Genomic DNA, 57,532 nt, shown 5'->3' with positions numbered 1-57,532 from the left:
TCGAGGAAGAGCTCAAGATCTACGGCGGTGGCCTGGAGAAGCGTCCGCGCCTCGTCGTGCTGAACAAGGTCGACATCCCGGACGGCCAGGAGCTCGCCGACATGGTCCGCCCGGACCTGGAGGCCCGCGGCTACAAGGTGTTCGAGGTCTCCGCCGTCGCCCGTACGGGTCTCAAGGAGCTCTCCTACTTCCTCGCCGAGGTCGTCGCCAAGGCCCGCGCCCGCAAGCCCAAGCAGGAGGCGACCCGCATCGTCATCCGGCCCAAGGCCGTGGACGACGCCGGCTTCACCGTCACCTACGACGAGGTCGAGGACGTCTACAACGTGCGCGGCGAGAAGCCGGAGCGCTGGGTGCGCCAGACCGACTTCAACAACGACGAGGCCGTCGGCTATCTCGCCGACCGCCTCAACCGCCTCGGTGTCGAGGAAGCGCTGAAGAAGGCCGGCGCCCGCGCCGGCGACGGCGTGGCCATCGGCTCCGACGAGAACGCCGTCGTCTTCGACTGGGAGCCGACCATGATGGCCGGCGCCGAGATGCTGGGCCGCCGTGGTGAGGACCACCGCATGGAGGCCCCGCGTCCGGCCGCCCAGCGCCGCAGCGAGAAGGAAGCCAAGCGCGGCGACTCCGCCCAGCAGGAGTACGACGAGTTCCGCCCCTTCTAGGGGACGCGCACGCGTTGAACTCCGCTTTACGCCGTTCGCCTAGGATCCTCCGGGTGAGCAGCAGCGATTCCAGCAGTGACACCACCACGGGCGGCCCCGCCGTCTCCGTGGTGGTGATCGCGTACAACGACGCCGGGCTCGTGGGCGAGGCCGTGGCCTCGGCCCTCGCCCAGGGCCCGGTGGTGGCCGAGGTCATCGCGGTGGACGACGCCTCCTCGGACGGGACCGCGCGGGTGCTCGACGCCCTCGCCGCCGAGCACCCCCGGCTGAAGGTCGTGCACCGCACGGAGAACAGCGGGGGCTGCGGCACCCCGCGCAACGACGGGATCGCGGCCGCGAGCGCGCCGTACGTCCTCTTCCTGGACAGCGACGACGTCCTGCCGCCGGGCGCCGCCGAGGCCCTGGTCCGGGCGGCCGTGGCCCACCGCGCCCCCGTCACGGTCGGCGCGTGTGTGCGCCGCGAGCTGCCGGAGGGCCGCGAGGTCCCCTGGATGCCCGGCCTGTACACCCCCGGTGAGGTCGTCGAGCGGCCGGCCGACCGGCCCGAGCTGGTGCGCGACACCCTCTGCGTGAACAAGCTCTACGAGCGCGCCTTCCTGGAGAAGCACGCGATCCGCTTCCCCGACGGCCGTTTCGTCTACGAGGACTTCGTCTTCACCTCCCGCGTCATGGCGGCCGCCCCCCGCATCGCGGTCGTAGGCGACCTGGTCTACGTGTGGCACGTACGCCGAAGCGCCGCCCAGGTGTCGATCTCCCTGGCCCGCGCCGACGTCGGCAACTGGAGCTCGCGGATCGCCGCGCACACCGTCGCCTCCAGGACCCTCGCCGAGGCCTCCCCGGAGCTGGGCCGCGCCTGCCAGGCCAAGTTCCTCGACTACGACCTGCGCATGTACCTGCGCGAGCTCGGCCCGGACCCCGGCTACCGGGCCGCCTGGTGGACCCTGACCCGCGACTACCTGACCGGCTTCGCGGACGCCGACATCGAGGCCGCCCCCGCCCGAGCCCGCTGGACCGCGCGCGTACTGCTGGCGAGCGAGGCGCCGCCCGCCGACCTGGAGCGGCTGGTCCGCTTCGCCGCCGAGCCGCCCCGGCTGCTGCCCCCGTACGCCACCGGCGGCGACGGCGGGCCGGTGTGGAGCGCCGAGCTGCCGGTGCCGCTGGACGGGCTCGACGGCCTGCCCCTCGCGGAGCTGCCCGTCACCGTCGACGCCGAACCCGCCGGGCGCGGGGCGGTCCGGATCCGGGTGCGCGACCTGTACGGCCGCCTCGCCGGGGCCGGTCCGCGCACCGTCCGGCTGGACTTCCTGCCCCGGGCGGGCGGCGCCGCCGTCGCCACGCGCCCCGTGGAGCTGCGGGCCGCCCCCGACGGGGACGGCTGGAGCGCCGAGGTGCCCTTCCGGATGCCCGCGCTGGCCGCCACGGGGCGCCACCGCGGGCTGCGCGGGATGCAGGCCTGGGACGTCCGGGCGGGCGTGGAGTGCGGCGACGGGAGCTCCCTCGTCACTTCGCTGCGCCCCCTCGGCGGACTGCTCCGGCGCCGGGCGCTGCCCAGCAGCCGGTACGGTGTTCTGCTGGCGCAGCCCTACCGCACGGCCGCCGGAGCGCTGGCCCTGCGCCTCGCGCCCGGTGCCGGGGGCGCGCTGACCTTCGTACGCAACCGCCTCGACCGCGCCCGCACGCGCAGGTCACGCTAGAGCTCGGGAGATACGCATGACTTTCCTCATCACCGGTGGGGCCGGCTACATCGGCTCACACGTCGTCCGGGCGATGCTGCTCGCGGGCGAGAAGGTCGTGGTCTTCGACGACCTCTCCACGGGCAACGAGCACCGTGTCCCGGAGGGCGTCCCGCTGGTGACCGCCTCGGTGCTGGACCGGCTCGCCCTGGACCGGGCCATCGCCGACCACCGGATCACCGGCGTGGTGCACCTCGCGGGCAAGAAGCAGGTCGGCGAGTCCGTCGAGAAGCCGCTGTACTACTACAACGAGAACGTCCAGGGCCTCACGGTCCTGCTCCAGGCCGTCGCCGCCGCCGGGATCCGCAACTTCCTCTTCTCCTCCTCCGCCTCGGTCTACGGCATGCCCGACGTGGACCTGGTCACCGAGGAAACGCCCTGCGCCCCGCTCAGCCCGTACGGCGAGACCAAGCTGGCCGGGGAGTGGCTCGTGCGGGCCGCCGGCAAGGCGCACGGGATCTCCACCGCCTGCCTGCGCTACTTCAACGTGGCGGGAGCGGCCACCCCGGAGCTCGCGGACACCGGCGTCTTCAACCTCGTCCCGATGGTCTTCGAACGCTACGACGCCGGCGAGGGCGCCCGGATCTTCGGCGACGACTACCCGACCCCGGACGGCACCTGCATCCGCGACTACATCCACGTCGAGGACCTCGCGGACGCCCACGTGGTGGCGGCCCGCCGCCTCGCCGAGTGGGCCGCGGCCGGGGAGCACAAGGACCTGACGGTCAACATCGGGCGCGGCGAGGGCGTCTCCGTCAAGGAGATGGTCGAGCTGCTGAACGAGGGCACCGGCCACACGTACGCCCCCACCGTCACCCCGCGCCGCCCCGGCGACCCCGCGAAGGTCGTGGCCTCGGCCGACCGTATTGCGGCCGAGCTGGGCTGGAAGGCGCGGCACGACGTCCGCGAGATGGTCACCTCGGCCTGGGCGGGCTGGCAGGCCAACCGCGCGGCCGCCGACACCGCGCACAAGGACCTCCACACGGTCTGAGCCGGCGCGGCCCCCGCCGTACGCGGCCGCCCGCCCCGGATCGGATCCGGGGCGGGCGGCTCATCGCGGGATCAGCGGCGGCTCAGCGCTCCAGGAACGCGAACAGCTCTTCCCACCGGTCGGTGATTTCCTCGCTGGAGTAGCGCCGCACGTTCCGGAAGCCCGCGTCGCCGAGCCGGTCGCGCAGGGCGGCGTCCGTCATCAGCGCGTCCAGGTGCGCCGCCAGTTCCATGGTGTTGCCGAGACGGGCCAGCAGCCCGTCCTCACCGTGGCGCACGATCTCCCTGACGCCCGGCGCGCAGTCGAACGCGGCCACGGGCAGACCCGCCGCCATGGCCTCCAGCAGGGTGATCGGGAACCCCTCCGCACGGGAGGCCTGGGCGAAGACGGAGGCCTCGCGCAGGGCGCCGAGCACGTCGGAGGTGCTGCCCATCCACTCCACGGACTCGTCGAGGCCCAGCTCGGTGCAGTGCTTGCGAAGGCCGGCCTCCTCGCTGCCCGCCCCGTAGATCCGCAGGGTCCAGTCGGGGTGGCGCGGCATGGCGTCCGCCCACGCGTCGAGCAGCAGGTCCATGCCCTTCTCGAACGAGAGACGGCCGACGCTCGCGACCACCTTCGCCGTCCGCGGGGCGGGGGCCGGCGGCATGAACGGCAGCGGGTTCGGCATGCTGTCGACGTTCTCCATGCCCGCCCGGATCCACAGGTCCGAGTCCTCGGGGGTGAGGACCAGGAGCCGGTCGGCCTCGGAGTAGAAGCGGCGCACCCGCTCGCCCCGGGTCGACTTGGTGCTGGCCTCGAAGGACTCGTGGCTCATGCCGATGACCGAGAGTCCCTTGGTGTCGGCGAGGGACACCCACTCCATCGCCCAGACCTGTGTGACGATCACCACGGAGCCCGGCCGCGCCGCCCGGAACATTGCGCTCAGCGTGTCCGCCTTGGCCCGCATCTGCGCCCGCCGGGCCGCCTGGCGGCGCCGCTCGGGGGCGTTGAGGCGGCCCTTGACGCCGTGCAGCCGGCGGGCCTTGGGCGGGTGGGTCGCGTAGAGCGTGGTCATCTCGTACGGGAGGTCGGCGGGCAGCTTCTGGCGGATCTCCTCGGCGACCGGCGCGATGCCCACGACGTGCACGCGGTGGCCGCGCCCGCTCAGCAGCCGGGCCATCTGGTGGGACCAGGTGGTCACGCCGCCGAGCTCGTCCACGCTGTTGGAGACGAGGAAGACGTCGCGGCCGCCCTCGGTGGCGGTCTGCTGGCTCACTTGCCGCTCCTGGTGAAGAACTTCTCGACGATCTGGCGGGCGGCGTCCCCGCGGTCGTACTCGCCGAACTCGCTGAGGAAGCGCTGCCGGGCCTCCGCGTACTTGGCGTCCGCCTCGTCGAAGGCGCCGACGGCCTGCATCAGCTCGTCGGCCGTGGCCACCACGGGACCCGGCGCCTTCTCCTTGAGGTCGAAGTAGGTGCCGCGGATGTCCGTCGCGTACTTCTCGTAGTCGTAGGCGAAGAACAGCATCGGCCGGTCCAGCACCGCGTAGTCGAACATCACGGAGGAGTAGTCCGTGATCAGCCCGTCGGCGAGCGCCAGCAGCGGGGTGATGTCGTGGTAGCGGGACACGTCCACGACGCGGCCCGCCACCGACGGCGGCAGCGAGACGCTGTTGAGGTAGTGGGTGCGCACCAGCAGGGTGAAGCGGTCACCGAGCCGGTCCGCGAACTCCTCCACGTCGAAGGGGAACTCGAAGCCCTCCACCGTGCCGTCCGCGTTCGCCCGGAACGTCGGCGCGTACAGCAGCACCTTCTTCTCCGGGTCGATGCCCAGCTCGGCCGCGAGCGGCCCGCGCACCCGCTCCCCGCTCTGCGCCTCGGCGCGGTGCGCCTCGACGAGGGCGTCGTTGCGCGGGTAGCCGGTGCGCAGCAGCACCTCGTCGCGCAGCCGGAAGCCCTTGGCCAGGGTGCGGACGTCGTGCTCGGAGCGGATCAGGAAGTGGTCGAAGCGGTCGACGGCCGCCTGGAAGCGGTCCTGGCCCGCCTTGCCCTGTGCCTTGGTGCGGGGCTCGTGGAACCCCATCCGCTTGAGCGCGGAGCCGTGCCAGGTCTGGATGTACGTGGTCCCGGGGCGCTTGGCCAGGGCCAGCGGGAAGCCCTGGTTGTCGACCCAGTACTCGGCCTGGGCCAGCGCCCGCAGGTACGCCCAGCTCCAGCGCCGGACCAGGGTGGCCTCCTTGGGGAAGCCGGTGGGCTTGCCGCCCGCGTAGGACCAGATCGCCTCGAAGGGCACGCCCTGGCGCACCATCTCCTCGTGGATCGCCTTCGGGCTGTCGCTGTACTGCTTGCCCATGTGGCTCTCGAAGACGACGGTGCCCTTCTTGACCGGCAGCTTCGAGAAGACCTCGTGGTAGAGCTTCACCTTCTGCTCGCCCGAACCGAGGTTGCGGCGGGCCTTCAGGGCCCGGCGCAGGCTGCGCTTGACGACGCCGGCGGCCTTACCGTGCATGGCGTTGTTGAGCAGCGCCTGGGTGCGGACCGCGGCGCGGCCCTCGGCGGTCAGGACGTAGGAGAGGTTGCCCTTCTTGGTCATTTCCGGCTCGAAGCGGTCGGAGACCAGCCGGGTCAGGCGCGGACGGACCCGCAGCCGGGCCGCGGACTCCAGGTCGACGCCGCCGACCGAGACGCGGGTGGTCATCCGGTCCCCGCCGGCCGTCAGCTTCAGCCGGACGTCCCAGACGGCGTCGATGATGCCGAGCGGGCGGACCGTCGAGGCCACGTCGGCCGTGGTGCTCCACTCGATCGTGTCACCGGCGTGGTGCACGGTCGTCACGGGGAAGGTGAACGAACGCACCCCGATCTGGCGCCGGGCCCGGAACTCCAGGGTGGCCTTCAGCGGGGTGTCGGCCTTGATCCTGCCCAGCGGGTTCACGATCCGGCCCGCGAGGGTGACGGTGCCGCGGCCGTCGTCCTCGTACGAGGTGAGCCGGTTGCCCAGGGCCAGCGAGGACAGCGGCGCGGTGTGGTAGCCCTGGTCGGTGACGTCCAGTATGCGGCGGCCCTCGTCGTCGGCCGGGTCGTCGATGTGCTGCGCGCACCAGTAGACGCGGCCGTCGCGCTCGGCGAGGGGGGAGCACAGCCGGCCCTTGTTCGTCATCGCGTCGGCGGCCGGCAGGAGGTTGTCCCAGTCCTCCTTGCCCAGCAGGTAGGCGCAGATGGCCTGGAGGTGCGTGACGTTCTCGTACGCGGCCGGGTCGATGCCGGCCAGGTAGCCGTTGGCCAGGCGGGCGAACTCCTGGCGGTAGGCGTCGCCCAGCAGGGGCAGGTCGCGCAGGTGGAGCACCAGGTCGTGCTTGAGGAACTTGGCGTCCTTCGCCGACTTGATGGCCGTGTGCCCCTTGGCCGCCAGCAGCTCGTCGACGCGGCGGTGGATCTCCATCCGGTGGACGAAGTTCGCGATCTCGTGGCGCCGGTTGCTGATCGACAGCGCGGAGGCCTTCTCGACCACGTTCCAGAAGTACACGTGGTTGGGGATCAGCGTGATGCGGCGGGCGGCGACGTACGCCTGCGCCGAGAACAGCAGGTCCTCGTAGTGGATGCCGACCGGGAACTCCAGGCCCTGCTCCAGCAGGAACTCGCGCCGGTAGCACTTGTTCGTGGAGAGGGTGTCGTAGACCAGCAGGTCCGGGTACTCGGTGATGGAGTCCAGCGTGCGGGTGCGCGCGTAGATCCACGGGTACCACTCGGTGGTCTTGTTCCAGCGGTTGTCGAGGTGCACGCGCACGCACATGCCCGACACCAGGTCGGCCCCGGTGCGCTCGGCGGCGGCCAGCATGTTCCGGCAGGCGTTGCGTTCCAGTACGTCGTCGCTGTCCAGGAACATGACGTACCGGCCGGTGGTCTGCCGGATCCCGTGGTTGCGGGGCGCGCCGCAGCCGCCGCTGTTCTCGGGCAGCCTGAAGGCGCGCACCCGCTCGGGATGCGCCGCCGCCAGCTCCTGGGCGACCTCGTACGACCGGTCCTTGCTGCAGTCGTCCACGATCACGACTTCGACCCCGCGCAGGGTCTGGTCCAAAACCGACTGGACGGCTGTCGGCAGACGCTCTGCGTCGTTGTAGACGATGACGACCACGGAGACGTCAGGCACGTGCACCTCGATCCCTTCGTTCCATTCCGCTTATCCACTCAAAGCTACCGTGTGCCGCACGCGACTCAGGCAGGCCGACGTCCGGCGTGCATACTTCTTAGGAGAGGTGGGTGGCGGGTCCGGTCGCCGAAAATCACCCGTTCGGAGCCAGCAGGAAGTGTCCATGACCAAGCTGTCCGTAGTTGTCCCTTGCTACAACGAAGAAGCCGTGATCGACAGCTTCGACGCAGAGATCCGCAGGGTCCTGGACACCCTGCCCGTGGAGTACGAGGTCTGCTACGTCGACGACGGCAGCCGTGACGGGACCCTCGGAAAGCTCCGCACGATCGCCGCGGCGTACGGGGAGCAGACCCGGTACGTGTCCTTCAGCCGGAACTTCGGCAAGGAGGCGGGCATGCTCGCCGGGCTGAAGGAGGCCACCGGCGACGCCGTGGTCATCATGGACGCGGACCTCCAGCACCCGCCGGAGCTGATCGCCACCATGCTGGAGCACTACCGGCAGGGCCACGACCAGGTCATCGCCCGGCGCACCCGCGAGGGCGACAAGAAGGTCCGCTCGGCGCTCAGCCGCCTGTACTACCGCGGGGTCAACCGCTGGGTCGACGTGGAGCTCGCCGACGGGGTCGGCGACTTCCGCCTGCTCTCCCGCCCGGCCGTCGACGCCCTGCTGGCGCTCCCGGAGTACAACCGCTTCTCCAAGGGCCTCTTCTCCTGGATCGGCTTCGACACCGTCCACTTCGACTACCGCAACGCCCAGCGCGAGGCCGGCGAGACCAAGTGGAAGTTCGGCTCCCTGCTGAACTACGGCATGGACGGGCTGATCTCCTTCAACAACCGGCCCCTGCGCATCGGTATCTGGCTGGGCGTGTCGCTGGTCGGGCTGACCGTCCTGTACGCGCTGTGGATCACCGCGATGGCGATCACGAACGGCATCGACTCGCCGGGTTATGTGACTCTCGTCGCGATGATCGCCGGCATCGGCGGCGTTCAGATGATCATGCTGGGGCTGATCGGCGAGTACATCGGCCGCATCTACTACGAGACCAAGCGCCGCCCGCACTTCCTGGTCAAGGAAGCCCACGGCGTGACCGCCGAGCGGATGCCCGAGGCCTCCCAGGCCGTGATCGTGGAGCGCAGCCGCCGATGACCACCTCCCCTTCCGGTTCCGCCTCCGCATCCTCGCCCGGGTCCCCTCCCGCGCCGCCGCGCGGCCGCCGCGAACAGCTCGGGCAGATCTTCCGCTTCGCCCTCGTCGGCGGGGTCAACACCGGGACCTTCTTCGCCCTCTACCTGCTGCTGCACCCGTGGATGCCGTACTTCGCCGCGTACACACTGGCCTTCGTGCTGTCGATGATCGGGTCGTTCTTCATGAACACCTACTTCACCTACCGCACCCGGCCCACCTGGAAGAAGTTCCTGCTCTTCCCGCTGACCAACGTCACGAACTACGTGATCCAGTCGGTCGGTCTGTACGCCCTCGTCACCTGGGCCGGGATGGACACCCGCATCGCGCCGCTGGTCGCGGCCGTCGTGGCCATCCCGTTCACCTTCCTGCTCTCGCGCAAGATCCTCATCCCGGGGACGGGCGCGGGGGCCGCGGCGCAGACCGGAGCCGAGCCGGAGCGGTCCTCGTCCACGGTCTGAAACCGGCGGGCGCCCCCGCCGCGCCACCCCGTAGATTGGGCCGGTCGAACGGATCGGTCGGTTGGTGAGGGGAAAGACGTGTCAACGGCTAGGCAAGGTGTCGTGGACGCCCGCAGGATCGTGGTCAAGGTCGGCTCCTCCTCCCTGACCACCGCGGCGGGCGGACTCGACGCCGACCGGGTGGACGCGCTGGTCGACGTACTGGCCAAGGCCCGCAGCGGCGGCGAGAAGGAGATCGTCCTGGTCTCCTCCGGCGCCATCGCCGCCGGACTCTCCCCGCTCGGCCTGGCCCGCCGCCCCAAGGGCCTCGCACGCCAGCAGGCCGCCGCCAGCGTCGGCCAGGGCCTCCTCGTCGCCCGGTACACCGCCTCCTTCGCCCGCTACGGCATCCGCGTCGGCCAGGTCCTGCTCACCACCGACGACACCAGCCGGCGCGCGCACTACCGCAACGCCTACCGGACCCTGGACCAGCTGCTGGCCATGGGCGCCCTGCCCGTCGTCAACGAGAACGACACCGTCGCCACGGACGAGATCCGCTTCGGCGACAACGATCGGCTGGCCGCCCTGGTGGCCCACCTCGTCCGCGCCGACCTCCTCGTCCTGCTCTCCGACGTCGACGGCCTCTACGACGGGGACCCGTCCCTGCCCGGGACCACCCGCATCGACGAGGTGCGCGGCCCCGAGGACATCGCCCACGTCTCCATCGGCAGCGCGGGCAAGGCCGGAGTCGGCACCGGCGGCATGGTCACCAAGGTCGAAGCCGCCCGGATCGCGGCCGCCGCCGGGATCCCCGTCGTCCTGACCTCCGCCAGCCAGGCCGCCGACGCCCTGACCGGACGCCCGACCGGCACCCACTTCCGCGCCACCGGCCGCCGCTCCGCCGACCGGCTGCTGTGGCTCCAGCACGCGTCGACCCCGCAGGGACACCTCGTCCTGGACGACGGCGCCGTGCGCGCCGTCACCGAACGCGGCAGCTCGCTGCTGGCCGCCGGGATCGCCGCCGTCGAGGGCGACTTCGTCGCCGGGGACCCCGTCGAACTGCGCTCCGCCGACGGCCGCGCCGTCGCCCGGGGGCTCGTCAACTTCGACGCGAAGGAACTTCCGCAGCTGCTCGGCCGGTCCACCCGGGACCTGGCGCGCGAGCTCGGACCGGCGTACGAACGGGAGGTCGTCCACCGCGACGATCTGGTCCTGCTCCAGGGCTGAGGTTCGGCAAAACCGCCGCGCGGGGGGCCGGGGACTGGTCAACTGTGGGGGGCGGACACGCGTAGCGCAGACAGGAGGCGGCTGGTGAGACGAGCGCTGACCAGCGTCGGCACGGGGGACCGGCACGAAGGCGGGGACGGGGACGCGCACGGCGGCGGGGCCGAGCGGGACGCCTCCCGCCTGTGGCACGTCACCCTGAGCGTCTCCGGCAAGCCGGCGCCGCTGTCCGAGGTCCGGCGCGGGCTGGAGCAGCTCGCGCACGACCACCCCTTCCTGCTGACCAGCCGGTACGCCGACGACCACGCGGAGATCCGGTACTGGGAGGAAGCCCGCGACCTCCACGACGCGGCCGCCGTCGCGCTGCGGCTCTGGGGCGAGCACCGCTCCACGGCACAGTTGCCGCCGTGGGAGATCGTCGGCCTGGAGGTCATCGACCGCGCCACCTACCACCAGCGCGTGGCGGAGGGCTACGGCCCGCCCCCGGCCCACCCGGTGGGCGTGCACCCGTACTGAGCGGTCCGGACTCGGTGGGGGCCGGTGGACGCACGTTGCCCGCAGGGCAATTCCAGCCCCGCCGGCGCTTGAGTCGCGGGCGCGGAGCGCCGTGCAGTGAGCCGCGCCGGCGACTGAGGCGGGAACGGTGGAAGGGAGGGTAGGGGACAGCCCCGCGCAGCGGCCACCCAGCCGCACACGACGGCCGGCCCGGCCACCGGCCCCCCGACGCATGGAGCCCGCCCGGGCAACCCGTCTCGGGGGATGGAACCACGGCCGCGCGACGCCGGCCGGGGACTACCCTGGCCGCATGACCTCGCTCGACGACGCCACCGCGACCGCCACCTCCCCCGTCCTCGCCACCGCGCGAGCGGCCCGCACCGCCGCCGCGGCGATCGCCCCACTCCCGCGGTCCGCCAAGGACGCGGCCCTGCTGGCGATCGCGGACGCGCTGGAGGCCCGTACGGCCGAGATCGTCACCGCCAACGCCGTCGACACCGACAAGGCCCGCGCCGCCGGCACCAGTGAGACCGTCATCGACCGTCTCACCCTCACCCCCGAGCGCATCGCCGCCATCGCCTCCGACGTCCGCGACGTCGCGGCCCTCCCCGACCCCGTCGGCGAGGTCGTCCGCGGCTCGACCCTCCCCAACGGCATCGACCTCCGCCAGATCCGCGTCCCCCTCGGCGTCGTCGGCATCATCTACGAGGCCCGCCCCAACGTCACCGTCGACGCCGCCGCCCTCTGCCTCAAGTCCGGCAACGCGGTGCTCCTGCGCGGCAGTTCCTCCGCCTACGCCTCCAACGTGGCCCTCGTCGCCATCCTCCGCGACGCGATCGAGAGCGCAGGCCTGCCCGCCGACGCGATCCAGCTCGTCCCCGGCGAGTCCCGCGACTCCGTCCGCGAGCTGATGCGCGCCCGTGGCCTCGTCGACGTGCTCATCCCGCGCGGCGGCGCCTCCCTCATCAAGACCGTCGTCGAGGAGTCCACCGTTCCGGTCATCGAGACCGGTACCGGGAACTGCCACGTCTACGTCGACGCCCAGGCCGACCTCGCCATGGCCGTGGACATCCTCGTCAACTCCAAGGCCCAGCGCCCCTCCGTCTGCAACGCCGCCGAGACCCTCCTCGTGCACCGCGACATCGCCGCGGCCTTCCTCCCGCTCGCGCTGGACGCCCTAGCGGACGCCGGGGTGACCGTGCACGGAGACGCCGAGGTGCTCTCGTACGCCGAGGAGTCCAAGGTCACCGCCCTCCCCGCGACCGACGAGGACTGGGCCGAGGAGTACCTGTCCTACGACATCGCCGCCGCCGTCGTGGACTCCCTCGATGACGCCGTTTCCCACATCCGCCGCTGGACCTCGGGCCACACCGAGGCGATCGTCACCACCTCGCAGGCCGCCGCGCGCCGCTTCACCCAGCTGGTCGACTCCACCACGGTCGCCGTGAACGCCTCCACCCGCTTCACCGACGGTGGTCAGTTCGGTTTCGGCGCCGAGATCGGCATCTCCACCCAGAAGCTGCATGCCCGGGGCCCGATGGGTCTCCCGGAGCTCACCTCCACCAAGTACATCGTCACCGGCGACGGTCACGTCCGGTAACCGCCCCCCGAACACGGTGTGGCCGGATTCCGGCTTACACCCTGCCCAAAGCAGCCCCCCAGGTCTACGCTGGTCCCGTGCCGGACGACGTGGGGGGCAAGCCGTTCCCGGACGACGGGGAGCCCGACGACGACCGCGGAGGCGCGGATCAGGACTTCGCCTCCGTGGTGTTCGATGAGGCCTTCGTCCGGAACGCCGAGATCCATGAACCGAGCGCGGCCGAGCGTCAGCGCGCCGCCGACCGGGCGCGCGCCGACGCCGAGGCCGCCCGTGTCGCCGGAGGCTGGGCCGGCGAGGACGACTACGGCCATCCCGACGGGTACGGGATCGACGACCCCGGATGGGAGCCCGGCCACTACGGCTACGGCTACGCGGAAGGCCCGTACGGGGCCTACGGCGGCAGCCTGCGCCCCTACCGCGGCCGGTCGCCCTGGCTGCGCCCCGTCGCCTGGGTGCTCGCCGTCGTGATGGGGCTCGGCATGGTCGCCCTGGCCTTCAGCGCCGTCTACCGCAGTGCCGCCGGCGAGGCGGACCCCGCACCCGCTCCCGCCAGTACGCCGCTCGGGGAAGTCACCGGGGTCGGCGCGTTTACGTACCCCGTCGGCCGCCAACCCTGAAGGTACGACCCCACTCGCCCGTTCCGGAGCTGGGGGCTTCTCTGAAGCGGGGACAGCGGGGAGAAGCGATGGCCGTTCCAGGAGATCCACCAGGCGGCACCCCCGAAGGCATCGGCGAGGGTGACGACGAACTGCGCCCGGACGAGTACCGGTCGGTGGTGTTCGACGAGGACTTCGTCCGCGCTGCCCGGCTCCAGGAGTTCTCCGCCCGGGAACGCATGGGCGAGCACGCCCGGGCCGTCCGCAGCCGGTCCATCTGGTCCGGAGCCGGCTCCGGACACGGCAACGGCACCCCGGGGCGCGGCGCCCGGCAGGGCATGCTGCTCGCGCTGCTCATCGCCACGGCCTTCGCGGTCGCCGTCTACATGGGCCTGCGCAACCCCTCCGTACCCCCGGCGGCCGGCAACACCGAGCCGCTGAGCAGCACCGTCGTCCCCCTCGCACCGGCCGCGGCCGTACCGGGGGGCCGGCCCGCGGACCTCTACGCGAACGGCCCCGCGGCCGAGTACCGGGTCGGGGCGGCCGGGATCACCATGCCGGCCGCGCGCCGCACCCACCACTTCACCGAGAGCCAGGTCGTCGCCGCCCTGTCCATCGCCAAGGACTACCTGGTGCAGTCCTCGCTCGACCCGGACGTGCTCGCCGGCAACGCCTCCCGGCCCGTGCGGGTCCTGCTGGACCCCGGCCAGCTCGCGCAGTTCGACGAGAGCATGGCCTCGCCCTCCGGCGACGGCCGGCACGCCGCCACCGGCTGGCTGGTCCGCTTCGACCCGCACACGGCCGTCGTGGCCGACTCCCGCGTCCGGGTCAGCGGCACCCTCGCCTACGAGGAGACGGGCCCGGAGGCGCTGGAGGTCACCAGCGACCACACCTTCGTGTACGCCGTCCGCCCGGCCACCGGCCCGCCGACCGCCGCCGACGGGGCCTCGCTGTTCACCGTCCGCCGCGAGTTGCGGATGCGCTTCGACCGGGAGGACCTCACGACGGGCCGGACCGAGCTGGTGTCGGCGTACGTGATGGCCGGGCCGCAGGACTGCGCCACCGAGCCCGCGGAGGGCTTCCGCCCGCTGCCGGCCGGAGCCGGTCCCACCACCGTGGGCCCGCCCGCGAGCGACCCGTACGCCAGCGGCCACCCGAGGCGGACCGCCGGGCTCTGCGGCGTCCTGGCCCAGCCCCCGGCGAGCCCGGACCCGACGACCCGGGATCCCGGGTCCCAGGGCTCCACGGCCCAGGACTCCACGGCCCAGGACTCCACGACCCAAGCCCCCACGACCCAAGCCCCCACGACCCAAGCCCCCACGACCCAAGCCCCCACGACCCAAGCCCCCACGACCCTGGATCCGGCGGCCCAGGCCCCCGCGAGCCCGGCCGCGCCGCGCCCCGCGCCGGCGACCCGGGACCCGGCGCCGCCGGGGGCGGCGGCCTCCGTCAGCCCTGGTCCGTAGCCCCGCCGGTGCCCTTGGCGTCCTTGCCCTCGGAGCGGCCGGATCCGGCGGACCCGCCGCCTCCCGCGGCCCCGGTGAACCGGTCGCGCAGCTTGCCGCCGAGGTCGCCCGCGCCGCCCGCTATGTCGCCGACCAGCTTCATCAGCGGATCCTTGCTGCCGCGCACGGAGTCCGCGTAGTGGGAGGCGGACTGGCGGAAGGAATCGGTCACCGAGGTGTCCTTGTCCTCCTCGCGCCGCGGGTAGTGGCCGTCCATGATCCGCTGGTAGTCCCGGTTCTGGGACCACTTCTTCAGCTCGGCCGCCCGGACCGTGGTGAAGGGGTGCGTCCGCGGCAGCATGTTGAGGATCTTCAGGACGGAGTCGCGCAGGTCCCCGCCCGCCTCGTACTCCTCCGCCTGGGCGAGGAAGGCGTCCACGTTCATCTCGTGCAGGTGGTTCCCGCCGGCGAGCTTCATCAGGCCCCGCATCGAGGCGTTGAGGTCCTGTCCCACCAGCAGCCCGGCCCGGTCCGCCGACAGCTCCGACTTGCGGAACCACTCCCGCAGCGCGGTCACGATCGCGGTGATCGCGACGGTCCCCAGCGGGATCCACGCCACCTTCAGGGCCAGGTTCGTCAGGAACAGCAGGACCGTGCGGTACACGGCGTGCCCGGACAGCGCGTGGCCCACCTCGTGGCCGATCACCGCCCGCATCTCCTCCTCGTCGAGCAGCTCCACGAGCGCCGTCGTCACGACGATGATCGGCTCGTCCAGCCCGATGCACATGGCGTTGGGCCGCGGATCCTGCTGCACGTACATCAGCGGGACCTGCTCCAGGTCCAGGATGTAACAGGCGTCGCGCAGCATCTCGTGCAGGTGGGGGAACTGGGTCTCGCCCACGCGCACCGAGTCCGACAGGAACAGCAGTCGCAGGCTGCGCTCCGGGAGCAGCCCGCTCAGGGCCTTGAACACCGTGTCGAAACCGCTCAGCTTGCGCAGCGCCACCAGTGCCGAGCGGTCCGCGGGGTGCTCGTACGCCCGCGACGAAATGCCCGGGAACCTCCTGCGGTTGCGTGCCGGTCCCTTGTCGAATCCGATGTCCGTCATAGCGCCCTCCCCCTCGATCGGTCCTGCTGCCTCACGTCCATACTCTCCAACGCCTGAGTCGGCGTGAGGGTGCCCCGGGCCCCCGCATACGATGTGAGCGAAGTCTCCGCCCGCTCCCGACTCGATAGGTACCTACCTGATGAGCCTCTCCACCACCGCCCACAACCTGGTCGTTCTCGCTGCGGAGGGCGGCGAGCAGCACGGCGGCAACCACGACAGCCTGAGCCCCTACCTGACCGGCGGCGGCGCCTTCTGCATCCTGCTTCTGATGCTGTGGGTGACCACCCGCCTCAACCGCGACCGCTAGACCCGGCTCGGGTTCCGGTCCGGCCGCCGTGGACGTGCCACCGGGCCAGTAGGCTCTGCGCTCATGGGAGAGCAGGAAGTGCCTACGGGCCCGGTCAAGCGCCGGCTCGGCGTCATGGGCGGGACGTTCGACCCGATCCACCACGGACACCTGGTGGCCGCCAGTGAAGTGGCCGCCCTTTTCCACCTCGACGAGGTGGTCTTCGTGCCGACGGGCGAGCCGTGGCAGAAGTCGCAGCGGGCCGTGTCCCCCGCGGAGGACCGCTACCTGATGACGGTCATCGCGACGGCCTCGAACCCGCAGTTCTCGGTGAGCCGCATCGACATCGACCGCGGCGGTCCGACGTACACGATCGACACCCTGCGGGACCTGAGCGCGCTCAACGCCGACGCCGACCTCTTCTTCATCACCGGCGCCGACGCCCTCGCCCAGATCCTGACCTGGCGCAACGCCGACGAGCTGTTCTCGCTCGCCCACTTCATCGGAGTGACCCGGCCCGGCCACGTGCTCACCGACGACGGCCTGCCCGAGGGCGGGGTCTCGCTGGTCGAGGTACCCGCGCTGGCGATCTCCTCCACCGACTGCCGCGCGCGCGTCGCGCAGGGCGATCCCGTCTGGTACCTGGTGCCGGACGGTGTGGTGCGCTACATCGACAAGCGTGAGCTGTACCGGGGAGCCTGAGCTTCCGGAGAGAGGGGCCCCGCGGTGAACGACCCACAGGAGCCGTACGACCCGTACGCCGGCCGACAGCAGCTCATCGGCTACGACCCGTACGGCAGACCGGTGTACGGCCAGGTGCCCGCGCAGTCCGTCCAGCCCGCCCCGCCGCGGTACGAGCAGCAGTACGAGCAGGCGTACGGGCAGACGTACGACCCCTCGTACGGGCAATCGTACGACCAGGGGGTGCCGGGGCAGCAGCAGCATCACGTGCCGCAGCAGGAGTACCCCCCGTCTCCCCAGCCCCAGACAGCCCCGCCCCAGGACCCTTCCTACGGGTACGACACCCGGCAGGACCGGCAGTGGATCCCGCAGCAGCACGCCGCGCCGGCCGCCTCCGGGCAGGCGCCGCAGGCCCCGCAGACCCACGGGCAGCCGGAGCCCCGGTCCGTGCCCGCGCCGCGCCGGGAGGCCGCCGCGGAACAGGAACAGGAACCGGCCCCCGGCTACCGCACCGAGCAGTTCGCCTTCATCGACCAGCAGGACGAGGAGTCCGAGGACGTCATCGACTGGCTCGCCTTCACGGAGAGCCGCACCGAGCGCCGCGAGGAGGCCCGCCGCCGCGGCCGCAACCGGGTGGTCGCGCTGATCGTCGTCCTGGCCCTCTTCGTCGTCTGCGGCCTCGGCTACCTCTGGTACGCGGGCAAGCTGCCCTTCCTCGACGGCCCCGGGCAGAAGAAGGCCGCCGCGGCCGCCACCGGGGCGCAGAAGCGCGACATGATCGTCGTCCACCTGCGCAACACCAAGCGGGGCGGCAGCTCGACCGCCCTCCTCGTGGACAACGTCACCGCGAAGCAGGGCTCCACCGTCCTGCTCCCCAACACCCTCGGCGTCGCCAAGGAGGACGGCACCGGAACCTCCCTCGGCAAGGCGGTCGAGGACGGCAGCCTCGGCACCCGCGAAGCCCTCGACACCGTGCTCGGCACCCACATCGGCGGCACCTGGCGCCTGGACACCCCCTTCCTGGAACGCCTCGTCGACCTGGTCGGCGGCATCGAGGTGGACACGGACACGGCGGTCCCGGCCGATGACCAGGCCAAGGCGCCCGCCGTGGGGCAGGGCCCCAAGCAGGCGCTGACCGGCGCGATGGCCGTCGCGTACGCCACCCACCGGGCCCAGGGCGAGCCGGAGGCCAAGCAGCTGGAGCGCACCGGCAAGGTGCTGTACGCCGTCCTGCGCAAGATCCCCGGCGACCCGAAGGCGGCGGCCACGACCGTCGAGAGCATGGGCCAGATCCTGGACCCGGGACTGGACGCGCAGAGCCTCGGCGCCCTGCTGTCGCGCATCGGCGAGCACGCCAAGGTGGGCGCCTACCGCACCGAGGTGCTCTCGGTGAAGCCGGACGGCGGCCTCACCGACGACGCCAACAAGCGGGTCGTCAAGGAGCTCCTCGGCGGCTCCTTCACGGCCGCCCAGCCCGGCGCCGCCCCCCGGGTGGGCCTCAAGGACGCCACCGGCGACGAGAAGGCGCAGGTCGCGGCGAAGGCGGCCCTGCTCAACGGCGGCTACGCCTTCGTGGACGGCGGCAAGGCCGACCGGACGGCGCCCGCCTCGCAGATCACCTACCAGGACGACGCGCAGCGGGACCGGGCCGTCGGCGTCGCCAAGACGCTGGGGCTGCCGGAGACGGCGGTGAAGAAGGCCGAGAACGCGGTGAACGCGGACATCGTGGTGACGCTGGGCAAGGACTACAAGCCGTCCTGAGCCCGCCCGACGCGGCCGTGGTACCGCCCCGGCCCCGGCCCTGACCTGGTGCTCCGCCCGCGCGGAACGTGACGCGCGGGCGGTGTCGGCGGTACATGAGACCCTTGTAAGGATCTGCCCGCCAACCCGAAAGCATGGCCAGTGACCGCCACGGACCGCTCCATCGAGCTCATCACCGCCGCCGCCCAGGCCGCGGCCGACCGGCTCGCGCACGACATCATCGCGTACGACGTCAGCGACGTGCTGTCGATCACCGATGCCTTCCTGCTCGCCTCCGCGCCCAACGACCGCCAGGTCAAGTCGATCGTGGACGAGATCGAGGAGCGGCTGCTCAAGGAGCTCGGCGCCAAGCCGGTGCGCCGCGAAGGCGACCGCGACGCCCGCTGGATCCTGCTCGACTACGTCGACATCGTCGTGCACGTCCAGCACAGCGAGGAGCGCGTCTTCTACGCGCTGGAGCGCCTGTGGAAGGACTGCCCCGAGATCGAGCTCCCCGAGGACGCCAAGCTCACGATCGGCAAGGCCGAGGAGCACGCCAAGCTGCGCGAGGCGGCGGGCGACGACGAACTGGACGGTGATCTGTTCTGAGCACGGCCGAAGCGGGCGGGTCCGGCAGGAAGATCGTCCTCTGGCGGCACGGCCAGACCTCGTGGAACCTGGAGCGCCGCTTCCAGGGCTCCACGGACATCGAGCTGACCGAGACCGGTGTGGCGCAGGCGCGCCGCGCCGCCCGGCTGCTCGCCTCCCTGCGACCCGACGCCATCGTGGCCTCCGACCTGAGCCGGGCCTCCGCCACGGCGGCCGAGCTGGCCGCCGTCACGGGCCTGCCGGTGGAGCACGACGAGGCGCTGCGCGAGACGTACGCCGGCGAGTGGCAGGGGCTCACCCACGAGGAGATCCTCGACAAGTACGGCGAGCAGTACGCCGCGTGGAAGCGTGGCGAGCCCGTCCGCCGGGGCGGCGGCGAACTGGAGACCGAGGTGGCCGACCGTGCCGCCCCGGTGGTCCTGCACCACGCCGGCCAACTGCCGGAGGGCGGCACCCTCGTCGTCGTCAGCCACGGCGGCACCATCCGTACGACGATCGGCCGCTTGCTGGGCCTGGAGGCGCACTACTGGGAGGGCCTCGGTGGGCTCTCCAACTGCTGCTGGTCCGTCCTCGGCGAGGGCGCGCGCGGCTGGCGCCTGATGGAGCACAACGCCGGCACGCTGCCGGAGCCGGTCCTCGGCGACGACGACTGAGTGCCGCCGCAGGGCGCCTCGGACCCGGATTTCACTTTCCGGCTGGTCACAGGCTAGAGTTCTTCTTGTTCGCAGCGAAGAACACCGGAAACGGGGGAAGCGCAGCGGAGAGCGGGGCTATAGCTCAGTTGGTAGAGCGCCTGCATGGCATGCAGGAGGTCAGGAGTTCAATTCTCCTTAGCTCCACAGTGAAGGATCCCGTCCCCAACAGGGGGCGGGATCCTTGCGTTTGTTCCCTTTGTGCTTGCTGACCCGGCCGGTACGGGCATGGCAGAATCGGACGGCCGGAGGGGGACACGACGGCCCGACGCGGGAGGGAGTCGCTGACGGATGGGTGCACACCGGCGGCGGTGCGACTGGTGCGACAACGGCACGCCGATCGTGCGGGACATGGACCCGGTCAATCCCGACTACCAGTACTGGTGCGAGGAATGCGCGCGGGCGCTGATCATAAAAGGCGACCCGATCGAGACGTACCGGGAGCTGGAGGGCGAGCCGATCTACGGCCGGCTGCTCGACGAGCACTGCACGCTGAAGCGGTTCTACCAGTTCGCACGCGCGTGACGTGATATGTCTGGATGATGCGGGTCAAATCGGACATGGCTCGGGTTCCACGGAAACCGATTTTTGGACCAGGGCCATGACCGTGTAATGTTTGGGACGTCGCCAAGGGGAACCGGAAACGGGAAGCCGGGCGGCAGGCAAGACGAGGGGCTATAGCTCAGTTGGTAGAGCGCCTGCATGGCATGCAGGAGGTCAGGAGTTCAATTCTCCTTAGCTCCACAGTGAGGAAGCGGGTCACCCGGATCGGGTGGCCCGCTTCTCGTTGTGCCCGTTGTGCGGAACGGCAGAGCGTCCGCGGGAGGCGCTGCGGTACCCTGACGCCATGCGTGCCGTACGCCTTCTGCTTACCGAGCCGCGCTGATCAGTACCGACCCCTTCGAGCGAGTCGGCATCGGCGCGGCGTCCCCTCCTGTGCGAGGGGTTTTTTCGTTTGGGCGGGCAGAGACGGCAGAGACGATCGATGGAGCTTCAGAAATCATGAGCGAGACGAACACCCCGGCCCCCGAGGCGGCCGAGGCGCACCGTTACACGGCTGCCATGGCCGCCGACATCGAGGCACGCTGGCAAGACGTATGGGACGCGGAGGGCACCTACGAGGCGCCGAACCCGACCGGCGACCTGGCCGGTGACCCGACGGTCGTCGCGCGCCCCAAGAAGTTCATCATGGACATGTTCCCGTACCCCTCCGGTGCGGGCCTGCACGTCGGCCACCCGCTCGGGTACATCGCCACCGACGTCTTCGCGCGCCACCAGCGGATGTCCGGCCACAACGTCCTGCACACCCTGGGCTTCGACGCCTTCGGCCTGCCGGCCGAGCAGTACGCCGTGCAGACCGGCACGCACCCGCGGGTCTCGACCGAGGCGAACATCGAGAACATGAAGGTCCAGCTGCGCCGGCTGGGCCTGGGCCACGACAAGCGCCGGTCGTTCGCGACGATCGACCCCGAGTACTACAAGTGGACCCAGTGGATCTTCCTGCAGATCTACAACTCCTACTACGACACCGACGCGAAGAAGGCCCGGCCGATCTCCGAGCTGGTCGCCGCCTTCGAGGACGGCACCCGTGAGGTCCCCGGCGGCCGCGCCTGGGCGGGGCTGAGCGCCGGCGAGCGCGCCGACGTCCTGAACGGCTTCCGGCTGGCCTACGCCTCCGACGCGCCCGTCAACTGGTGCCCCGGGCTGGGCACCGTACTGGCCAACGAGGAGGTCACCGCGGACGGCCGGTCCGAGCGCGGCAACTTCCCCGTCTTCAAGGCCAAGCTGAGCCAGTGGAACATGCGGATCACGGCGTACGCCGACCGCCTGCTGGACGACCTGGACGCGCTGGACTGGCCCGAGGCCATCAAGCTGCAGCAGCGCAACTGGATCGGGCGCAGCGAGGGCGCGCGCGTCGACTTCTCCGTCGGCGACACCGGTGCGATCACCGTGTTCACCACCCGCCCCGACACGCTGTTCGGCGCGACGTACATGGTGCTGGCGCCCGAGCACGAGCTGGTCTCCTCGATCGTCCCGGCGGCCTGGCCCGAGGGCACGCACTCCGTGTGGACCGGCGGACACGCCACCCCGGCCGGGGCCGTCGACGCGTACCGCAAGCAGGCGGCGTCGAAGTCCGACGTCGAGCGGCAGGCCGAGGCCAAGGACAAGACCGGTGTCTTCACCGGCGCGTACGCGACCAACCCGGTCAGCGGCGAGCAGGTTCCGGTCTTCATCGCCGACTACGTGCTGATGGGCTACGGCACCGGCGCGATCATGGCCGTTCCGGCGCACGACGGCCGCGACTTCGAGTTCGCGCGCGCCTTCGAGCTGCCGATCCGCTGCGTCGTCGAGCCCACCGACGGCCGGGGCACCGACCCGGCGGAGTGGGACGAGGCGTTCGTCTCCTACGACGCGAAGCTGGTGAACTCGGCGGGCGAGGGCATCTCCCTGGACGGCCTGGGCGTCGTCGAGGCGAAGACCGCGATCACCGACTGGCTGACGGAGCGCGCCATCGGCGAGGGCACCGTCAACTTCCGCCTGCGCGACTGGCTGTTCAGCCGCCAGCGCTACTGGGGCGAGCCCTTCCCGATCGTCTACGACGAGGACGGCGTCGCGCACCCGCTGCCCGAGTCGATGCTGCCGCTGGAACTGCCGGAGGTCGAGGACTACTCGCCGCGCACCTTCGAGCCCGACGACGCCGCGTCCCAGCCGGAGACCCCGCTGTCGCGCAACGGGGCGTGGGTCCACGTGGACCTGGACCTGGGTGACGGCGCGGGCGTCAAGCGCTACCGGCGCGAGACCAACACCATGCCGAACTGGGCCGGCTCCTGCTGGTACGAGCTGCGCTACCTGGACCCGAACAACGCGTCGGCGCTGGTGGACCCGGAGATCGAGCAGTACTGGATGGGCCCGCGCGAGGGCGCGCCGCACGGTGGCGTCGACCTGTACGTCGGCGGTGCCGAGCACGCGGTGCTGCACCTGCTGTACGCGCGGTTCTGGTCCAAGGTCCTGTTCGACCTGGGCCACGTCTCCTCGGCCGAGCCGTTCCACAAGCTGTTCAACCAGGGCATGATCCAGGCCTACGCGTACACGGACGCGCGCGGCGTGTACGTGCCGGCGGCCGAGGTCGAGGAGCGCGACGGCGGCTACTTCTACCGGGGCGAGCCCGTCAAGCGCGAGCACGGCAAGATGGGCAAGTCCCTGAAGAACGCCGTCACGCCCGACGAGATCTGCGAGGAGTACGGGGCGGACACCCTGCGCCTGTACGAGATGGCGATGGGCCCGCTGGACGTCTCGCGCCCGTGGGACACGCGTGCCGTGGTCGGCCAGTACCGGCTGCTGCAGCGCCTGTGGCGCAACGTCGTCGACGAGGAGAGCGGCGCGGTCACCGTCGTGGACGCGGAGCCGGGCGAGGACACCCTGCGCGCCCTGCACAAGGCGATCGACGGAGTCGGCGGCGACATGGCGGGCCTGCGGTTCAACACCGCCATCGCCAAGATCACCGAGCTGAACAACACCCTGACGAAGGCGGGCCGGCCGCTGGAGCGCTCGGTCGCCGAGCGGCTGGTGCTGCTGGTCGCCCCGCTGGCGCCGCACATCGCGGAGGAGCTGTGGCGCCGGCTGGGCCACACCGACTCGGTGGTCCACCAGGACTTCCCGGTCGCGGACCCGGCGTACGTCGTGGACGAGACCGTCACCTGCGTGGTGCAGGTCAAGGGCAAGGTCAAGGCGCGCCTGGAGGTGCCGCCGGCGATCTCGGACGCCGACCTGGAGCAGCTGGCGGTCACGGACGCGGCCGTCGTGGCGGCCCTGGGCGGCGCCGAGATCCGCAAGGTGATCGTGCGCGCGCCGAAGCTGGTGAACATCGTCATCTGAGCCGAGTGGACCCCCGGCATGGGGGAGATCCCGTACGGGCAGGTTGGGGGTTCGTTTGGAACCCCCGACCTGCCCGTGGCGTTTACCGTGGAAGGGGACGGACGGCGGAGGAAGGGAACCCTCATGGAGGCGGGCGCTTTGATCATCTTTGCCCTGTTGGTGCTGTTCGCCTTTCTAGGGCTGGGCGTGTGGGCCACCGTGAAGGTGGTCGGCGCGGCGAAGCGCGGCGTGGACCGGACCATCACCCAGGCCCGCCGCACTGTCGAGGACACCGCTCTGAAGGCGAAGAGCCTCGGTCAGGTCGGGGTCCCGGGGGCCTTGGCGCAGTTGCGGCTGGACCTGCGGACCTCGATGAGGGCCACGCAGCAGGCGCTGTACCAGGGGGTGCAGACGGACAGCTCGCTGAAGGAGTCGATCGGGCTCTTCGAACGGCTGAGCGCGCACGGCCACGAGCTCGACGAGGAACTGAAGCGGCTGGAGCAGGAGCCGGACCGGCGGAGGATCGCCGACGGGCTTCCTGAGCTGCGGGAACGCACCGCGAAGATCAAACAGGCCTCGGACTCGCTGCGGTGGGCCGCGCGGGACCGGGCCCGCCGGTTCGCGGAGGACGACCTCACGGCCCTGTCGGAGCAGATCGAGGTCGAGTCGGGGGCGCTGCGGGACTGGTCCCGGGAGTCGGTGGACGACCTCGCGGCCGCGGCGGAGGCCGCGGCGGAAGCCGGCGGGACCGCTGCCGGTGGCGGTGCCCCGGCCGCCGGGCCGCGCCCGGCGGCGCTGAACCCCTCCACCCCGGTGACGCACTACCCCTGGCAGAAGACGCCCAGGCCGGAGGCCACCACCTGAAGGGAGGCGTGGGCGAGGGCCGGGCTGCCGGATGCACCGCTGTGGCGGTAACCTCCGGCTCATGTCCCGCCATGTCGCGATCGTCACCGATTCCACGGCCTATCTGCCCCCATCGGCGATGGCGCGGCACGGAATCACCGCAGTCCCCCTGACCGTGGTCCTGGGGGACGAGGCCCTCGAAGAGGGTACGGAGATCTCGGCCCGCAGCCTCGCTGTAGCCCTCCAGAAGCGCCGGCCGGTGACCACCTCCCGCCCGGGCCCGGAGGAGTTCGTACGGGCCTACCAGGCGGCCGCGGACGCCGGTGCGACGGGCATCGTGAGCCTGCACCTGTCCGCCGAGTTCTCGGGCACCTACGACGCCGCCGTGGTCGCGGCCAGGACGGCCCCCGTTCCGGTCCGCGTCGTCGACACCGGGATGGTCGCGATGGCCCTCGGCTTCTGCGCCCTCGCCGCGGCGGAGGCGGCCGACGCGGGGGGTTCCGTCGACGAGGCCGTGGCCGCGGCCGAGAAGCGGGCCGGGGAGATGGCGGCGTACTTCTACGTGGACACCCTCGACTACCTGCGCCGGGGCGGGCGGATCGGGGCCGCGCAGGCCCTCCTCGGGTCGGCGCTGGCCGTCAAGCCGCTGCTGACGCTGGACGGCGGGCGGATCGAGATGCTGGAGAAGGTGCGGACGGCCTCCAAGGCCATCGCGCGCCTGGAGGAGCTGGCGGTCGAGCGGGCCGGGACGCGCAGCGTCGACGTCGCCGTGCACCACCTCGCGGCCCCGGAGCGGGCCGAGAAGCTCGCCCAGCGGCTCCGCGAGCGCATCCCGGGCCTGGTCGAGCTGCACGTCAGCGAGGTCGGAGCGGTGATCGGCGCGCACACCGGGCCGGGGCTGCTGGCGGCGGTCGTGTCGCCCCGCTGATCACCGGAACGGGTGGCGGAGTTGTCCACAACGGGCGCTCCGTCCACCGGAATCGGCGCCTCCGAACGGCGATCGGGGATCGGTCCTAGCGTCGTGGCATGACTCTTCGCATGCGTGCCCCGCGCCGTTCCGGGGCTTCTGAAGTGGTGGTCGGTCACGATGCTGTTCTGCGGGGCGGGGGTGGTGCGGGCGACACGGGTGGTTCGGGTGGTGCTCGCGGTGCGGGTGCCGGGCCCGGGCGGGGCCGTGGCTCCGACGGCCGGTTCCGGTCGAGGCCCCGGGCGGACCCCGCCGTGGTACGGCGCCGGGCGCAGGCCCTGCTGGCGGGCAACTTGGGGCTGACGCCGACTCCGGGGGCGGGGACGGGGACGGGGGAGCCTGGGGTGGAGCGGGGGTCGGAGCGGCCTTCGCCGCCGCACTCGGGGTCGTGGGACGGGCCCGGAGTGGAGGCCCCGGGGCGGGTGGCCGATCCACCGCCGGACGCGGAGCCGTGGCTGGGCGCCTACCCCCGGGCCTGGCCCGAGGCGGCGGGGCCGGCGGAGGCTGATGGGCTGGTCCCGCCCGTGGAGCCCGCCGTCGGGGCGGCGGCGGGGCTCGACGCGTCGAACGGGCCGGGGGGAGCCGTTGCCGGGGCTCGGTGGGCGGCGGTGCGGGAGCGGATGCCGGTGTGGGTGCAGGCCCGGTGCGGGATGGAGCCGCGGACGGTGGCCGCCGTTGCCGTCGTGCTGGTCGCGGCGCTCGGATTCGCCGCCCAGCAGTACTGGTCCGGACGCCCGCGGCCGGTGACGGCCCCCGCGGTGGTCGCCCCGCCGTCCGTGCCGTCCTCGCCGCCCCCGGCCCCGGGCGCCCCGGCCGTCGGCGCAGGGGCGCGGATCGTGGTGGACGTCGGCGGTGGGGTCCGGGAACCGGGGGTGCGGCGGCTTCCCGGCGGCTCGCGGGTGGAGGACGCGCTGGCCGCCGCCGGGGGAGTGGTGCCCGGCACCGACACCAGCGGGCTCAACCGCGCCCGGATCCTGGTGGACGGCGAGCAGGTGCTGGTGGGGGCCACCGCGCCGCCGGGTCAGGGCGGCCCGGGAAGCCCGGGGGGTGCCGGGCCGGGCCCCGGACCGCTGAGCCTGGCCGGTGCCACCGTCGAGCAGTTGGACGGGCTGCCCGGGGTCGGCCCGGTGCTCGCCCGGCACATCGTCGACTTCCGCACCGCCCGGGGCGGCTTCCGCACCGTCGAGGACCTCCGGCAGGTCGACGGCATCGGCGAGCGCCGGTTCGCCGACCTGCGCGGGCTGGTGCGGCCGTGAGCACCCCGGAGCGGGGTGGGGCCGCGGCGATGGACCTGCGGCTGGCGGGGCCGGCGGTGGCCGCCTGGGGAGCAGCCGCCCTCGCTCTCGGGCTGCCCGGGGCGTGGACCGCCGCCGGGGCGGGGCTCGCGGTGGCCGTGGCGGGGGTGCTGCTGCTGGCGACCTCCCGCCGGCCGCAGCCGCTGTGGCGGGTCGGTACGGCCGCGGCCGCCGCGCTGCTGTGTGCGGCCGCCGGGGCGGGGGTGGCCGGGCTGGAGCGGGCCGAGGCGCGGGCGGGGCCCATGGCCGGGCTGGCCCGGGAGCACGCCCGGGTCCTCGTGGAGCTCACCGTCGGCTCGGACCCCCGCGCCACCCGGGGCGGGAGCGGGCCGCCCGGGGTGGTCCTGGACGCGGTGGTGACCCGGGTGACCGGGCCCGACGGGGTGACGACCCGGGTCGGGACGCCGGTGCGGGTGCTGGCCGGGCATCCGGGATGGGCCGCGCTGCAACCCTCGACCCGGGTGACGGTGGCCGCCCGGCTGGCCCCGGCGCGGGACGGGGAACGGGCCGTGGCGCTGCTGCGCCCGGCCGTGGCCGCCCCGCCCGGGGTGAGCGGCGGCCCCGGTGCCGCGCAGCGCCTCGCGGGGAGCCTGCGGGCCGGGCTGCGTGAGGCCACCGAAGGGCTTCCGGCCGACGCGCGGGCCCTGCTGCCGGGGCTGGTGGTCGGCGACACCTCCCGGGTGCCGCCCGACCTGCACGCGGCGTTCGAGGCCACCGATCTGCTGCACCTGCTGGCCGTCTCCGGGTCCAACCTGACCGTGGTGCTGTACCTGCTCATCGGGTCCCCGGCCCGCGCGCAGCAGGCCGAGCGGAGCGGGCTCGCGCCCCGGTTGGGGCTGTCGCTGCGGGCCACGGCCCTGGGAGGGGCCGCGCTGACGCTGGCGTTCGTGGTGGTGTGCCGGCCCGAGCCGAGCGTGCTGCGGGCCGCCGCCTGCGGCGCGGTGACCCTGCTCGCCCTCGCCACCGGGCGGCGCAGGTCCCTGATCCCGGCGCTGGCCGCGGCCGTGGTGGTGCTGGTGCTGTACGACCCGTGGCTGGCGCGCAGCTACGGTTTCCTGCTCTCGGTGCTGGCCACCGGGGCGCTGCTCACCCTCGGGCCGAGGTGGGGCGAGGCCCTGCGGCGGCGGGGGATGCGGCCGAGGCTCGCCGACGCCCTCGGGGCCGCCGCCGCGGCGCAGGCGGTGTGCGCGCCGGTGGTGGTCGTGCTCTCCGCCCGGGTGAGCCTCGTCGCGGTGCCCTGCAACCTGTTGGCGGAGCTGGCGGCGGGACCTGCCACGGTGCTCGGCTTCGCGGTCCTCGCCGTGGCTCCGCTGTCCCTGCCCGCGGCGAAGGCGCTCGCCTGGTGCGCGGGGGTCCCGGCGGGGTGGATCGCGGGCGTGGCGCGGGCGGGGTCCCGGCTGCCGGGGGCGGAGCTGCCCTGGCCCGGCGGGCTCGGCGGGGGGCTGCTCCTGGTCGTCGTCACGTCGGCGGTCCTCGGGCTCGGAGCCCGCTACGGACGCAGGCGCGGGGTCCGGGCCGGCCTGGTGGTGTTGCTGCTGGTCGCGGTGGTGCGGCCGCCGCTGCCGACCCGGGTGCTCACCGGCTGGCCGCCGCCGGACTGGACCTACGTGCAGTGCGCGGTGGGGCAGGGGGACGCAGCGGTCCTCTCCGCCGGTCCCGGTACGGCCATCGTCGTGGACGCCGGTCCCGAGCCCGGCCCGGTCGACTCCTGTCTGCGGGCCCTGGGTGTGAGACGCGTCCCACTGCTCCTGCTGACGCATTTTCACGCCGACCACGTGGGAGGGCTTTCCGGGGTGCTGCGGGGCCGCTCCGTCGGTGTGATCCAAACCACCGCCCTGCAGGAGCCGGCCGCGCAGGCGGCCGTGGTCCGGCGCACCGCGGCGGCCGCCCGGGTACCCGTCGTCCCGACGGCTGCGGGGGAGCGGCGCAGGGCCGGGCCGCTGGAATGGCAGGTGCTCTGGCCGTCGGCTTCCGGCCCGCCCCCGGACGGCCCCAACGACGCGAGCGTGGTCCTGCTGGTGCGCACGCCGGGCCTGACGCTGCTGCTGCCGGGGGACCTCGAACCACCGGCCCAGCAAGCCCTCTTGAGGGCGCATCCGGAACTGGGCCCGGTGGACGTGCTCAAGGTGGCCCACCACGGTTCGGCGCACCAGGACCCCGGTCTGCAGGACCGGATCCGGCCACGACTCGCGATCGTCCCCGTCGGCGCGGGCAACCGCTACGGACACCCCGCAGCGGGTACGCTCGCGCAGCTGAGGGCCCGTGGGACGACGGTGCTGCGCACGGACCGGGACGGCTCCGTGGCCGTCGCCGGAAGCGGCACGGGGATGCGAGCGTTTCCGGCCGGACGGCGCCGGAACCGGCGTGGTCATACCGGGCGCGACCGCTCTGTTTGCCCACAACCCGACAGCATGATCGAATGCGTCTTCGCCAGAACGGTCCAAGTCCACACAGCACGGGGGTGCATTAGCCATGTTCGGTCGCAGACGGGGGATGGAGACGGCGGGGAGCGCCGGCTCGCACACATCCGCGACCCTTTCACTGCCGCCTACGGCGCGGTTGTTGAGTTGCAGGGTGCTCGATACGGTCCACCAGCCCATCCGCCAGGCCAAGTTCGAGGTGACCGACCCGATCGGAAGGCGGGTCGTCAGCGGGGAGACGGATCCCTACGGCGGGTTCACGGCAGCCATGCCGGAGGGGGAGTACCGGCTCTCGGTCACTGCGGAGGGGTACGCTCCGTTCCACGGTGCCACGCTGGTGGGGGACCCGGCGCAGCCCGGCACCGCGGAGATCATCCTGGACGCGGTGGAGCCGCCGCTGCTGCCGCAGCCCGGCCACTGGGAGCTCGACCCGACGCACTCCTCGATCGGTTTCACGGCCCGGCACATCGGCTTTGCCAGGATCCACGGCCGGTTCACCACCTTCGCCGGCGCGGTGCGGATAGCCGAGCGCATGGAGGACTCCTCCATGCACGTCATCATCGACGCGGCGAGCATCGACACGGGTCTGCGGATGCGGGACGACCACCTGCGCTCCGCCGACTTCCTCGACGCCGCCCGGTACCCGACGGTCGAGTTCTACAGCGAGCGGTTCATCCACCGCAGCGGAAGCCGCTGGGCGGTCGCCGGAGCCCTGACGCTGCACGGTGTCAGCCGCTCCGTGACCCTCGACACCCAGTACCTGGGCAACGGCACGGGACTGGAGGGCGAACCGCGCGCGGCCTGCCGCGCCACGGCAGAACTGCACCGCGAGGACTTCAGCCTGAACTGGCAGTCGATCCTGGCGCAGGGGATCGCGGCGATCGGGTCGAGCGTGGAAGTGGAGCTGGACGTACAGATCGTCCACAAGGCGTAGGGCCCGCCCTACGGGGCTTCCAGCCAGCCGTCGTACTCGGCGGCGAGCTCGTCCAGCGAGGCTGCCTCCAGTCGTTCCTGCGGGTCCTCGACGACCACCAGCCACTGGGCGTCCTCGGCGTCGTCCTCGCCGGCGAGGGCGTCGCGGACCAGCTGGGGTTCCTCGGGCAGGCCGAAGCGGTCGACGGCCTCCCGGGCCACCTCCTCGGCGCAGTCGCGGTCGGGCAGGACCAGTATGTGTCGCTCGTTCACCCGACCATTCTCGGGCACCGGACGCGGGGCGCTGTCGGTGCGGCGTGGGATGCTGGGGACGATGGCCACCAGGAAGAACTCCACCGACGAACCGCTTGCCCCGATCACCCTCGCGGTGGGGCAGGAAGACCTGCTGCTCGACCGCGCCGTGCGGGACGTCGTGACGGCGGCCCGCGCGGCCGACGCCGACACCGATGTGCGGGACCTCACGTCCGATCAGCTCCAGCCCGGCACGCTGGCGGAGCTGACGAGCCCCTCGCTGTTCTCCGAGCGCAAGGTCCTGATCGTCCGCAACGCGCAGGATCTGGGCGCGGACACGGTGAAGGAGGTCAAGGCCTACCTCGCCGCGCCGTACGAGGAGATCGCCCTGGTCCTCCTGCACGCCGGCGGGGTCAAGGGCAAGGGCCTGCTGGACGCGGCCCGCAAGGCCGGGGCCCGGGAGGTCGCCTGCCCGAAGATGACGAAGGCCGCGGACCGGCTGTCGTTCGTGCGGGGCGAGTTCCGCGCGCTGGGGCGCTCCGCGACCCCGGAGGCCTGCCAGACCCTGGTCGACGCGATCGGCAGCGATCTGCGGGAGCTGGCGAGCGCCGCGGCGCAGCTGTGCGCGGACGTCGAGGGCACCATCGACGAGGCCGTGGTCGGCCGCTACTACACGGGCCGGGCCGAGGCCTCCAGCTTCACGGTCGCCGACCGTGCGGTCGAGGGGCGGGCCGCCGAGGCCCTGGAGGCCCTGCGCTGGTCGCTGTCCACGGGAGTGGCCCCGGTGCTGATCACCAGCGCGCTGGCCCAGGCGGTCCGGGCGATCGGGAAGCTCGCCTCCGCCCCGCGCGGTGCCCGTCCGGGCGACCTCGCGCGGGATCTGGGGATGCCGCCGTGGAAGATCGACCGGGTCCGTCAGCAGATGCGGGGCTGGTCGGCGGATGCCGTCTCGGACGCCCTGCGCGCCGTGGCCGCGGCCGACGCGGGGGTCAAGGGCGGCGGGGACGACCCCGAGTACGCCCTGGAGAAGGCCGTCGTGGCCGTGGCCCGCGCGGCCCGCCCCCAGCGCCGCTAGGCCCTGTCGGGCCCTGTCGGCGTCGGCCTCCCGGCTCTGCCCGCCCCCGGTCCGCCGGACGGTCCGCCGGACGGTCCGCCGGGCATCCTGGCCGTCGGTGTCAGGACGCGCGGGGCCGGTGCCCGGTCAGCTTCTGCCAGACGTCGCACTGTGCCTCCCAGTCGGCGAGGGCCCGCAGCAGGCGGGGGTCCGCCCGCTGCGTCTCGCCGAGGGCCGTGACCTCCAGGCCGGCCTGCTCGCGCCGCGCCGCGGTGTCGGAGGCCAGCTGCTGGAGCTCGGTGTCGATCTCGGCGGTGCGTTCCCGCGCCGACTCCCGGAAGGTCCTGGCCGCCAGTACCTGGTTGTGGATCCGGTCGCGGAAGTGCCGGACCGCCGTCTCGCGGTGCGCGGCCCGTGGGTACACCGCGGTGCGCTGGGTGCCGTCCTGGCGGGTGACGTGGAGGAAGAGGTGCTCGCGGGCGTCCGAGAAGCTGACGGTGAGGTCGGCCAGCGGCAGCGTCTCGTCGATCCCGGCGGGTGCCTCCTCCCCTTCGGGAGCCTCCTTCATGAACAGCAGGACGTGCTCGTGCAGCCGGAGGGGTCCCAGGCGGGGTCCCACGGACGAGCCCCACCCCGGCCGCAGCAACCGCTGCCGTTCCGTCTTCAGAGCCCGGGCTTCCTGCCGGCCCCGCTGCTCGATCTCCTCGACGTGCTCCCGCGCCCGTGCCAGGTGCCGCCGCTGCTCGCCCTCCACCGCCCGTCTGTTCAGGCGGGTGCGGTGCAGGGCCTCGCGCCGGTCGCGGTGCGCGGCGGCGAAGGCGTAGCGCCATTCGCTCATGCGGCACGGGTACAGGCACAGCCGCCGCAGCGCCCAGAACGCTCCGCATCCCAGGACGACGAGCACGATGAGCACGGCGTTCAAGGTCCGCCCTTCCCCCGGGGCCACGTCGCCAGCAGTGTCCCAGAGGGCCGGAGCGCGGTGAAGGGGGTCGGCCCGGAAATGCGGACGGCCCACCCGATGGGGCCGGGCGGGCCGTTCGTCACCCGGTCGGTGACCGGGGGTGATGCTGTGAAGATGCTTGCGCCGCACCCGCGTGGCGAACGCAGGCCGCGTGCGGCGCGGTGTGCCGGTGAGGGAGCGGGAGAGAGGGCCCGCTGGTTCCCTACCGGCGATTCACATCAGGAGCTCAGCCCTGGAGGGAGGCAACCTTGGAGGCCAGCGCCGACTTCTTGTTGGCGGCGGCGTTCTTGTGGATGACACCCTTCGAGACAGCCTTGTCGAGCGCACGCGCGGCGGCGCGGGAAGCCACGGTGGCCTTCTCGGCGTCACCGGCGAGGACGGCCTCGCGGGCCTTGCGGATCGCGGTCTTGAGCGAGGACTTGACGGCCTTGTTGCGCAGGCGCGCCTTCTCGTTCGTCTTGTTCCGCTTGATCTGGGACTTGATGTTCGCCACGAAAGAGCCTTTTCAGGTTCAGAGTTTGATCTTCGGATTGTGTCCCGACAGCTGAGAGGGCATACGAGACACAGCTGCCCAGGCTACCAGGCGCGCTCCGACCGGCCCAAACCGAGCGCACTGCCCCGTCCATGGGACCATGGGAGCCTGCGTACAGATCCGACATCGCGCCGACGAAGCCGAAGGCGACGAGATCCGACCTTCGCTGAAGAAACCGCTTCCGACTGCGCCCCGAGAATCAGGACACTGCGTGCCCGCGATCCCCAGCCACGTGCCCGAGCCGAGCCGTACCGACCCGGCGCTGATCCGCAACTTCTGCATCATCGCGCACATCGACCACGGCAAGTCGACGCTCGCCGACCGGATGCTCCAGCTCACCGGCGTCGTCGACCAGCGGCAGATGCGCGCCCAGTACCTCGACCGCATGGACATCGAGCGTGAGCGCGGCATCACGATCAAGTCGCAGGCGGTCCGTCTGCCCTGGGCCCCCACCGAGGGCGCGGGCAAGGGCAGCACGCACATCCTGAACATGATCGACACCCCCGGTCACGTCGACTTCACCTACGAGGTCTCCCGCTCCCTGGCGGCCTGCGAGGGTACGGTCCTGCTGGTGGACGCCGCCCAGGGCATCGAGGCCCAGACCCTCGCCAACCTGTACCTGGCGATGGAGAAGGACCTCGCGATCGTCCCGGTCCTGAACAAGATCGACCTGCCGGCCGCCCAGCCGGAGAAGTTCGCGGAGGAGCTCGCGAACCTGGTCGGCTGCCAGCCCGAGGACGTCCTGCGCGTGTCGGCGAAGACCGGTCTCGGCGTGGACGCGCTGCTGGACAAGATCGTCGCCACGGTCCCGGCCCCCGTCGGCCCCAAGGACGCCCCGGCCCGCGCGATGATCTTCGACTCGGTCTACGACTCGTACCGCGGTGTCGTGACCTACGTCCGTGTCGTCGACGGTCAGCTCAACAAGCGCGAGCGCATCCGGATGATGTCGACCGGCGCCACGCACGAGCTGCTGGAGATCGGCGTCTCGTCCCCGGAGATGACCCCCTCCGACGGCCTCGGCGTCGGCGAGGTGGGTTACATCATCACCGGCGTGAAGGACGTCCGTCAGTCCAAGGTCGGTGACACCATCACCAGCCTGCACGACGGCGCGACCGAGGCCCTCGGCGGCTACAAGGACCCGCGTCCGATGGTCTTCTCCGGCCTGTACCCGCTCGACGGCTCGGACTACCCGGACCTGCGCGAGGCCCTCGACAAGCTGCAGCTGAACGACGCCGCGCTCGTCTACGAGCCGGAGACCTCGGCGGCGCTCGGCTTCGGCTTCCGCGTCGGCTTCCTCGGCCTCCTCCACCTGGACGTGGTCCGCGAGCGCCTGGAGCGCGAGTTCGGCCTCGACCTGATCGCCACCGCGCCCAACGTGGTCTACCGCGTCGTCCTGGAAGACGGCAAGGAAGTCACCGTCACCAACCCGAGCGAGTTCCCCGAGGGCAAGATCAGGGACGTGTTCGAGCCGGTCGTCCGGGCCACCCTGCTCGCGCCTTCCGAGTTCATCGGCGCGATCATGGAGCTCTGCCAGCAGCGCCGCGGCACCCTCCTCGGGATGGACTACCTCTCCGAGGACCGGGTCGAGATCCGCTACACCCTCCCGCTCGCGGAGATCGTCTTCGACTTCTTCGACCAGCTGAAGTCCAAGACCCGCGGTTACGCCTCCCTCGACTACGAGCCCACCGGCGAGCAGGCCTCCGGACTGGTCAAGGTCGACATCCTGCTGCACGGCGACAAGGTCGACGCCTTCTCCGCCGTCACGCACAAGGACGCCGCCTACGCCTACGGCGTGCGCCTCGTCGCCAAGCTGCGCGAGCTCATTCCGCGGCAGGCCTTCGAGATCCCGATCCAGGCGGCCATCGGCTCGCGCGTCATCGCCCGCGAGACCATCCGCGCCATCCGCAAGGACGTCCTCGCCAAGTGCTACGGCGGTGACATCTCCCGTAAGCGGAAGCTGCTGGAGAAGCAGAAGGAAGGCAAGAAGCGGATGAAGATGGTCGGCTCCGTGGAGGTCCCGCAGGAGGCCTTCATCGCCGTCCTCTCCAGCGACGAGTCCGGCGGCAAGAAGAAGTAACCGACCGGTAACCGACAGCGGTCGGAGGCGGCCGTGCCAAGCGGTCGCCAAGGGCGGGTCAAGAACCACCCTCGCCCCAAGTCGGACGAATGGGCCCACATGTGCACGCATGGGGGCCCTTTTCGTTATGAAGCGGCCGCTCGGAGGCCCTTACGCGCCGGGCGCACGGCCTCTACGCTGATCACTGCTCGATGGTTACTCGCCAGTTTCAAAAAGCTGCCAGCACCACCCGCCCGTCCCAAAGCGCCCCCACGCCCACGCCCTGCCGCGTGGACCGGTCCGGAGGATGTCGTGAGCGACACACAGACCTTGATCGAGAACCGCCCGCCCACCGTGGCGGCCCTCTTCCTTGACCGCGTCGCCGCCACGCCGAACGCGGAGGCCTACCGCTTCCCGGTCCCCGCGGCCGGCCCGGAGGGCGGTCCGGACGACTGGAAGTCGCTGAGCTGGGGACAGGCGGCCGAGCGGGTCTTCGCCATCGCGGCGGGCCTGATCTCCCTGGGCCTGCGCCCGGAGGAGCGGGTCGCGCTCGCCTCCAACACCCGGGTCGAGTGGATCCTGTCCGACCTCGGTGTGATGTGCGCGGGCGGCGCGGTCACCACGATCTACCCCAGCACCAACGCCGAGGAGTCCTCGTACATCCTCGCGGACTCCGAGAGCCGGGTGCTGATCGCCGAGGACGCCAAGCAGCTCGCCAAGGCCCGCGAGCGCCGCTCCGGCCTGCCGAACCTCGCCCACGTGGTGGTCCTGGACGCGGCCGACGCCGTCGGCGCCGACGGCGACCCCGAGGGCTGGGTCCTGTCCCTCGCCGACCTGGAGGCGCTCGGCAACGAGTACCTGGCCAAGCACCCCGAGGCGGTCAAGGAGCGGATCGCGGCCATCACTGCCGACCAGCTCGCCACCCTCATCTACACCTCCGGCACCACCGGCCGCCCCAAGGGCGTCCGCCTGCCGCACGACAACTGGTCGTACATGGCCAAGGCCACCGTGGCCACGGGCATGATCCACTCGGACGACGTCCAGTACCTGTGGCTGCCGCTGGCGCACGTCTTCGGCAAGGTGCTGACCTCCGGGCAGATCGAGGTCGGGCACGTCACCGCGGTCGACGGCCGGATCGACAAGATCATCGAGAACCTGCCGGTGGTCCAGCCGACGTACATGGCGGCCGTCCCGCGCATCTTCGAGAAGGTCTACAACGGCGTGGCCGCCAAGGCGCGGGCCGGCGGCGGGGCCAAGTACAAGATCTTCCAGTGGTCGGTCGGCGTCGCCCGCGAGTACGCCAAGGTCACCCAGGACAACTTCCGCCGCACGGGCCAGGCCACCGCCCCCTTCGGCCTCGCCACCAAGCACAAGATCGCCGACGCGCTCGTCTACTCCAAGCTCCGCGAGGCCTTCGGCGGCAAGCTGCGGGCCGCCGTCTCCGGCGCCTCCGCCCTCGCCCCCGAGATCGGCTACTTCTTCTCCGGGGCGGGCATCCACATCCTGGAGGGCTACGGCCTGACGGAGTCCAGCGCGGCCTCCTTCGTCAACCCCGGCGAGGCCTACCGCACCGGCACCGTGGGCAAGCCGCTGCCCGGCACCGAGGTCCGCATCGCCGACGACGGCGAGGTCCTGCTGCGCGGCCCCGGCATCATGCAGGGCTACCACGGGCAGCCCGACAAGACCGCCGAGGTGCTGGAGAGCGACGGCTGGCTGCACACCGGCGACATCGGCGAGCTGTCCCCCGACGGGTACCTGCGCATCACCGACCGCAAGAAGGACCTGATCAAGACCTCGGGCGGCAAGTACGTCGCCCCGGCGGAGATCGAGGGCCACTTCAAGGCGATCTGCCCGTACGTGTCGACCATCGTCGTGCACGGCGCCGACCGGAACTTCTGCTCGGCCCTGATCGCCCTCGACGAGCCGGCGATCCTCGGCTGGGCCGCCGAGAACGGCCTGGAGGGCAAGACGTACGCCCAGGTCCTGGCCGCGCCGGAGACCGACCGCCTGATCGAGACCTACGTCCAGACCCTGAACGAGGGCCTCCAGCGCTGGCAGACGATCAAGAAGTTCCGGATCCTCCCGCGCGACCTGGACGTCGAGCACGGCGACCTGACGCCCAGCCTCAAGCTGAAGCGCCCGGTCGTCGAGCGTGAGTTCAAGCACCTCATCGACGAGATGTACGCGGGCTCCCGGGAGGCCTGACCGGCGCCCGGCCCGACGCGGGAAACGACCTTGGGGCAGTGCGGGACAATGGGCCCATGCCTTCCGCACTGCCCGACGGTGAACCCATGCCCGAAGACGGCTCGCTGCCGTCGCACGCCCTGGCGGGTGCCGGGGACCGGCCACTCGGGTTCTACCTGCACGTCCCGTACTGCGCCACGCGCTGCGGGTACTGCGACTTCAACACCTACACGGCCACCGAGCTGCGGGGGACCGGCGGGGTGCTCGCCTCCCGGGAGAACTACGCCGACACCCTGATCGACGAGGTCCGTCTGGCCCGCAAGGTGCTCGGGGACGACCCCCGGGCCGTACGGACCGTCTTCGTCGGCGGCGGCACGCCCACGCTGCTGCCCGCCCGGGACCTCGTCCGCATGCTCGCGGCGATCCGCGACGAGTTCGGGCTGGCCGAGGATGCCGAGGTCACCACCGAGGCCAACCCGGAGTCCGTGGACCCGCGGTACCTCACGGAGCTCCGCGAGGGCGGCTTCAACCGGATCTCCTTCGGCATGCAGAGCGCGAAGCAGCACGTCCTGAAGGTGCTCGACCGCACCCACACCCCCGGCCGCCCCGAGGCCTGCGTCGCGGAGGCCCGCGCGGCGGGCTTCGAGCACGTCAACCTGGACCTGATCTACGGCACGCCGGGGGAGACGGACCAGGACTGGCGCGACTCCCTGGCCGCGGCCATCGGCGCGGGACCCGACCACGTCAGCGCCTACGCCCTGATCGTCGAGGAGGGCACGCAGCTGGCCCGCCGGATCCGCCGCGGCGAGGTCCCGATGACCGACGACGACGTCCACGCCGACCGGTACCTGATCGCGGACTCCGTCATGGCGGAGGCCGGGTACTCCTGGTACGAGGTGTCGAACTGGGCCACGACCGAAGCCGGCCGCTGCCTGCACAACGAGCTGTACTGGCGAGGGGCCGACTGGTGGGGCGCGGGCCCGGGCGCCCACTCGCACGTCGGCGGGGTGCGGTGGTGGAACGTGAAGCACCCCGGCGCCTACGCGGCGGCCCTCGCGGAGGGTCGTTCCCCCGGCGCGGGGCGCGAGCTGTTGTCCGCGGAGGACCGGCGCGTGGAGCGGATCCTGCTGGAGCTGCGCCTCGTCGACGGCGTCCCGCTGTCCCTGCTGGCCCCGGCGGGCCTGGTAGCCGCCGCGAAGGCGCTGGCCGACGGCCTGTTGGAAGCCGGCCCGTACGGGGCCGGGCGCGCGGTACTGACCCTGCGCGGGCGGCTGCTGGCCGACGCGGTGGTGCGGGACCTGGTGGACTGATCGCTCGGCGGAGTGAATCCGCGCGGGAAGCGAACGAGGCTGCCTACCCTGTTCCTAGGCTGCTGCCGCAAGCAACGGCGGCGAGACGCGGAGGACCACGGAGATGACCGCTGTGGATGACCGGCTCATGACGGATGTCGCCCGGGCCTTCGAGGAACTCGATGTTCCCGAGGGTTTCAAAGCGGAGCTCCTCAGGGGGGACATCGTGATGATGGCCGGGCCCGACCGGGTGCACAACCGGATCGTGCTGTCCGTACTGGATCAGATCCCCCGGGAGCGGTGGGAACGGCTCCAGACGCAGGACATCGCGATTCCGGGTGAGACCAGCGAACCGCAGCCCGATCTGGTGGTGCTGGAGAACGGCAGCGAACCGGGTCCCGGGCGTCTCATCCCAGCCCCCGCCGTCACGATGCTGGTCGAGGTGGTGTCCAAGAACAGTGCGGACACGGACTACGGCATCAAGCGTTCGATGTACGCGGCCGGTCGGGTTCCCGCCTACCTGATCATCGATCCGTTCGAGGCCGAATGCCTGCTGCTCACCGAGCCGGCCGGGGCGGGGGAGGACGCCGACTACAAGGTCGAACGCAGGGCGAGGTTCGGCGAGCCCGTCCCGTTGACCGTTCTGGGCATCAAGCTGGAGACCGGCGAGTTCGGAACACTCCCGAAATTCAAGCGGCATCGCAGGCCGTGACGAAGTCGATCAGCTCCTCCACCCGCCCCAGCAGGGTCGGCTCCAGGTCCCGGTAGGACGAGACGCGGGACAGGATGTGCTGCCAGGCGGCCCCGGTGTTCTCCGGCCAGCCCAGGGCCCGGCAGACGCCCGTCTTCCAGTCCTGGCCGCGCGGCACCTCGGGCCACGCCCGGATGCCCAGCGCGGACGGCTTCACCGCCTGCCAGACGTCCACGTACGGGTGACCCACCACCAGCACGTCCGGGGAGGTCACCGATGCCGCGATCCGCGACTCCTTCGAGCCCGCCACCAGGTGGTCCACCAGCACGCCGAGACGGGCGTCGGGCCCCGGGGCGAACTCCTCCACGACGGCCGCGAGGTCGTCGACGCCCTCCAGGTACTCCACCACCACGCCCTCGATGCGCAGGTCGTCACCCCAGACCCGCTCCACCAGCTCGGCGTCGTGACGGCCCTCCACGTAGATCCGCCCGGCGCGCGCCACCCGGGCCCGCGCCCCCGGGACGGCCAGCGATCCCGAGGCCGTACGGGCGGGCGCGGCGGGCGCCCGCGACGGACGGGTCAGGGTCACCACGGCGCCGTCCAGCACGAAGCCGCGCGGCTCCAGGGGGAAGGCCCGGCGCTTGCCGAAGCGGTCCTCCAGGGTCACCGTGCCCGCCTCGCACGCCACCACCGCGCCGCAGAAGTCGGTGCCCGCCACCTCGACCACCAGATCGGGGTCCGCGGCCACCTCCGGCACGGCCTTGGCACGCTTCCACTGCGGGGTCAGGTCGGGGGAGTACTCGCGCATCCGGCCGACACTAGGAGAGCCGCCGCCGTCAGGTCCGCGACACGCCGAACAGGTCCGCCAGTGTGTCGCGTTGCGCACGCACGAAGCCTGCCCCGACCACCGCTCCGTGACCCGGCACGTACAGCGCGTCGTCCCCGCCCAGCGCGAGCAGGCGGTCCAGGGCGGCGGGCCACTGCCCGGGCACCGCGTCCGAGCCGGCCTGGGGCTCGCCCGACTCCTCCACCAGGTCCCCGCAGAACACCACCTCCCGCTCGCCCGGCACCAGGACCGTCAGGTCGTGCTGCGAGTGCGCGGGCCCGACGTTGGCCAGCAGTACCTGTACGCCGCCCAGCTCCAGCGTCCACTCGCCCGACACCAGGTGCTCCGGCGCCCGCAGCAGGCCCGCCGCCCCGGCCGCCTCCGCCTCGTCCACGCCCTGGCGGACCGCGCTCACGCGCAGCTCCTCACGGCCGCCGGGGGTCGCCAGTAGCCGGTCGAGGCCGACCGCCCCGTAGAACCGGGCGCCCTCGAAGGCCGGGCCGCCCAGCACGTGGTCGAAATGTCCGTGTGTGAATGCGATATGGGTCACGCGCCGGCCCGTCAGCCGCTCCGCCTCGGCCCGCACCAGCGCACCCTCGCGCACGCAGGATCCGGGGTCGATCAGGAGTACCGACTCGTCCCCCACCACCAGTCCCACCGTGCAGTCCCACACCGGGAGCCGCCGCCGGCCGGTCCGCCCGGTCAGCCGTTCCCAGCCCGCCTCTTCCCAACGTACGTCCATGGGGCGACGCTACCCTGGCGGGCCGCCCTTGCCCCCGGTGTACCACCCGGCCGTACACTGACCGGGGGATCTCTGGCACTCGGGCGCTCGGAGTGCCAACCAGGGCCCGGGGGAAGCTCCGGCGGACCGGCGACGGCCGGCCCGCCGCCGGCGGAACCCCACGACCGACCCATGACCGACCGACGACCGACCGCATCCGGAGGTGTGCGCGATGCTCAGTGAACGCAGGCTCGAAGTGCTGCGCGCCATCGTCCAGGACTACGTCGGGACGGAGGAGCCGGTCGGTTCCAAGGCCCTCACCGAGCGCCACCGCCTCGGCGTCTCGCCCGCCACCGTGCGCAACGACATGGCCGTGCTGGAGGAGGAGGGCTACATCGCGCAGCCCCACACCAGCGCCGGCCGGATCCCCACCGACAAGGGCTACCGCCTCTTCGTCGACAAGCTGGCGGGGGTCAAGCCGCTGTCGACGCCCGAGCGGCGGGCCATCCAGAACTTCCTCGACGGCGCCGTCGACCTCGACGACGTGGTCGGCCGCACGGTGCGGCTGCTCGCGCAGCTCACCCGGCAGGTCGCCGTCGTCCAGTACCCCTCGCTGACCCGCTCCACCGTCCGGCACGTAGAGCTGCTGTCGCTGGCCCCGGCCCGGCTGATGCTCGTACTGATCACGGACACCGGGCGGGTCGAGCAGCGGCTCGTCGACACCCAGACGCCCTTCGGCGAGACCTCCCTCGCCGACCTGCGGGCGAGGCTGAACAGCCGGGTCGTCGGCCGTCGGTTCACCGACGTGCCGCAGCTCGTGCAGGACCTTCCGGAGTCGTTCGAGATCGACGACCGGGCGACCGTCAAGGCCGTCCTGGCGACCCTTCTCGAAACGCTGGCCGAGGAGGCGGAGGAGCGGCTGATGATCGGCGGCACCGCCAACCTCACTCGCTTCGGACATGATTTTCCCTTGACGATCAGGCCGGTGCTCGAAGCGCTTGAGGAGCACGTCGTGCTCCTCAAGCTGCTGGGCGAGGCGGGGGAGTCGGGGATGGCCGTACGGATCGGGCACGAGAACGCCTACGAGGGACTCAACTCCACGTCGGTCGTGTCCGTCGGCTACGGTTCGGGCGGCGAAGCAGTCGCCAAACTCGGCGTGGTCGGACCGACCCGCATGGACTACCCCGGAACGATGGGAGCGGTACGCGCAGTGGCACGTTACGTCGGACAGATCCTGGCGGAGTCGTAAGTGGCCACGGACTACTACGCCGTACTCGGCGTGCGCCGCGACGCATCCCAGGACGAGATCAAGAAGGCTTTCCGGAGGCTCGCGCGCGAGCTGCACCCGGACGTCAATCCCGATCCCAAGACGCAAGAGCGCTTCAAGGAGATCAACGCCGCCTACGAGGTCCTCTCGGACCCGCAGAAGAAGCAGGTCTACGACCTCGGCGGCGACCCGCTGTCCTCCTCGGGCGGCGGCGGCGCGGGCGGCTTCGGCGCGGGTGGCTTCGGCAACTTCTCGGACATCATGGACGCCTTCTTCGGCCAGTCCCAGCAGCGCGGCCCGCGCTCGCGGACCCGCCGCGGCCAGGACGCCATGATCCGTCTGGACCTGGAACTGGACGAGGCCGCCTTCGGCACGACCAAGGACATCCAGGTCGACACGGCCGTCGTCTGCACCACCTGCTCGGGCGAGGGCGCCGCCCCCGGCACCTCCGCGCAGACCTGTGACATGTGCCGCGGCCGCGGTGAGGTCTCGCAGGTCACCCGGTCCTTCCTGGGCCAGGTCATGACCTCGCGGCCCTGCCCGCAGTGCCAGGGCTTCGGCACCGTGGTCCCGACCCCGTGCCCCGAGTGCGCGGGCGACGGCCGGGTCCGCTCCCGCCGCAGCCTGACGGTCAAGATCCCCGCCGGTGTCGAGAACGGCACCCGGATCCAGCTCGCGGGCGAGGGCGAGGTCGGCCCCGGCGGCGGCCCCGCCGGCGACCTGTACGTGGAGATCCACGAGCTGCCGCACCCGACCTTCCAGCGGCGCGGGGACGACCTGCACTGCACGGTCACCATCCCCATGACGGCGGCGTCCCTGGGCACCAAGTGCCCGCTGGAGACGCTGGACGGCATGGAGGAGATCGACATCCGGCCCGGCACCCAGTCCGGCCAGGCGATCCCGCTGCACGGGCGGGGCGTCACGCACCTGCGCGGCGGCGGGCGCGGCGACCTGATCGTCCACGTCGAGGTCACCACCCCCGGCAAGCTGGACCCCCAGCAGGAGGACCTGCTGCGCCAGCTCGCGAAGCTGCGCGGCGAGGAGCGCCCGATGGGCCAGTTCGCTCCCGGTCAGCAGGGGCTGTTCAGCCGCCTGAAGGACGCGTTCAACGGCCGCTGACCGGCCCGCGACAGCACGCAGGAGCCCGGTCCGGGGACGCCCCGGACCGGGCTCCGCGTTTTCCCCGCGGCGGGAGGGAAGTGGACTATGCCAGGCGAATTGCCGTGATTCGGTCCGGTGCGCCGGACGTGGCACGATGCAGTCCATGTCCTCCGCACCGAACGGTCTCCCCCGGTACCCGATCGTGCAGGCTCCCATGGCGGGCGGCGCCTCCTGTCCGCCGCTTGCCGCCGCCGTGTGCGAGGCCGGCGGGCTCGGTTTCCTCGCCGGCGGCTACAAGACCGCCGACGGCATGTACCAGGAGATCAAGCAGCTCCGCGGGCTCACCCGACGGCCCTTCGGAGTGAACCTCTTCCTGCCGCAGACCGGATACGTCGACCCGGCCGCCGTCGAGGCCTACCGCGGCCAGCTGGCAGGCGAGGCGAGCTGGTACGAGGTCTCGCTCGCCGAAGAGGACATCATCGGCACCTGCGACGACGGCTACGAGGCCAAGCTGGCGATCCTGCTGGAGGACCCGGTCCCGGTCGTCTCCTTCACCTACGGCTGTCCAGCGCCCACCGTGATCGCGCGCCTGCGCGCCGCCGGTACGCACACCGTCGTCACCGTGACCTCCGTCGACGAGGCCCGCGCCGCCCAGGAGGCGGGCGCCGACGCCCTGTGCGTCCAGGGGGTCGAGGCCGGCGGACACCAGGGCACCTTCCGCGACGACCCGCAGACCGACGGCACGGCGGGCGTCGGCCTGCTCGCCCTGGTGGCGCAGGTGCGCGAGGCCGTGGCCCTCCCGATCACCGCCTCGGGCGGGCTGATGCGCGGGGCACAGATCGCGGCGGTGCTCGCGGCGGGCGCGGAGGCGGCGCAGCTCGGCACGGCCTTCCTGGTGTGCCCGGAGTCCGGGGCGCACCCCCTGCACAAGAAGGCGCTGACGGACCCGCTGTTCGGGCACACGGAACTGACCCGGGCCTTCTCCGGCCGCCCCGCCCGGGGCCTGGTCAACCGCTTCATGCGGGAGCACGGGCCGTACGCCCCTTCCGCCTACCCCCAGATCCACCACATGACCTCGGGGCTGCGCAAGGCCGCCGCCACGGCCGGGGACCCGCAGGGCATGTCCCTGTGGGCCGGGCAGGGGCACCGGCTGGCGCGGGCGCTGCCCGCCGGGGAGCTGGTGGAGGTGCTGGCGGCCGAACTGGCCCAGGCGCAGAGTGCGTTGAAGGTGTTGCAGATGAGGAGAGCGTCATGACAGCCCCCGTGTTCGTGGTCGAAGAGGTCCCCGCGGGGCCGGAGTTCGTGCTGGACGGCCCCGAGGGGCGGCACGCGGTGTCGGTGAAGCGGCTCGAACCGGGCGAGGAACTCGTCCTCACGGACGGCCGCGGCCGCTGGGCCGACGCCGTGGTGAAGGCGGTGGAGGGCAAGGACCGGCTGGTCGTCTCCGTCTCGGGGGTCGCGCAGGAGCCCGAACCCGCAGTGCGGATCACGGTGGTGCAGGCGCTGCCCAAGGGCGACCGGGGCGAGGTCGCCGTCGAGACGATGACGGAGACCGGCGTCGACGCCATCGTGCCGTGGCAGGCCTCCCGGTGCATCACCCAGTGGCGGGGCGAGCGCGGGGCCAAGTCCCTGGCCAAGTGGCGGGCCACCGCCCGGGAGTCGGGCAAGCAGTCGCGCCGGGTGCGGTTCCCCGAGGTGGCCGAGGCGCTGTCCACCAAGCAGGTGGCCGCACTGCTGGCGGAGGCCGACCTGGCGATGGTGCTCCACGAGGACCGCGAGGCCGCCTCCGAGGCCCTGGCGACGGCGGAGCTGCCGGCGGCCGGCTCGGTGGTGCTGGTGGTCGGCCCCGAGGGCGGGGTGTCCCCGGAGGAACTCGCGGCCTTCGCGCAGGCGGGTGCCCGCCCGTACCGGCTCGGCCGCTCCGTGCTGCGCACGTCCACGGCGGGCACGGCGGCGACCGCGGTCCTCCTGGCCCGCACGGGCCGCTGGGCGTAGGGCGGGCCCGTAGAGCCGGTAGCCCGCCGGGCTCCGGCCGGCGCGGCGATGCCCCGGTCGGAACGGAACCGGAGCCTCTTCACCGGTCCGTGGCCGGGGCGCGGGGCGGTTACGATGCCCCGACCGATCCACCTCACGGGAGGCGCAGCCATGGCCGGGGAACCGCAGGCGGACTGCCTGTTCTGCAAGATCGTCGCGGGGAGCATCCCGGCGGCGGTGGTCCGCGAGACCGAGACGACCGTCGCCTTCCGGGACATCAACCCGCAGGCGCCGACGCACGTCCTGGTCATCCCGAAGGTCCACTACCCCGATGCCGCCTCCCTCGCGGCAGCCGAGCCGGGCGTCGCCGCCGACGTGCTGTGCGAGGCCGGGCGGATCGCCTCGGACGAGAAGGTCGACGGCCACGGCTACCGGATCGTCTTCAACACCGGGGCCGGCGCCGGGCAGACCGTCTTCCACGCGCACGCCCACGTCCTGGGCGGCCGCGGCCTCCAGTGGCCCCCCGGATAGACCGTGTCCGTACGAGAGTTCGTGGTGCTGGGCACCGCCAGCCAGGTTCCCACCCGCCAGCGCAACCACAACGGCTACCTGCTGCGCTGGGACGGTGAGGGCATCCTCTTCGACCCGGGCGAGGGCACGCAGCGCCAGATGCTGCGGGCCGGGGTCGCCGCGCACGACATCAACCGGATCTGCGTCACGCACTTCCACGGCGACCACAGCCTCGGCCTGGCCGGGGTGATCCAGCGGATCAACCTCGACCAGGTCCCGCACCCCGTGACCGCGCACTACCCGGCCTCGGGGCAGAAGTTCTTCGACCGGCTCCGGTACGCGACCGCCTACCGGGAGACCGTCCGGCTCCGGGAGGAGCCGGTGGAGCGGGACGGGACGCTGGCGGGCGGGCCCCCGTACGTCCTGGAGGCCCGGCGGCTCTCGCACCCGGTGGAGTCCTTCGGCTACCGGGTGACCGAGCCGGACGGGCGCCGGATGGTGCCGGAGCTGCTCGCGCGGCACGGGATCAAGGGCCCCGACGTGGGCCGGATCCAGCGCGAGGGACGCCTCGGCGCGATCACCCTCGACGAGGTCAGCGAGCACCGGGCGGGGCAGCGGTTCGCCTTCGTCATGGACACCCGGCTGTGTTCCGGGGTGGACGAGCTGGCGGAGGGCTGCGACATGCTGGTCATCGAGTCGACCTTCCTCGACGCCGACGTCCGGCTGGCCACCGACCACGGACACCTGACCGCCGGCCAGGCGGCGGGGGTGGCGCGGGACGCGGGCGTGCGGCACCTGGTGCTGACGCACTTCTCCCAGCGGTACTCCGACCCGTCGGAGTTCGAACGCGAGGCCCGAGCGGCGGGCTTCGAGGGGGAGCTGACGATCGCGGCGGACCTGGTGCGGGTCCCGGTGCCGAAGCGCCCCTAGCGCCGCGGCCCGACACCGGTGCTCAGGTGGAGCGGGAGGTTCCGGGGCGGGGAGAAGAGCGTTCTGTGGGTGAGGTGCGTCACACTGGGTTTCGGTCCTGCCGGCCACGGGCAGGGCTGGCAGCTTTCCACCCGTGAACCCGCAAGCAGAAACGACACTTCAGACACCTCAACGGGGAGCACACCGTGACCAGTCGGGACAGCCGCACCAACCGCCCGGGCAAGCTGGATCCTCTGGGGCCCTTGCGTGACCCCCAGGAGCCGGGCTGCGACGTCTTCCTGACCGGCACGGTCTTCCTCGACATCATCTTCACCGGGCTCGACTCGGCACCCGTGCGCGGCACGGAGTCCTGGGCGCGCGGCATGGGCTCCAGCCCGGGCGGCGTCGCCAACATGGCCACCGCCCTGGCCCGGCTCGGCCTGCGCACCTCGCTGGCCGCCGCGTTCGGCGACGACCACTACGGCGAGTACTGCTGGGACGCCCTCGAACAGGGCGAGGGCATCGACCTGTCGATGTCGCGGACCGTACCCGGCTGGCACAGCCCCGTCACGGTCTCGATGGCCTACGAGGGCGAGCGCACGATGGTCTCCCACGGCCACGAGGCCCCGCCCCCCACCGGCCCCGGGCCCTTCCCCTGGTGCCCCCCGAAGGCCCGCGCGGCGGTGGCCTCGCTGGCGGCGGGCCCCGGCGAGGGATGGGTCGCCGAAGCGGCCCGCCGCGGCTCGCGGATCTTCGCGGACGTGGGCTGGGACGACACCGGCCGCTGGGACCTGGGGGCCCTGCCCGACCTGTCCCACTGCGAGGCCTTCCTGCCCAACGCGGGCGAGGCGATGCGCTACACCCGCACCGAGTGTCCGCGCGCCGCGGCCCGGGCCCTGGCGGAGAGGGTGCCGGTCGCGGTGGTGACCATGGGGGCGGAGGGCTCGTACGCGGTGGACAGCCGCACCGGGGAGACGGCCGGGGTCCCCGCGATCACGGTGGACGCCATGGACCCGACGGGAGCCGGGGACGTGTACGTCGCCGGGTTCGTCACCGGCAGCCTGGCGGGCTGGCCGCTGGCGGACCGGCTCGCCTTCGCCGGACTGACCGCCGCCCTGTCGGTGCAGGAGTTCGGTGGCTCCCTCTCGGCTCCGGGATGGCCCGAGGTGGCCCACTGGTGGCGCACCGCCCCGCAGGCCCTGCGCGGCCGCTACGGCTTCCTCGACGCCCTCGTGCCGCCGGGTGCCAGCCCGTCCCCGCGCCGCCGGGCCGTGCCCACGATCGGCTTCCGCCACCCGGTCCAGTAGCCGCCCGGGGCCGGGCCGGAAAACCCCTCGGGGATGCCCGGGGGTGGACGTACCCTTGGTACTCCGGAGGTCGACGATCGGCGCGGCCCCTCAGCGGGAGGTATGCGCAGGCCACAGTGCCGGCCCATGACTCAGACACCGACAGCCCAGACCCCCGCGCCGGGCCAGGCGCGAGCCCACTTCACCGTACCGGCGGCGCACCCGATGGTGACGGTGCTCGGCTCGGGCGACGCGCTGCTGCGCGTGATCGAGAAGGCTTTCCCGAAGGCCGACATCCATGTTCGGGGCAATCAGGTCAGCGCGATCGGACCGGCGGTGGAAGTCGCCCTGATCCAGCGCCTGTTCGACGAGATGATGCTCGTGCTGCGCACCGGGCAGTCGATGACGGAGGACGCAGTGGAACGCTCGATCGCCATGCTCAAGGCGAACGGCACCGGTGGCGGCGAGGCGGAGACCCCGGCCGAGGTGCTCACCCAGAACATCCTCTCCAGCCGCGGGCGCACCATCCGCCCCAAGACCCTCAATCAGAAGCGGTACGTCGACGCGATCGACAAGAACACGATCGTCTTCGGCATCGGCCCCGCCGGTACCGGCAAGACCTACCTCGCCATGGCGAAGGCGGTCCAGGCCCTGCAGTCCAAGCAGGTCAGCCGGATCATCCTGACCCGCCCCGCCGTCGAGGCGGGCGAGCGCCTCGGCTTCCTCCCGGGCACCCTCTTCGACAAGATCGACCCGTACCTGCGTCCGCTCTACGACGCCCTGCACGACATGATCGACCCGGACTCGATCCCCCGCCTCATGGCCGCGGGCACCATCGAGGTGGCGCCCCTGGCGTACATGAGGGGCCGCACTTTGAATGAGGCCTTCGTCGTGCTCGACGAGGCGCAGAACACGACCACCGAGCAGATGAAGATGTTCCTCACCCGGCTCGGGTTCGATTCCAAGATCGTGATCACGGGTGACGTCACGCAGGTCGACCTGCCCGGCGGGGCCCGCAGCGGTCTGCGGCAGGTGCAGGACATCCTGGAGGGGGTGCCGGACATCCACTTCTCGCGGCTCACGTCCGAGGATGTCGTCCGCCACAAGCTGGTCGGCCGTATCGTCGACGCGTACGAGAAGTACGACGACGCCCATCCGGCCCCGAACGGCCACCAGCGGAAGTAGAGCTCAGCGCACCATGTCGATCGACGTCAACAACGAGTCCGGAACCGAGGTCGACGAGCAGGCGATCCTCGACATCGCCCGCTACGCGCTCACCCGGATGCGGATCCACCCGCTGTCCGAGCTCTCCGTCATCGTCATCGACGAGGACGCGATGGAGCAGCTCCACATCCAGTGGATGGACCTGCCCGGTCCGACCGACGTCATGTCCTTCCCGATGGACGAGCTCCGTCCGCCGTCGAAGGACGACGAGGAGCCCCCGCAGGGGCTCCTCGGCGACATCGTGCTGTGCCCCGAGGTCGCGAAGAAGCAGGGCGAGGACGCCCCGACGCAGCACTCCATGGACGAGGAGCTCCAGCTCCTGACCGTCCACGGGGTGCTGCACCTGCTCGGCTACGACCACGAGGAGCCGGACGAGAAGGCCGAGATGTTCGGCCTCCAGGCGGCCATCGTCGACGGCTGGCGCGGTGAGCGCGGCATGACCGGCCCCTCGCCGGCGCCCACCGTCTCGTGACCGCGCCCCAGCTGATCACCGGCGCGGTCCTGCTGGTCGTGGTGGCCTGGTTCGCGGCGTGCGCGGAGTCCGGCATCGCCCGCATCTCCGCCTTCCGCGCCGAACAGGCCGTACGGGAGGGCAGGCGCGGGAGCGCCAAGCTCGCCCAGGTGGCCGGGGACCCGACCCGCTACCTGAACGTGGCGCTGCTGGTCCGGGTGACCTGCGAGATGGCGGCGGGCGTGCTCGTCACGTACGTGTGCCTCGACGCGTTCGGGGAGAACTGGACCGCGCTGCTCGTGGCCATCGGGGTGATGGTCCTCGTGTCCTTCGTGGCGGTGGGGGTGTCCCCGCGCACCATCGGCCGCCAGCACCCGCTGAACACGGCGACCGCCGCGGCCTACGTGCTGGTGCCGCTGGCCCGGGTGATGGGTCCGATCCCGCAGCTGCTGATCCTCATCGGCAACGCGCTCACGCCGGGGAAGGGCTTCCGCAAGGGGCCGTTCGCCTCCGAGGCCGAGCTGCGCGCGATGGTGGACCTCGCGGAGAAGGAGTCGCTGATCCAGGACGAGGAGCGCCGGATGGTGCACCAGGTCTTCGAGCTGGGCGACACCCTCGTGCGCGAGGTGATGGTGCCGCGCACCGATCTGGTGTGCATCGAGCGGTACAAGACGATCCGTCAGGCGACCACGCTCGCCCTGCGGTCGGGCTTCTCGCGGATCCCGGTCACGGGGGAGAACGAGGACGACATCGTCGGCATCGTGTACCTGAAGGACCTCGTCCGCCGGACGCACATCAGCCGTGACGCGGAGAGCGACCTGGTCTCCACGGCGATGCGGCCGGCGGTGTTCGTGCCGGACACGAAGAACGCGGGGGACCTGCTGCGCGAGATGCAGTCGGTGCGCAACCACGTGGCCGTGGTCATCGACGAGTACGGCGGCACCGCCGGCATCGTGACCATCGAGGACATCCTGGAGGAGATCGTCGGTGAGATCACCGACGAGTACGACCGGGAGATCGCACCGGTGGAGGAGCTGGGCGACGACCGCTACCGGGTCACGGCCCGGCTCGACATCACCGACCTCGGCGAGCTGTTCGGGGTGGAGGCCTTCGACGACGAGGACGTGGAGACGGTCGGCGGGCTGCTGGCGAAGGCGCTGGGGCGGGTTCCGATCGCCGGTGCGTCGTCGGTGGTGGAGCTGCCGGACGGGCGCCCGCTGCGGATGACGGCGGAGTCCCCGGCCGGGCGGCGCAACAAGATCGTGACGGTGCTGGTGGAGCCGGTGCAGCCGGTGGCGGCGGCCGACGGGGAGGAGGTCGGATGACCCCGGCGGAGCTGCGTGCCTTCTGTCTGGAGTTCAACGCGGCGGTCGAGGAGTTCCCCTTCACGCCGGAGACCTCGGTGTTCAAGGTGCTGGGGAAGATGTTCGCGCTTTCGGCGCTGGACGCCGAGCCGCTGAAGGTCAACCTCAAGTGCGATCCGGAGGAGGCCCTTCGGCTGCGCGCGGAGCACGCGGCGATCGCCCCGGGCTGGCACATGAACAAGCGGCACTGGAACACGGTGACCGTCGCGGAGCTGCCGGACGCGCTGGTGCGGGAGCTGGTGGAGGACTCGTACGACCTGGTCGTGGCGGGTCTGCCGAAGGCGGAGCGGCTGCGGCTCGACCGGCCCTGAGGCGCCTCGGCGGGGTCGTCTCACGGCGGCGCCCGGGCGCTCCCTATGCTTTCGACCATGAGCGAGAGCACCGTGGGCACCGGGATCGACCCCGAGGACAGCAAGATCATCACGCTGGCGCGCAGCGCCCGGGCCCGCAACGGGGTCCCGGAGGGTGCGGCGGTCCGCGACGAGACCGGCCGTACGTACGTCGCCGGCACCGTGGAGCTGGAGTCCCTGAAGCTGAGCGCCCTGCAGACGGCGGTCGCCATGGCGGTGGCCAGCGGCGCCCGGTCCCTGGAGGCGGCGGCCGTGGTGAGCGCGGCCGACGCGCCCGCCGAAGCCGACCGTGCGGCGGTCCGCGATCTCGGCGGTCCCGCCACCCCCGTCCTGCTGGCCGGCCCGGACGGCACCCTGAAGTCGACCACGCCCGCCGGGGCCTGACCGCCCGCCGGTCATCCGGTGACCCGGCCCCGACGGCCGTTGGCGGGTGGCCCGACGGGCGAAGACGTACGCGAAGCGGCGGACCGGGGCGACGATCCGAGGGGGGTGACCCCCTGGGGCCGGGCACCGTGGCGCGCCGCCGCCCCCGCGTGGGCCGGTGACGCGCTCGCCGCGCACGGCCTGCTCAGGGAGCCACCGCTGTAGCGGCCGGGGCGGCGGCCGCGGCAGGCCGGCGGATGACCATGGCCATCAGGGCGGCGATCGCGCACAGGCCGCCCGCCGCGTACCAGACGAGGTCGTAGGAGCCGAAGGCGTCGCGGGCCACGCCGCCGAGGAAGGCGACCAGCGCCGCGCCCACCTGGTGGGAGGCCAGCACCCAGCCGAAGACGATCGCGCTGTCCTCCCCGTAGTGCTCGCGGCACAGGGCGATGGTGGGCGGGACGGTGGCGACCCAGTCCAGGCCGTAGAAGACGATGAAGAAGACCATCGGCGGGTGCACGGACGGCGCCAGCAGCACGGGCAGGAACAGCAGGGACACCCCGCGCAGGGCGTAGTACACGGCCAGCAGGCGGCGGGGTGCGAAGCGGTCGGTGAACCAGCCGGAGGCGATGGTGCCGAGGACGTCGAACACGCCGATCACCGCCAGCAGTCCGGCGGCCGCCGTCACCGGCATCCCGTGGTCGTGGGCGGCGGGCACGAAGTGGGTCTTGACCAGGCCGTTGGTGGAGGCGCCGCAGATCGCGAAGGTGCCCGCGAGCAGCCAGAACGGTCCCGTCCGGGCTGCCTTGAAGAGCACGCCGACGGCCCGCCGCGCCGCGCCCGGGACCGGCGCGGGCTTGTCGGCGTAGGTGCCGCCGTAGGGGGCGAGGCCCACGTCGGCGGGGTGGTCGCGCAGCAGCAGCCAGACGAAGGGGACGACGGACAGGGCCGCGAGGGACACCGTCACGGCGGCCGGGCGCCAGCCGTGGCGCTCCACGAGCCAGGACAGCAGCGGCAGGAAGATCAGCTGTCCGGAGGCGCCGGCGGCGGTCAGGATGCCGGTGACCAGGCCGCGCCGGGCGGTGAACCAGCGGTTGGTCACCGTCGCCGCGAAGGCCAGGGCCATCGAGCCGCTGCCCAGCCCCACGAGCACGCCCCAGTACAGGACCAGCTGCCAGGACGCGGTCATCCACACGGTGGCCAGGGAGCCGCCGGCTATGACGGTCAGGGCGAGGGCGACGACCCGGCGGATGCCGAAACGGTCCATCAGGGCGGCGGCGAAGGGCGCGGTGAGCCCGTAGAGCGCGAGGTTGACGGAGACCGCGAAGCCGATCGTGCCGCGCGACCAGTCGAACTCCGCGTGCAACGGCTCGATGAGCAGCCCGGGGAGGGAGGCGAAGGCGGCGGCGCCGATGATCGTCACGAAGGCGACGGCCGCGGCGAACCAGGCGCGGTGGATGCGTCCGGCCCGGCGGGGAGCGGGCGCGCGGGTCGTGGAGGGGGGTGCTGTCTGCGTCACGCCGACAGCTTCCGGCCTGCGGGGGCCCCGGCGACAGTGGCCTGACCGACATGGTTCGCTACGATCGGGCCATGGCCACGGAACGCAGCCCCCGGACCCACCGCGTCGTCGTCCTCGCGCTCGCCGGGCTGCTGCCCTTCGAGCTCGGCATTCCGCACCGGATCTTCGGCCGCGCCAAGGACCCGTCCGGGCGGCCCCTGTACACGATCCTGACCTGCGGGATCGCCCCCGGGCCGGTGCGGACGGACGCCGATTTCGCGATCCACGTCGAACACGGACCGGAGCTGCTGGCGACGGCCGACACGGTGGTCGTGCCCGCCTCCTACGAGCTGGGGCCGGTGCACAGCGAGGGCCGGCTGACCGAGGAGCTCGCCGGCGCCCTCGCCCACATCCGGCCCGGCACCCGGCTGGTGTCCATCTGCACGGGCGGCTACGTCCTGGCCGCCGCCGGCTACCTGGACGGCCGTCCGGCCACCACCCACTGGGCCTCCGCGGAGCACTTCCAGCGGACGTTCCCCGCCGTACGGGTCGACGCGGGCGTGCTCTACACCGACGACGGGGACGTGCTGACCTCGGCCGGGGTCGCCGCGGGCATCGACCTGTGCCTGCACATCGTGCGCCGCGACCACGGCGCGGCCGTCGCCAACGAGACCGCCCGGCGGACCGTCGTGCCGCCCCACCGGGAGGGCGGGCAGGCGCAGTTCGTCGACCGGCCCGTGCCCGAGCCGCAGCGGGCCAGTACCTCGGCCGCGCGCGCCTGGGTGCTCGACCGGCTGCACGAGCCGCTGCGGCTCGGCGACCTCGCCCGGCAGGAGGCCATGTCGGTACGGACCTTCACGCGCCGCTTCCGCGAGGAGTCCGGGGTCAGCCCCGGCGAGTGGATCACCGCCCAGCGGGTGGAGCGGGCCCGGCGGCTGCTGGAGCGCACCGAACTGCCGATGGAGGCGGTGGCGCGGGAGACCGGCTTCGGGACGGCCCAGTCGCTGCGCAAGCACGTCCAGGCGGCGCTGGGGGTGAGCCCGACGGCCTACCGGCGCACCTTCCGGGCGGCGGAGGCGGCTCCGTAGGCGGCCCCGGAGCCCCCCGGAGCCTTCCGGGCCCCTTCGCGGGCGGCTCCGGCGGCCACGGTGCCATCTTCTGATGGGCCATCAGTCGATGCCGGTTCCGTGCATTGACTTCTCCCGCGGCCCGCTCGTGAATGTCCCCCTGTCGGGGCGACGGAACGCGGGGGGCTCAGGTGCGAACACGCGCGCGCAGCAGGGGATGGCGGGCGGCCGTCGGCATGGCCGTGCTCGCGGCCGCGAGCGGGGGAGCGCTGGGCGGTGGCGGTCCGGCGGCCGCCGTGGAGGAAACGCCCCCCGGGCAGGTGGAGTTCCCCGCGCACTGCCTGCCGCCCCAGGAAGCCGGACTGCCGCCCGCCGACGGCCCCACCACGGCCCGGATCACCGTCGACAACCCCGCCCCGCGCGTCGGCGACACCGTGACCGTCACCTACCGGGTGACCCGGTCCCCGGCCGTGAACCCGCTGTCCGCACCCTTGCCCGCCGACGTCCTCACCCCGGCCGGGACGGTCCTGCTCGGCGGCGCGCAGAGCGGCGAGGTCACCGTGGTCGGCGCCAAGCGCAACGAGCCCGTGCCGACGGGAGCCGCCCTGCCCGCCGTCACCATGACCGGCACCTTCACCGTCACCTCCCCGGGCGCGATCACCCTCGCCCCCGGCGCCTACACCCTCCACACCGGCCACCTCCTCGACCTGGACACGGTCTGCGGTGTCACCGGGGCACCCGTCTCGGAACGCCTCACCGCCACCGCGCTGCCCACCGCCAACCTGCGCCGCGTCCTGCTGGGCTCCGGCTACGGAGCCCCGGGCGCCCGCGTCACCGTCACCGGGGCGGGCTTCGCCCCGGGCACCGCCGTGACCGTGACGGGCCGCGCGGGCGCCGCCGAGACCGCCGACCGGGTGGCGGCCACCGCGGACGCGCGCGGGGAGGTCACCGCGCTGCTGCCCGTCACGGACCGGGCGACGACGGCGGTGGTGGCGTACGAGGGCACGGCCTGGTCGGCGCAGCGGGGCACGGGCCCGGCCGCGTACACGGTGGTCGAGCCGGCCGTGACGCCGCCCGGCACCCAGCGGCTGACGGCGACCATCGAGCCGGGCAGCCTCGCCATGACCCAGACGGGGGACGCGGTGACCCTCGGCGCGATCCCGTACGGGGACGGCGGCGCGGCCCCCGGCCGGATCGGCACCGTCACCGTCAAGGACGCCCGGGGCGGCCCGGCGGGATGGTCGCTGGTCGGCCGGGTCGGTGACTTCGCGGGCCCCGGCGGCCTGCGCATCCCGGGCGGCTCCCTCTCCTGGACCCCGTCCTGCACGGCCGCGCCGGGCAGCCCCAGCCCCTGCGCGCCGGGCAGCCCGGGCCCGGTCGGCCCGGACGGCGCGGTGCTGGCCTCCACCGCCGACGCCCCCTTGACCGGGGGCACCTTCACCATCGATGCCACGGTCGCCCTCCGGGTCCCCGCCTACACCCCGCCGGGGGCGTACACGGCGGTGCTGACCCTGACCCTGTCGTGATCCGGACCGCGGCCGCCGCCCTGGCCGCGGCGGCGCTCGCGCTGTTCGCGCTGCTGGCGCCCGCCCGGCCGGCGGCCGCCGCCGACAACGGGCAGTGGTCCGTGCTGCCCGTCGCCACCGCAGTCGGGCAGCGCCCGTACTTCTACCTCGCCGCCTCCCCGGGCGGGACCGTCCGGGACACCGTCACCGTCGCCAACCGCACCGACCGGCCGCGCACCTTCCGGATCTACGCCGCCGACGCCCACAACACCGCCCGCGACGGCGGTTTCGCCCTGCGCGGCCCCGACGAACCGCGCGGCGCCCCCGCGGCCTGGGTGCGGCTGGAGCGGGACCGGGTCACCGTGCCGGCCCGGGGGGCGGTGGACGTCGGCTTCGAGGTGACCGTTCCCGACCGGGCCGAACCCGGGGACCACCCGGGCGCCCTCGTGGCCCTGGAGGACGCGCCGGCCGCCGCCGCGGGCACCGCCCCGGGCATCGGGATCCGGCAGGCCGTCGGAGCCCGGCTCTACCTGCGGGTCGCGGGGCCCACCGCGCCCGCCCTCGCGGTGGAGGACGTACGGGCGGCCGCCTCCGCGGGCGGCGCGGGCACGGAGGTCTCGTACACCCTGCGCAACCTCGGCAACGTCACCCTGCGGCCCCGCGCCGCCCTCACCGCCACCGGGGCCCTCGGCCGGCCCCTGCTGCACCGCGCGCTCACGGGCCTGCCCGCCGAGCTGCTGCCCGGTCAGCGGGCCCGCCTCACCACCCGCTGGGACGGTCCGCCGCCCCTGGAGTGGACCCGGCTGACCGTGCGCGCCGAGGCCCCCGGGGTGACCGCCACCGGCGGCGCCGACCACGCCGCGCACCCCCTGCTCGCACCCGTTCTGGCACTCGCCCTGACCCTCGCGGCGGTGGCCTGGTCGGCGCTGCGAGCGGCATCGGGGAGAATGGCCCGTATGAGCGATCGTTCCCCCGAGCCCACCGCCCCGCACCGCGCGGGCTTCGCCTGTTTCGTCGGCCGCCCCAACGCGGGGAAGTCGACCCTGACCAACGCGCTCGTGGGCACCAAGGTCGCGATCACCTCCAACCGGCCGCAGACCACCCGCCACACCGTCCGCGGCATCGTGCACCGCCCCGACGCCCAGCTGGTCCTGGTCGACACCCCCGGGCTGCACAAGCCGCGCACCCTGCTCGGGGAGCGGCTGAACGACGTCGTGCGCACCACGTGGGCCGAGGTCGACGTCATCGGCTTCTGCCTGCCCGCCGACCAGAAGCTCGGCCCCGGCGACAAGTTCATCGCCAAGGAACTCGCGGCGATCAAGAAGACCCCCAAGATCGCCATCGTGACCAAGACCGACCTGGTCGAGTCGAAGGCCCTGGCCGAGCAGCTCCTGGCCATCCACCAGCTCGGCGCGGAACTCGGCATCGAGTGGGCCGAGATCGTCCCCGTCTCGGCGGTCGGCGACAACCAGGTCCAGCTGCTGGCCGACCTGATCGCCCCGCTGCTGCCCGAGAGCCCCCCGCTCTACCCGGAGGGCGACCTCACCGACGAGCCCGAGATGGTGATGGTCGCGGAGCTGATCCGCGAGGCCGCCCTCGAAGGCGTGCGCGACGAGCTCCCGCACTCCATCGCGGTCGTGGTCGAGGAGATGATCCCGCGCGAGAACCGGCCCGCGGACCGGCCGCTGCTCGACATCCACGCCAACGTCTACATCGAGCGCCCCAGCCAGAAGGGCATCATCATCGGCCCCAAGGGCTCGCGCCTGAAGGAGGTCGGCATGAAGTCGCGCAAGCACATCGAGGCGCTGCTCGGCACCCCGGTCTTCCTCGACCTGCACGTGAAGGTCGCCAAGGACTGGCAGCGCGACCCCAAGCAGCTGCGCAAGCTCGGTTTCTAGCGGCCTAGGCCAGGCGCCGGACCTTCACCGCGTTGTCCGTACGGGTCCCGGGCGTGCCGTCCGGCATGTTCTGGACCCGTTCGTGTTCCTCGGCCAGCAGCACCTCCCAGGCCCCCTCGGGCAGCTCCAGCTCCGCGACGACCCGGTCGGGGGTGGGGAAGCGCACCGCGCGCTGGAGCGGGTCCATGGCCGCGGTGTCCTGCCAGGGCGCCCAGCCCGCGTGGCCGGCCACCAGCAGCACCCCGCCGGGGGCCACGGCCGCGGCGGCCGTCCGCAGGATCCGCTCGCGCGGGAACT

At 72.7% G+C, this 57,532-nt stretch carries 51 protein-coding genes, 2 tRNA genes and 1 pseudogene (2 of these 54 cut by a window edge); 44 read left to right on the top strand and 10 right to left on the bottom strand.

From position 1 onward, the window contains the following. The 3 genes in view from obgE to galE are tightly spaced (at most 53 nt apart) and all read left to right on the top strand, a layout consistent with a single transcriptional unit that may run on beyond the window. Positions 1-662: the 3' end of a GTPase ObgE gene (gene obgE, locus ACEPPI_RS02505; protein WP_373913582.1), read on the top strand. It extends 784 nt beyond the left edge of the window; only the last 662 of its 1,446 coding nucleotides appear in the window; its start codon lies off the left edge, out of view; its stop codon occupies positions 660-662. Between the two features lie 53 nt (positions 663-715). Continuing rightward, a complete protein-coding gene (locus ACEPPI_RS02500; protein WP_373913581.1) occupies positions 716-2,356 on the top strand; it encodes a glycosyltransferase family 2 protein in 1,641 nt (546 codons plus the stop codon). A 16-nt stretch (positions 2,357-2,372) separates the two neighbouring features. Next, a complete protein-coding gene (gene galE, locus ACEPPI_RS02495) occupies positions 2,373-3,386 on the top strand; it encodes a UDP-glucose 4-epimerase GalE (RefSeq protein WP_373913580.1) in 1,014 nt (337 codons plus the stop codon). Positions 3,387-3,468: 82 nt separating this feature from the next. On the opposite strand, the gene ACEPPI_RS02490 is transcribed toward galE, so the two are convergent. Both ACEPPI_RS02490 and ACEPPI_RS02485 read right to left on the bottom strand, forming a co-directional pair. Continuing rightward, positions 3,469-4,641, bottom strand: a complete 1,173-nt coding sequence (locus ACEPPI_RS02490) for a glycosyltransferase (protein WP_373913579.1) — start codon at positions 4,639-4,641, stop codon at positions 3,469-3,471. Beyond that, positions 4,638-7,517, bottom strand: a complete 2,880-nt coding sequence (locus ACEPPI_RS02485; protein ID WP_373913578.1) for a CDP-glycerol glycerophosphotransferase family protein — start codon at positions 7,515-7,517, stop codon at positions 4,638-4,640. The genes ACEPPI_RS02490 and ACEPPI_RS02485 overlap by 4 nt, the downstream gene beginning before the upstream one ends. A 157-nt stretch (positions 7,518-7,674) precedes the next feature. Between ACEPPI_RS02485 and ACEPPI_RS02480 the strand changes: the two genes are divergently transcribed. From ACEPPI_RS02480 to ACEPPI_RS02450, 7 genes are all read left to right on the top strand, one after another. After that, complete coding sequence (locus ACEPPI_RS02480; protein WP_373913577.1) at positions 7,675-8,658, top strand: glycosyltransferase family 2 protein; 984 nt, start codon at positions 7,675-7,677, stop codon at positions 8,656-8,658. Beyond that, complete coding sequence (locus ACEPPI_RS02475) at positions 8,655-9,155, top strand: GtrA family protein (protein WP_373913576.1); 501 nt, start codon at positions 8,655-8,657, stop codon at positions 9,153-9,155. Before ACEPPI_RS02480 ends, ACEPPI_RS02475 begins: the two co-directional genes overlap by 4 nt. 78 nt (positions 9,156-9,233) lie before the next feature. After that, entirely contained in the window at positions 9,234-10,361 is a 1,128-nt protein-coding gene (gene proB, locus ACEPPI_RS02470) for a glutamate 5-kinase (protein WP_373913575.1), read from the top strand. A gap of 42 nt (positions 10,362-10,403) precedes the next feature. Beyond that, positions 10,404-10,874: a hypothetical protein gene (locus ACEPPI_RS02465; RefSeq protein ID WP_373913594.1), complete on the top strand. Its 471-nt coding sequence runs from the start codon at positions 10,404-10,406 to the stop codon at positions 10,872-10,874. A 289-nt stretch (positions 10,875-11,163) separates the two neighbouring features. After that, positions 11,164-12,453 carry a glutamate-5-semialdehyde dehydrogenase gene (locus tag ACEPPI_RS02460; RefSeq protein ID WP_373913574.1) on the top strand — a complete coding sequence of 430 codons (1,290 nt, stop codon included), beginning with the start codon at positions 11,164-11,166 and terminating at the stop codon, positions 12,451-12,453. A 77-nt stretch (positions 12,454-12,530) separates the two neighbouring features. Then, complete coding sequence (locus ACEPPI_RS02455) at positions 12,531-13,070, top strand: hypothetical protein (protein ID WP_266838975.1); 540 nt, start codon at positions 12,531-12,533, stop codon at positions 13,068-13,070. Between the two features lie 68 nt (positions 13,071-13,138). Next, positions 13,139-14,515: a hypothetical protein gene (locus tag ACEPPI_RS02450; RefSeq protein ID WP_373913573.1), complete on the top strand. Its 1,377-nt coding sequence runs from the start codon at positions 13,139-13,141 to the stop codon at positions 14,513-14,515. On the opposite strand, the gene ACEPPI_RS02445 is transcribed toward ACEPPI_RS02450, so the two are convergent. Further along, complete coding sequence (locus ACEPPI_RS02445; protein ID WP_373913572.1) at positions 14,499-15,602, bottom strand: M48 family metallopeptidase; 1,104 nt, start codon at positions 15,600-15,602, stop codon at positions 14,499-14,501. The genes ACEPPI_RS02450 and ACEPPI_RS02445 overlap by 17 nt on opposite strands. A 139-nt stretch (positions 15,603-15,741) precedes the next feature. Between ACEPPI_RS02445 and ACEPPI_RS02440 the strand changes: the two genes are divergently transcribed. From ACEPPI_RS02440 to ACEPPI_RS02375, 14 genes and pseudogenes are all read left to right on the top strand, one after another. Then, the gene (locus ACEPPI_RS02440) at positions 15,742-15,909 is read left to right on the top strand and encodes a hypothetical protein (protein ID WP_037687136.1); all 168 of its coding nucleotides are present in this window, start codon (positions 15,742-15,744) and stop codon (positions 15,907-15,909) included. Positions 15,910-15,972: 63 nt separating this feature from the next. Then, positions 15,973-16,590, top strand: a complete 618-nt coding sequence (gene nadD / locus ACEPPI_RS02435) for a nicotinate-nucleotide adenylyltransferase (RefSeq protein ID WP_030229675.1) — start codon at positions 15,973-15,975, stop codon at positions 16,588-16,590. 24 nt (positions 16,591-16,614) lie between these two features. Further along, positions 16,615-18,330, top strand: coding sequence for an LCP family protein (locus ACEPPI_RS02430; RefSeq protein ID WP_373913571.1), 1,716 nt, complete (start codon positions 16,615-16,617; stop codon positions 18,328-18,330). A gap of 141 nt (positions 18,331-18,471) precedes the next feature. Continuing rightward, positions 18,472-18,918 (top strand): ribosome silencing factor, encoded by a 447-nt coding sequence (gene rsfS, locus ACEPPI_RS02425; RefSeq protein WP_030008628.1) that lies wholly within the window; start codon positions 18,472-18,474, stop codon positions 18,916-18,918. Next, positions 18,915-19,571 (top strand): histidine phosphatase family protein, encoded by a 657-nt coding sequence (locus ACEPPI_RS02420; RefSeq protein ID WP_373913593.1) that lies wholly within the window; start codon positions 18,915-18,917, stop codon positions 19,569-19,571. Before rsfS ends, ACEPPI_RS02420 begins: the two co-directional genes overlap by 4 nt. Before the next feature lie 113 nt (positions 19,572-19,684). Further along, positions 19,685-19,757 (top strand) — tRNA-Ala (locus ACEPPI_RS02415). 144 nt (positions 19,758-19,901) lie between these two features. Beyond that, positions 19,902-20,135 (top strand): hypothetical protein, encoded by a 234-nt coding sequence (locus ACEPPI_RS02410; RefSeq protein ID WP_030229679.1) that lies wholly within the window; start codon positions 19,902-19,904, stop codon positions 20,133-20,135. A gap of 146 nt (positions 20,136-20,281) precedes the next feature. Beyond that, a tRNA-Ala gene (locus ACEPPI_RS02405) sits at positions 20,282-20,354 on the top strand. 258 nt (positions 20,355-20,612) lie between these two features. Then, positions 20,613-23,486, top strand: a complete 2,874-nt coding sequence (gene leuS, locus ACEPPI_RS02400) for a leucine--tRNA ligase (protein ID WP_373913570.1) — start codon at positions 20,613-20,615, stop codon at positions 23,484-23,486. A 123-nt stretch (positions 23,487-23,609) separates the two neighbouring features. Continuing rightward, positions 23,610-24,329 carry a hypothetical protein gene (locus ACEPPI_RS02395; RefSeq protein ID WP_373913569.1) on the top strand — a complete coding sequence of 240 codons (720 nt, stop codon included), beginning with the start codon at positions 23,610-23,612 and terminating at the stop codon, positions 24,327-24,329. Between the two features lie 61 nt (positions 24,330-24,390). Continuing rightward, positions 24,391-25,236: a DegV family protein gene (locus tag ACEPPI_RS02390; protein WP_373913568.1), complete on the top strand. Its 846-nt coding sequence runs from the start codon at positions 24,391-24,393 to the stop codon at positions 25,234-25,236. 461 nt (positions 25,237-25,697) lie between these two features. After that, on the top strand, positions 25,698-26,531 hold the full coding sequence (locus ACEPPI_RS02385; RefSeq protein WP_373913567.1) for a helix-hairpin-helix domain-containing protein: 834 nt from the start codon (positions 25,698-25,700) through the stop codon (positions 26,529-26,531). Between the two features lie 29 nt (positions 26,532-26,560). Next, a pseudogene (locus ACEPPI_RS02380) lies at positions 26,561-28,906 on the top strand (ComEC/Rec2 family competence protein); the annotation flags it as partial. Positions 28,907-29,042: 136 nt separating this feature from the next. After that, positions 29,043-29,924 carry a YceI family protein gene (locus tag ACEPPI_RS02375; protein ID WP_373913566.1) on the top strand — a complete coding sequence of 294 codons (882 nt, stop codon included), beginning with the start codon at positions 29,043-29,045 and terminating at the stop codon, positions 29,922-29,924. Between the two features lie 8 nt (positions 29,925-29,932). Here the strand turns inward: ACEPPI_RS02375 and ACEPPI_RS02370 are convergent, their stop codons facing one another. After that, positions 29,933-30,175, bottom strand: a complete 243-nt coding sequence (locus tag ACEPPI_RS02370) for a hypothetical protein (RefSeq protein WP_373913565.1) — start codon at positions 30,173-30,175, stop codon at positions 29,933-29,935. Positions 30,176-30,236: 61 nt separating this feature from the next. Here ACEPPI_RS02370 and holA point away from each other — a divergent pair, with 61 nt between their 5' ends. After that, a complete protein-coding gene (gene holA, locus ACEPPI_RS02365; RefSeq protein ID WP_373913564.1) occupies positions 30,237-31,229 on the top strand; it encodes a DNA polymerase III subunit delta in 993 nt (330 codons plus the stop codon). 100 nt (positions 31,230-31,329) lie between these two features. Here the strand turns inward: holA and ACEPPI_RS02360 are convergent, their stop codons facing one another. Both ACEPPI_RS02360 and rpsT read right to left on the bottom strand, forming a co-directional pair. Then, positions 31,330-32,130, bottom strand: a complete 801-nt coding sequence (locus tag ACEPPI_RS02360; RefSeq protein WP_373913563.1) for a hypothetical protein — start codon at positions 32,128-32,130, stop codon at positions 31,330-31,332. Positions 32,131-32,395: 265 nt separating this feature from the next. Further along, a complete protein-coding gene (rpsT, locus tag ACEPPI_RS02355; protein ID WP_373913562.1) occupies positions 32,396-32,662 on the bottom strand; it encodes a 30S ribosomal protein S20 in 267 nt (88 codons plus the stop codon). Positions 32,663-32,912: 250 nt separating this feature from the next. Between rpsT and lepA the strand changes: the two genes are divergently transcribed. From lepA to ACEPPI_RS02335, 4 genes are all read left to right on the top strand, one after another. Next, positions 32,913-34,778 carry a translation elongation factor 4 gene (lepA, locus tag ACEPPI_RS02350; RefSeq protein ID WP_373913561.1) on the top strand — a complete coding sequence of 622 codons (1,866 nt, stop codon included), beginning with the start codon at positions 32,913-32,915 and terminating at the stop codon, positions 34,776-34,778. Positions 34,779-35,069: 291 nt separating this feature from the next. Further along, positions 35,070-36,962, top strand: coding sequence for a long-chain fatty acid--CoA ligase (locus ACEPPI_RS02345; RefSeq protein WP_373913560.1), 1,893 nt, complete (start codon positions 35,070-35,072; stop codon positions 36,960-36,962). Positions 36,963-37,018: 56 nt separating this feature from the next. Then, positions 37,019-38,251: a radical SAM family heme chaperone HemW gene (gene hemW, locus ACEPPI_RS02340; protein ID WP_373913559.1), complete on the top strand. Its 1,233-nt coding sequence runs from the start codon at positions 37,019-37,021 to the stop codon at positions 38,249-38,251. 103 nt (positions 38,252-38,354) lie between these two features. Next, entirely contained in the window at positions 38,355-38,942 is a 588-nt protein-coding gene (locus ACEPPI_RS02335; protein WP_373913558.1) for a Uma2 family endonuclease, read from the top strand. Here ACEPPI_RS02335 and ACEPPI_RS02330 read toward each other — a convergent pair. After that, positions 38,920-39,729, bottom strand: coding sequence for a DUF3097 domain-containing protein (locus tag ACEPPI_RS02330; protein ID WP_373913557.1), 810 nt, complete (start codon positions 39,727-39,729; stop codon positions 38,920-38,922). The two genes, ACEPPI_RS02335 and ACEPPI_RS02330, sit on opposite strands and share 23 nt — an antisense overlap. A gap of 28 nt (positions 39,730-39,757) precedes the next feature. After that, entirely contained in the window at positions 39,758-40,489 is a 732-nt protein-coding gene (locus tag ACEPPI_RS02325; protein WP_373913556.1) for an MBL fold metallo-hydrolase, read from the bottom strand. 211 nt (positions 40,490-40,700) lie between these two features. On the opposite strand from ACEPPI_RS02325, the gene hrcA reads away from it, so the two are divergent. The 12 genes from hrcA to ACEPPI_RS02265 all read left to right on the top strand — a co-directional run bounded on the left by hrcA (position 40,701) and on the right by ACEPPI_RS02265 (position 51,288). After that, a complete protein-coding gene (hrcA, locus tag ACEPPI_RS02320) occupies positions 40,701-41,717 on the top strand; it encodes a heat-inducible transcriptional repressor HrcA (protein WP_030226948.1) in 1,017 nt (338 codons plus the stop codon). Beyond that, a complete protein-coding gene (gene dnaJ, locus ACEPPI_RS02315; protein WP_373913555.1) occupies positions 41,718-42,854 on the top strand; it encodes a molecular chaperone DnaJ in 1,137 nt (378 codons plus the stop codon). Positions 42,855-42,999: 145 nt separating this feature from the next. After that, on the top strand, positions 43,000-44,091 hold the full coding sequence (locus tag ACEPPI_RS02310) for a nitronate monooxygenase (protein ID WP_373913554.1): 1,092 nt from the start codon (positions 43,000-43,002) through the stop codon (positions 44,089-44,091). Beyond that, on the top strand, positions 44,088-44,831 hold the full coding sequence (locus ACEPPI_RS02305; RefSeq protein ID WP_373913553.1) for a 16S rRNA (uracil(1498)-N(3))-methyltransferase: 744 nt from the start codon (positions 44,088-44,090) through the stop codon (positions 44,829-44,831). Before ACEPPI_RS02310 ends, ACEPPI_RS02305 begins: the two co-directional genes overlap by 4 nt. 150 nt (positions 44,832-44,981) lie before the next feature. Further along, on the top strand, positions 44,982-45,341 hold the full coding sequence (locus ACEPPI_RS02300; protein ID WP_373913552.1) for a histidine triad nucleotide-binding protein: 360 nt from the start codon (positions 44,982-44,984) through the stop codon (positions 45,339-45,341). A gap of 3 nt (positions 45,342-45,344) precedes the next feature. After that, the gene (locus ACEPPI_RS02295; protein ID WP_373913551.1) at positions 45,345-46,250 is read left to right on the top strand and encodes a ribonuclease Z; all 906 of its coding nucleotides are present in this window, start codon (positions 45,345-45,347) and stop codon (positions 46,248-46,250) included. A gap of 185 nt (positions 46,251-46,435) precedes the next feature. After that, positions 46,436-47,536 carry a PfkB family carbohydrate kinase gene (locus tag ACEPPI_RS02290; protein ID WP_373913550.1) on the top strand — a complete coding sequence of 367 codons (1,101 nt, stop codon included), beginning with the start codon at positions 46,436-46,438 and terminating at the stop codon, positions 47,534-47,536. A 126-nt stretch (positions 47,537-47,662) separates the two neighbouring features. Then, positions 47,663-48,700, top strand: a complete 1,038-nt coding sequence (locus ACEPPI_RS02285; protein ID WP_373913549.1) for a PhoH family protein — start codon at positions 47,663-47,665, stop codon at positions 48,698-48,700. Positions 48,701-48,713: 13 nt separating this feature from the next. Beyond that, positions 48,714-49,211, top strand: a complete 498-nt coding sequence (gene ybeY / locus ACEPPI_RS02280) for an rRNA maturation RNase YbeY (protein WP_356210774.1) — start codon at positions 48,714-48,716, stop codon at positions 49,209-49,211. After that, the gene (locus tag ACEPPI_RS02275) at positions 49,208-50,515 is read left to right on the top strand and encodes a hemolysin family protein (protein ID WP_373913548.1); all 1,308 of its coding nucleotides are present in this window, start codon (positions 49,208-49,210) and stop codon (positions 50,513-50,515) included. Before ybeY ends, ACEPPI_RS02275 begins: the two co-directional genes overlap by 4 nt. Further along, on the top strand, positions 50,512-50,865 hold the full coding sequence (locus ACEPPI_RS02270) for an MmcQ/YjbR family DNA-binding protein (RefSeq protein WP_373913547.1): 354 nt from the start codon (positions 50,512-50,514) through the stop codon (positions 50,863-50,865). Before ACEPPI_RS02275 ends, ACEPPI_RS02270 begins: the two co-directional genes overlap by 4 nt. Positions 50,866-50,910: 45 nt before the next feature. Continuing rightward, positions 50,911-51,288, top strand: a complete 378-nt coding sequence (locus tag ACEPPI_RS02265; RefSeq protein ID WP_371678598.1) for a cytidine deaminase — start codon at positions 50,911-50,913, stop codon at positions 51,286-51,288. Positions 51,289-51,472: 184 nt separating this feature from the next. On the opposite strand, the gene ACEPPI_RS02260 is transcribed toward ACEPPI_RS02265, so the two are convergent. Beyond that, positions 51,473-52,786, bottom strand: a complete 1,314-nt coding sequence (locus ACEPPI_RS02260; protein ID WP_373913546.1) for an MFS transporter — start codon at positions 52,784-52,786, stop codon at positions 51,473-51,475. A 71-nt stretch (positions 52,787-52,857) separates the two neighbouring features. Here ACEPPI_RS02260 and ACEPPI_RS02255 point away from each other — a divergent pair, with 71 nt between their 5' ends. The 3 genes from ACEPPI_RS02255 (at position 52,858) to era (ending at position 57,235) form a co-directional block, all read left to right on the top strand. Then, on the top strand, positions 52,858-53,853 hold the full coding sequence (locus tag ACEPPI_RS02255) for a GlxA family transcriptional regulator (RefSeq protein ID WP_373913545.1): 996 nt from the start codon (positions 52,858-52,860) through the stop codon (positions 53,851-53,853). A gap of 215 nt (positions 53,854-54,068) precedes the next feature. After that, positions 54,069-55,358, top strand: coding sequence for a beta-xylosidase (locus ACEPPI_RS02250; protein ID WP_373913592.1), 1,290 nt, complete (start codon positions 54,069-54,071; stop codon positions 55,356-55,358). 926 nt (positions 55,359-56,284) lie between these two features. Further along, positions 56,285-57,235 carry a GTPase Era gene (gene era / locus ACEPPI_RS02245; protein ID WP_373913591.1) on the top strand — a complete coding sequence of 317 codons (951 nt, stop codon included), beginning with the start codon at positions 56,285-56,287 and terminating at the stop codon, positions 57,233-57,235. 4 nt (positions 57,236-57,239) lie between these two features. Here era and ACEPPI_RS02240 read toward each other — a convergent pair whose 3' ends face one another. Then, positions 57,240-57,532, bottom strand: the 3' portion of a protein-coding gene (locus ACEPPI_RS02240; RefSeq protein ID WP_373913544.1) for a cyclopropane-fatty-acyl-phospholipid synthase family protein. The gene runs 385 nt beyond the window's last position; 293 of the gene's 678 nt are visible here — the last part of the coding sequence; the start codon falls outside the window, past its right edge; its stop codon occupies positions 57,240-57,242.

This window comes from Streptomyces sp. AB3(2024) (assembly GCF_041862025.1).
In the GTDB taxonomy this organism is placed as follows: domain Bacteria; phylum Actinomycetota; class Actinomycetes; order Streptomycetales; family Streptomycetaceae; genus Streptomyces.
Note: the sequence above shows the minus strand (reverse complement) of the source record. Positions and strands in the feature narration are given on the sequence as shown.

Excerpts from the sequence above, each read along its gene's own strand:
- galE (WP_373913580.1), top strand. The coding sequence starts at position 2,373 with ATGACTTTCCTCATCACCGGTGGGGCCGGCTACATCGGCTCACACGTC.
- ACEPPI_RS02480 (WP_373913577.1), top strand. The coding sequence starts at position 7,675 with ATGACCAAGCTGTCCGTAGTTGTCCCTTGCTACAACGAAGAAGCCGTG.
- ACEPPI_RS02475 (WP_373913576.1), top strand. The coding sequence starts at position 8,655 with ATGACCACCTCCCCTTCCGGTTCCGCCTCCGCATCCTCGCCCGGGTCC.
- ACEPPI_RS02460 (WP_373913574.1), top strand. The coding sequence starts at position 11,164 with ATGACCTCGCTCGACGACGCCACCGCGACCGCCACCTCCCCCGTCCTC.
- ACEPPI_RS02450 (WP_373913573.1), top strand. The coding sequence starts at position 13,139 with ATGGCCGTTCCAGGAGATCCACCAGGCGGCACCCCCGAAGGCATCGGC.
- ACEPPI_RS02445 (WP_373913572.1), bottom strand. The coding sequence starts at position 15,602 with ATGACGGACATCGGATTCGACAAGGGACCGGCACGCAACCGCAGGAGG.
- ACEPPI_RS02440 (WP_037687136.1), top strand. The coding sequence starts at position 15,742 with ATGAGCCTCTCCACCACCGCCCACAACCTGGTCGTTCTCGCTGCGGAG.
- nadD (WP_030229675.1), top strand. The coding sequence starts at position 15,973 with ATGGGAGAGCAGGAAGTGCCTACGGGCCCGGTCAAGCGCCGGCTCGGC.
- ACEPPI_RS02410 (WP_030229679.1), top strand. The coding sequence starts at position 19,902 with ATGGGTGCACACCGGCGGCGGTGCGACTGGTGCGACAACGGCACGCCG.
- leuS (WP_373913570.1), top strand. The coding sequence starts at position 20,613 with ATGAGCGAGACGAACACCCCGGCCCCCGAGGCGGCCGAGGCGCACCGT.
- ACEPPI_RS02395 (WP_373913569.1), top strand. The coding sequence starts at position 23,610 with ATGGAGGCGGGCGCTTTGATCATCTTTGCCCTGTTGGTGCTGTTCGCC.
- ACEPPI_RS02390 (WP_373913568.1), top strand. The coding sequence starts at position 24,391 with ATGTCCCGCCATGTCGCGATCGTCACCGATTCCACGGCCTATCTGCCC.
- ACEPPI_RS02375 (WP_373913566.1), top strand. The coding sequence starts at position 29,043 with ATGTTCGGTCGCAGACGGGGGATGGAGACGGCGGGGAGCGCCGGCTCG.
- holA (WP_373913564.1), top strand. The coding sequence starts at position 30,237 with ATGGCCACCAGGAAGAACTCCACCGACGAACCGCTTGCCCCGATCACC.
- hemW (WP_373913559.1), top strand. The coding sequence starts at position 37,019 with ATGCCTTCCGCACTGCCCGACGGTGAACCCATGCCCGAAGACGGCTCG.
- ACEPPI_RS02335 (WP_373913558.1), top strand. The coding sequence starts at position 38,355 with ATGACCGCTGTGGATGACCGGCTCATGACGGATGTCGCCCGGGCCTTC.
- ACEPPI_RS02330 (WP_373913557.1), bottom strand. The coding sequence starts at position 39,729 with ATGCGCGAGTACTCCCCCGACCTGACCCCGCAGTGGAAGCGTGCCAAG.
- ACEPPI_RS02325 (WP_373913556.1), bottom strand. The coding sequence starts at position 40,489 with ATGGACGTACGTTGGGAAGAGGCGGGCTGGGAACGGCTGACCGGGCGG.
- hrcA (WP_030226948.1), top strand. The coding sequence starts at position 40,701 with ATGCTCAGTGAACGCAGGCTCGAAGTGCTGCGCGCCATCGTCCAGGAC.
- ACEPPI_RS02310 (WP_373913554.1), top strand. The coding sequence starts at position 43,000 with ATGTCCTCCGCACCGAACGGTCTCCCCCGGTACCCGATCGTGCAGGCT.
- ACEPPI_RS02305 (WP_373913553.1), top strand. The coding sequence starts at position 44,088 with ATGACAGCCCCCGTGTTCGTGGTCGAAGAGGTCCCCGCGGGGCCGGAG.
- ACEPPI_RS02300 (WP_373913552.1), top strand. The coding sequence starts at position 44,982 with ATGGCCGGGGAACCGCAGGCGGACTGCCTGTTCTGCAAGATCGTCGCG.
- ACEPPI_RS02285 (WP_373913549.1), top strand. The coding sequence starts at position 47,663 with ATGACTCAGACACCGACAGCCCAGACCCCCGCGCCGGGCCAGGCGCGA.
- ybeY (WP_356210774.1), top strand. The coding sequence starts at position 48,714 with ATGTCGATCGACGTCAACAACGAGTCCGGAACCGAGGTCGACGAGCAG.
- ACEPPI_RS02270 (WP_373913547.1), top strand. The coding sequence starts at position 50,512 with ATGACCCCGGCGGAGCTGCGTGCCTTCTGTCTGGAGTTCAACGCGGCG.
- ACEPPI_RS02265 (WP_371678598.1), top strand. The coding sequence starts at position 50,911 with ATGCTTTCGACCATGAGCGAGAGCACCGTGGGCACCGGGATCGACCCC.
- ACEPPI_RS02255 (WP_373913545.1), top strand. The coding sequence starts at position 52,858 with ATGGCCACGGAACGCAGCCCCCGGACCCACCGCGTCGTCGTCCTCGCG.
- ACEPPI_RS02250 (WP_373913592.1), top strand. The coding sequence starts at position 54,069 with ATGGCCGTGCTCGCGGCCGCGAGCGGGGGAGCGCTGGGCGGTGGCGGT.
- era (WP_373913591.1), top strand. The coding sequence starts at position 56,285 with ATGGCCCGTATGAGCGATCGTTCCCCCGAGCCCACCGCCCCGCACCGC.